Source organism: Winogradskyella psychrotolerans RS-3 (assembly GCF_000427335.1).
Classification (GTDB): domain Bacteria; phylum Bacteroidota; class Bacteroidia; order Flavobacteriales; family Flavobacteriaceae; genus Winogradskyella; species Winogradskyella psychrotolerans.
In genome coordinates, this window is record NZ_ATMR01000077.1 from 1 (window position 1) to 57,671 (window position 57,671).

51 protein-coding genes and 5 pseudogenes (1 of these 56 running past the window's edge) are annotated in these 57,671 nt (G+C 32.7%); 26 read left to right on the forward strand and 30 right to left on the reverse strand.

What is annotated here, in order from left to right:
- Nucleotides 1–33 precede the first annotated feature (33 nt).
- Genes ADIWIN_RS04975 through ADIWIN_RS04985 form a run of 3 tightly spaced genes read right to left on the reverse strand, consistent with a single transcriptional unit; the run spans nucleotide 34 to nucleotide 2,722 of the window.
- A complete protein-coding gene (locus ADIWIN_RS04975) occupies nucleotides 34–1,524 on the reverse strand; it encodes a TonB-dependent receptor plug domain-containing protein (protein ID WP_020895402.1) in 1,491 nt (496 codons plus the stop codon).
- A 32-nt stretch (nucleotides 1,525–1,556) separates the two neighbouring features.
- Nucleotides 1,557–2,360, reverse strand: a complete 804-nt coding sequence (locus tag ADIWIN_RS04980; RefSeq protein WP_020895403.1) for a M56 family metallopeptidase — start codon at nucleotides 2,358–2,360, stop codon at nucleotides 1,557–1,559.
- Between the two features lie 2 nt (nucleotides 2,361–2,362).
- Nucleotides 2,363–2,722 carry a BlaI/MecI/CopY family transcriptional regulator gene (locus ADIWIN_RS04985; RefSeq protein ID WP_040756604.1) on the reverse strand — a complete coding sequence of 120 codons (360 nt, stop codon included), beginning with the start codon at nucleotides 2,720–2,722 and terminating at the stop codon, nucleotides 2,363–2,365.
- A gap of 167 nt (nucleotides 2,723–2,889) precedes the next feature.
- On the opposite strand from ADIWIN_RS04985, the gene ADIWIN_RS04990 reads away from it, so the two are divergent.
- A complete protein-coding gene (locus ADIWIN_RS04990; protein ID WP_020895405.1) occupies nucleotides 2,890–3,840 on the forward strand; it encodes a calcium/sodium antiporter in 951 nt (316 codons plus the stop codon).
- A gap of 449 nt (nucleotides 3,841–4,289) precedes the next feature.
- Here the strand turns inward: ADIWIN_RS04990 and ADIWIN_RS04995 are convergent, their stop codons facing one another.
- Complete coding sequence (locus ADIWIN_RS04995; RefSeq protein ID WP_040756588.1) at nucleotides 4,290–6,131, reverse strand: T9SS type A sorting domain-containing protein; 1,842 nt, start codon at nucleotides 6,129–6,131, stop codon at nucleotides 4,290–4,292.
- A 334-nt stretch (nucleotides 6,132–6,465) separates the two neighbouring features.
- A complete protein-coding gene (locus ADIWIN_RS05000) occupies nucleotides 6,466–7,491 on the reverse strand; it encodes a glutamine synthetase beta-grasp domain-containing protein (protein WP_020895407.1) in 1,026 nt (341 codons plus the stop codon).
- Between the two features lie 179 nt (nucleotides 7,492–7,670).
- Here ADIWIN_RS05000 and ADIWIN_RS05005 point away from each other — a divergent pair, with 179 nt between their 5' ends.
- The 5 genes from ADIWIN_RS05005 to ADIWIN_RS05020 all read left to right on the forward strand — a co-directional run bounded on the left by ADIWIN_RS05005 (nucleotide 7,671) and on the right by ADIWIN_RS05020 (nucleotide 13,338).
- Nucleotides 7,671–9,857 (forward strand): glutamine synthetase III family protein, encoded by a 2,187-nt coding sequence (locus ADIWIN_RS05005; protein WP_040756589.1) that lies wholly within the window; start codon nucleotides 7,671–7,673, stop codon nucleotides 9,855–9,857.
- A 226-nt stretch (nucleotides 9,858–10,083) separates the two neighbouring features.
- On the forward strand, nucleotides 10,084–10,227 hold the full coding sequence (locus ADIWIN_RS20490; RefSeq protein ID WP_020895409.1) for a hypothetical protein: 144 nt from the start codon (nucleotides 10,084–10,086) through the stop codon (nucleotides 10,225–10,227).
- A 192-nt stretch (nucleotides 10,228–10,419) separates the two neighbouring features.
- Nucleotides 10,420–11,058: a hypothetical protein gene (locus tag ADIWIN_RS05010; protein WP_020895410.1), complete on the forward strand. Its 639-nt coding sequence runs from the start codon at nucleotides 10,420–10,422 to the stop codon at nucleotides 11,056–11,058.
- Between the two features lie 85 nt (nucleotides 11,059–11,143).
- Nucleotides 11,144–12,322 carry an AIR synthase related protein gene (locus ADIWIN_RS05015; protein WP_020895411.1) on the forward strand — a complete coding sequence of 393 codons (1,179 nt, stop codon included), beginning with the start codon at nucleotides 11,144–11,146 and terminating at the stop codon, nucleotides 12,320–12,322.
- An 11-nt stretch (nucleotides 12,323–12,333) separates the two neighbouring features.
- On the forward strand, nucleotides 12,334–13,338 hold the full coding sequence (locus tag ADIWIN_RS05020) for a DUF3078 domain-containing protein (RefSeq protein ID WP_020895412.1): 1,005 nt from the start codon (nucleotides 12,334–12,336) through the stop codon (nucleotides 13,336–13,338).
- Between the two features lie 109 nt (nucleotides 13,339–13,447).
- Here ADIWIN_RS05020 and ADIWIN_RS05025 read toward each other — a convergent pair whose 3' ends face one another.
- Both ADIWIN_RS05025 and ADIWIN_RS05030 read right to left on the reverse strand, forming a co-directional pair.
- Nucleotides 13,448–14,002, reverse strand: coding sequence for an ATP-binding cassette domain-containing protein (locus ADIWIN_RS05025; protein WP_020895414.1), 555 nt, complete (start codon nucleotides 14,000–14,002; stop codon nucleotides 13,448–13,450).
- 7 nt (nucleotides 14,003–14,009) lie between these two features.
- Complete coding sequence (locus ADIWIN_RS05030) at nucleotides 14,010–14,297, reverse strand: hypothetical protein (protein ID WP_040756590.1); 288 nt, start codon at nucleotides 14,295–14,297, stop codon at nucleotides 14,010–14,012.
- 229 nt (nucleotides 14,298–14,526) lie between these two features.
- Between ADIWIN_RS05030 and prfA the strand changes: the two genes are divergently transcribed.
- From prfA to ADIWIN_RS05045, 3 genes and pseudogenes are all read left to right on the forward strand, one after another.
- The gene (prfA, locus tag ADIWIN_RS05035) at nucleotides 14,527–15,606 is read left to right on the forward strand and encodes a peptide chain release factor 1 (protein ID WP_020895416.1); all 1,080 of its coding nucleotides are present in this window, start codon (nucleotides 14,527–14,529) and stop codon (nucleotides 15,604–15,606) included.
- 34 nt (nucleotides 15,607–15,640) lie between these two features.
- Nucleotides 15,641–16,455, forward strand: a pseudogene (gene pyrF, locus ADIWIN_RS05040) (orotidine-5'-phosphate decarboxylase).
- A 164-nt stretch (nucleotides 16,456–16,619) separates the two neighbouring features.
- Nucleotides 16,620–17,396 carry an ABC transporter substrate-binding protein gene (locus ADIWIN_RS05045; RefSeq protein ID WP_020895418.1) on the forward strand — a complete coding sequence of 259 codons (777 nt, stop codon included), beginning with the start codon at nucleotides 16,620–16,622 and terminating at the stop codon, nucleotides 17,394–17,396.
- A 160-nt stretch (nucleotides 17,397–17,556) separates the two neighbouring features.
- On the opposite strand, the pseudogene ADIWIN_RS20285 reads toward ADIWIN_RS05045, so the two are convergent.
- The 3 genes and pseudogenes from ADIWIN_RS20285 to purU form a co-directional block, all read right to left on the reverse strand.
- Nucleotides 17,557–17,727, reverse strand: a pseudogene (locus tag ADIWIN_RS20285) (Lacal_2735 family protein); the annotation flags it as partial.
- A gap of 125 nt (nucleotides 17,728–17,852) precedes the next feature.
- Nucleotides 17,853–18,563, reverse strand: a complete 711-nt coding sequence (locus ADIWIN_RS05050) for a DUF4197 domain-containing protein (protein WP_040756592.1) — start codon at nucleotides 18,561–18,563, stop codon at nucleotides 17,853–17,855.
- Between the two features lie 161 nt (nucleotides 18,564–18,724).
- Nucleotides 18,725–19,579 carry a formyltetrahydrofolate deformylase gene (purU, locus tag ADIWIN_RS05055; protein WP_020895420.1) on the reverse strand — a complete coding sequence of 285 codons (855 nt, stop codon included), beginning with the start codon at nucleotides 19,577–19,579 and terminating at the stop codon, nucleotides 18,725–18,727.
- A 145-nt stretch (nucleotides 19,580–19,724) separates the two neighbouring features.
- Here purU and ADIWIN_RS05060 point away from each other — a divergent pair, with 145 nt between their 5' ends.
- The 4 genes from ADIWIN_RS05060 (at nucleotide 19,725) to ADIWIN_RS05075 (ending at nucleotide 25,322) form a co-directional block, all read left to right on the forward strand.
- A complete protein-coding gene (locus ADIWIN_RS05060) occupies nucleotides 19,725–23,138 on the forward strand; it encodes a methylmalonyl-CoA mutase family protein (RefSeq protein ID WP_020895421.1) in 3,414 nt (1,137 codons plus the stop codon).
- A 257-nt stretch (nucleotides 23,139–23,395) separates the two neighbouring features.
- Nucleotides 23,396–23,869, forward strand: a complete 474-nt coding sequence (locus tag ADIWIN_RS05065; RefSeq protein WP_020895423.1) for an OsmC family protein — start codon at nucleotides 23,396–23,398, stop codon at nucleotides 23,867–23,869.
- A gap of 243 nt (nucleotides 23,870–24,112) precedes the next feature.
- Entirely contained in the window at nucleotides 24,113–24,652 is a 540-nt protein-coding gene (locus ADIWIN_RS05070) for a sigma-70 family RNA polymerase sigma factor (RefSeq protein ID WP_020895424.1), read from the forward strand.
- Between the two features lie 55 nt (nucleotides 24,653–24,707).
- The gene (locus ADIWIN_RS05075; protein WP_020895425.1) at nucleotides 24,708–25,322 is read left to right on the forward strand and encodes a DEAD/DEAH box helicase; all 615 of its coding nucleotides are present in this window, start codon (nucleotides 24,708–24,710) and stop codon (nucleotides 25,320–25,322) included.
- Between the two features lie 4 nt (nucleotides 25,323–25,326).
- Here the strand turns inward: ADIWIN_RS05075 and ADIWIN_RS05080 are convergent, their stop codons facing one another.
- Entirely contained in the window at nucleotides 25,327–25,755 is a 429-nt protein-coding gene (locus ADIWIN_RS05080) for a hypothetical protein (protein WP_316929632.1), read from the reverse strand.
- A gap of 84 nt (nucleotides 25,756–25,839) precedes the next feature.
- On the opposite strand from ADIWIN_RS05080, the pseudogene ADIWIN_RS05085 reads away from it, so the two are divergent.
- Nucleotides 25,840–26,282, forward strand: a pseudogene (locus ADIWIN_RS05085) (Lrp/AsnC family transcriptional regulator).
- Between the two features lie 47 nt (nucleotides 26,283–26,329).
- Here ADIWIN_RS05085 and ADIWIN_RS05090 read toward each other — a convergent pair.
- The gene (locus ADIWIN_RS05090; RefSeq protein WP_020895428.1) at nucleotides 26,330–27,301 is read right to left on the reverse strand and encodes a YpdA family putative bacillithiol disulfide reductase; all 972 of its coding nucleotides are present in this window, start codon (nucleotides 27,299–27,301) and stop codon (nucleotides 26,330–26,332) included.
- Nucleotides 27,302–27,416: 115 nt separating this feature from the next.
- On the opposite strand from ADIWIN_RS05090, the gene ADIWIN_RS05095 reads away from it, so the two are divergent.
- Nucleotides 27,417–28,019 (forward strand): DUF1684 domain-containing protein, encoded by a 603-nt coding sequence (locus ADIWIN_RS05095; RefSeq protein ID WP_020895429.1) that lies wholly within the window; start codon nucleotides 27,417–27,419, stop codon nucleotides 28,017–28,019.
- A gap of 34 nt (nucleotides 28,020–28,053) precedes the next feature.
- Here the strand turns inward: ADIWIN_RS05095 and ADIWIN_RS05100 are convergent, their stop codons facing one another.
- The 4 genes from ADIWIN_RS05100 to ADIWIN_RS05115 all read right to left on the reverse strand — a co-directional run bounded on the left by ADIWIN_RS05100 (nucleotide 28,054) and on the right by ADIWIN_RS05115 (nucleotide 30,812).
- Entirely contained in the window at nucleotides 28,054–28,518 is a 465-nt protein-coding gene (locus tag ADIWIN_RS05100) for a GNAT family N-acetyltransferase (protein ID WP_020895430.1), read from the reverse strand.
- Nucleotides 28,515–29,375 (reverse strand): outer membrane protein, encoded by an 861-nt coding sequence (locus ADIWIN_RS05105; protein ID WP_020895431.1) that lies wholly within the window; start codon nucleotides 29,373–29,375, stop codon nucleotides 28,515–28,517. Before ADIWIN_RS05105 ends, ADIWIN_RS05100 begins: the two co-directional genes overlap by 4 nt.
- A 72-nt stretch (nucleotides 29,376–29,447) precedes the next feature.
- Entirely contained in the window at nucleotides 29,448–30,260 is an 813-nt protein-coding gene (gene kdsA, locus ADIWIN_RS05110) for a 3-deoxy-8-phosphooctulonate synthase (RefSeq protein WP_020895432.1), read from the reverse strand.
- A 192-nt stretch (nucleotides 30,261–30,452) separates the two neighbouring features.
- Nucleotides 30,453–30,812 carry a hypothetical protein gene (locus ADIWIN_RS05115; protein ID WP_040756593.1) on the reverse strand — a complete coding sequence of 120 codons (360 nt, stop codon included), beginning with the start codon at nucleotides 30,810–30,812 and terminating at the stop codon, nucleotides 30,453–30,455.
- Between the two features lie 210 nt (nucleotides 30,813–31,022).
- On the opposite strand from ADIWIN_RS05115, the pseudogene typA reads away from it, so the two are divergent.
- The 6 genes and pseudogenes from typA (at nucleotide 31,023) to ADIWIN_RS05145 (ending at nucleotide 38,776) form a co-directional block, all read left to right on the forward strand.
- Nucleotides 31,023–32,820 (forward strand): annotated as a pseudogene (gene typA, locus ADIWIN_RS05120) (translational GTPase TypA).
- Between the two features lie 316 nt (nucleotides 32,821–33,136).
- Nucleotides 33,137–34,009 carry a GNAT family N-acetyltransferase gene (locus ADIWIN_RS05125; protein ID WP_020895435.1) on the forward strand — a complete coding sequence of 291 codons (873 nt, stop codon included), beginning with the start codon at nucleotides 33,137–33,139 and terminating at the stop codon, nucleotides 34,007–34,009.
- A gap of 184 nt (nucleotides 34,010–34,193) precedes the next feature.
- Nucleotides 34,194–35,333 (forward strand): DegT/DnrJ/EryC1/StrS family aminotransferase, encoded by a 1,140-nt coding sequence (locus ADIWIN_RS05130; protein ID WP_020895436.1) that lies wholly within the window; start codon nucleotides 34,194–34,196, stop codon nucleotides 35,331–35,333.
- Complete coding sequence (locus tag ADIWIN_RS05135) at nucleotides 35,334–36,644, forward strand: O-antigen translocase (RefSeq protein ID WP_020895437.1); 1,311 nt, start codon at nucleotides 35,334–35,336, stop codon at nucleotides 36,642–36,644.
- Nucleotides 36,645–36,654: 10 nt separating this feature from the next.
- A complete protein-coding gene (locus tag ADIWIN_RS05140) occupies nucleotides 36,655–37,959 on the forward strand; it encodes an O-antigen translocase (protein WP_020895438.1) in 1,305 nt (434 codons plus the stop codon).
- The gene (locus tag ADIWIN_RS05145) at nucleotides 37,943–38,776 is read left to right on the forward strand and encodes a phytanoyl-CoA dioxygenase family protein (RefSeq protein ID WP_020895439.1); all 834 of its coding nucleotides are present in this window, start codon (nucleotides 37,943–37,945) and stop codon (nucleotides 38,774–38,776) included. The genes ADIWIN_RS05140 and ADIWIN_RS05145 overlap by 17 nt, the downstream gene beginning before the upstream one ends.
- 85 nt (nucleotides 38,777–38,861) lie before the next feature.
- On the opposite strand, the gene ADIWIN_RS05150 is transcribed toward ADIWIN_RS05145, so the two are convergent.
- Entirely contained in the window at nucleotides 38,862–39,905 is a 1,044-nt protein-coding gene (locus ADIWIN_RS05150) for a glycosyltransferase (RefSeq protein ID WP_020895440.1), read from the reverse strand.
- Between the two features lie 123 nt (nucleotides 39,906–40,028).
- On the opposite strand from ADIWIN_RS05150, the gene ADIWIN_RS05155 reads away from it, so the two are divergent.
- Nucleotides 40,029–41,111, forward strand: a complete 1,083-nt coding sequence (locus ADIWIN_RS05155; protein WP_020895441.1) for a glycosyltransferase — start codon at nucleotides 40,029–40,031, stop codon at nucleotides 41,109–41,111.
- A 4-nt stretch (nucleotides 41,112–41,115) separates the two neighbouring features.
- Nucleotides 41,116–41,523 carry a sugar 3,4-ketoisomerase gene (locus ADIWIN_RS05160; protein WP_020895442.1) on the forward strand — a complete coding sequence of 136 codons (408 nt, stop codon included), beginning with the start codon at nucleotides 41,116–41,118 and terminating at the stop codon, nucleotides 41,521–41,523.
- On the opposite strand, the gene ADIWIN_RS05165 is transcribed toward ADIWIN_RS05160, so the two are convergent.
- The 11 genes from ADIWIN_RS05165 to ADIWIN_RS05215 form a co-directional block, all read right to left on the reverse strand.
- Nucleotides 41,508–42,428: a glycosyltransferase family 2 protein gene (locus ADIWIN_RS05165; RefSeq protein ID WP_020895443.1), complete on the reverse strand. Its 921-nt coding sequence runs from the start codon at nucleotides 42,426–42,428 to the stop codon at nucleotides 41,508–41,510. The genes ADIWIN_RS05160 and ADIWIN_RS05165 overlap by 16 nt on opposite strands.
- Nucleotides 42,428–43,324 (reverse strand): glycosyltransferase family 2 protein, encoded by an 897-nt coding sequence (locus tag ADIWIN_RS05170; protein ID WP_020895444.1) that lies wholly within the window; start codon nucleotides 43,322–43,324, stop codon nucleotides 42,428–42,430. The genes ADIWIN_RS05165 and ADIWIN_RS05170 overlap by 1 nt, the downstream gene beginning before the upstream one ends.
- 49 nt (nucleotides 43,325–43,373) lie before the next feature.
- Nucleotides 43,374–44,057, reverse strand: coding sequence for a cell division ATP-binding protein FtsE (locus ADIWIN_RS05175; RefSeq protein ID WP_020895445.1), 684 nt, complete (start codon nucleotides 44,055–44,057; stop codon nucleotides 43,374–43,376).
- Nucleotides 44,058–44,210: 153 nt separating this feature from the next.
- Complete coding sequence (trpB, locus tag ADIWIN_RS05180; protein WP_020895447.1) at nucleotides 44,211–45,398, reverse strand: tryptophan synthase subunit beta; 1,188 nt, start codon at nucleotides 45,396–45,398, stop codon at nucleotides 44,211–44,213.
- Nucleotides 45,399–45,819: 421 nt separating this feature from the next.
- Complete coding sequence (locus ADIWIN_RS05185; protein WP_040756595.1) at nucleotides 45,820–46,437, reverse strand: phosphoribosylanthranilate isomerase; 618 nt, start codon at nucleotides 46,435–46,437, stop codon at nucleotides 45,820–45,822.
- A 251-nt stretch (nucleotides 46,438–46,688) separates the two neighbouring features.
- Nucleotides 46,689–47,477: an indole-3-glycerol phosphate synthase TrpC gene (gene trpC / locus ADIWIN_RS05190; RefSeq protein ID WP_020895449.1), complete on the reverse strand. Its 789-nt coding sequence runs from the start codon at nucleotides 47,475–47,477 to the stop codon at nucleotides 46,689–46,691.
- A complete protein-coding gene (trpD, locus tag ADIWIN_RS05195) occupies nucleotides 47,474–48,466 on the reverse strand; it encodes an anthranilate phosphoribosyltransferase (RefSeq protein WP_020895450.1) in 993 nt (330 codons plus the stop codon). Before trpD ends, trpC begins: the two co-directional genes overlap by 4 nt.
- Before the next feature lie 287 nt (nucleotides 48,467–48,753).
- The gene (locus ADIWIN_RS05200) at nucleotides 48,754–49,326 is read right to left on the reverse strand and encodes an anthranilate synthase component II (protein ID WP_020895451.1); all 573 of its coding nucleotides are present in this window, start codon (nucleotides 49,324–49,326) and stop codon (nucleotides 48,754–48,756) included.
- Nucleotides 49,327–49,412: 86 nt separating this feature from the next.
- Nucleotides 49,413–50,813: an anthranilate synthase component I family protein gene (locus ADIWIN_RS05205; protein ID WP_020895452.1), complete on the reverse strand. Its 1,401-nt coding sequence runs from the start codon at nucleotides 50,811–50,813 to the stop codon at nucleotides 49,413–49,415.
- Between the two features lie 316 nt (nucleotides 50,814–51,129).
- Nucleotides 51,130–51,645: a YceI family protein gene (locus ADIWIN_RS05210; protein ID WP_020895453.1), complete on the reverse strand. Its 516-nt coding sequence runs from the start codon at nucleotides 51,643–51,645 to the stop codon at nucleotides 51,130–51,132.
- Nucleotides 51,611–52,159, reverse strand: coding sequence for a MarR family winged helix-turn-helix transcriptional regulator (locus ADIWIN_RS05215; protein ID WP_081669531.1), 549 nt, complete (start codon nucleotides 52,157–52,159; stop codon nucleotides 51,611–51,613). The genes ADIWIN_RS05210 and ADIWIN_RS05215 overlap by 35 nt, the downstream gene beginning before the upstream one ends.
- 348 nt (nucleotides 52,160–52,507) lie before the next feature.
- Between ADIWIN_RS05215 and ADIWIN_RS05220 the strand changes: the two are divergent.
- From ADIWIN_RS05220 to ADIWIN_RS05230, 3 genes and pseudogenes are all read left to right on the forward strand, one after another.
- Nucleotides 52,508–52,824 (forward strand): annotated as a pseudogene (locus ADIWIN_RS05220) (rhodanese-like domain-containing protein).
- Nucleotides 52,825–52,841: 17 nt separating this feature from the next.
- Complete coding sequence (locus tag ADIWIN_RS05225; protein ID WP_040756609.1) at nucleotides 52,842–53,243, forward strand: rhodanese-like domain-containing protein; 402 nt, start codon at nucleotides 52,842–52,844, stop codon at nucleotides 53,241–53,243.
- Between the two features lie 148 nt (nucleotides 53,244–53,391).
- Nucleotides 53,392–55,788: a protein-disulfide reductase DsbD family protein gene (locus ADIWIN_RS05230; RefSeq protein WP_020895458.1), complete on the forward strand. Its 2,397-nt coding sequence runs from the start codon at nucleotides 53,392–53,394 to the stop codon at nucleotides 55,786–55,788.
- Here the strand turns inward: ADIWIN_RS05230 and ADIWIN_RS05235 are convergent.
- Complete coding sequence (locus ADIWIN_RS05235) at nucleotides 55,785–57,128, reverse strand: sensor histidine kinase (RefSeq protein ID WP_020895459.1); 1,344 nt, start codon at nucleotides 57,126–57,128, stop codon at nucleotides 55,785–55,787. The genes ADIWIN_RS05230 and ADIWIN_RS05235 overlap by 4 nt on opposite strands.
- On the reverse strand, nucleotides 57,118–57,671 hold the 3' portion of the coding sequence (locus ADIWIN_RS05240) for a sigma-54-dependent transcriptional regulator (RefSeq protein WP_020895460.1). The gene runs 799 nt beyond the window's last position; the window shows 554 of its 1,353 coding nt (coding positions 800–1,353); its start codon lies off the right edge, out of view; it ends in the stop codon at nucleotides 57,118–57,120. Before ADIWIN_RS05240 ends, ADIWIN_RS05235 begins: the two co-directional genes overlap by 11 nt.

Consider the following 57,671-nt stretch of genomic DNA (forward strand, 5'->3'; position numbering starts at 1 on the left):
AAACTAATGTATTTAGTTGCTTTTTTTTTAGGATTAGTAACCATCGAGTTCGAGGTCACTAGTCCTTATAATTAGTTCATTTTCAGCTATTCCAAATTCTATATTGGGAATGCCATCGTTATTTCTATAGCTTGCACTACTTTTCTTTCCTTCTTTATTGTTAAGACTGATTTTTATACTTATAATCTCACCTAATTTATTCCGTTTTAACTTTGTGTATTTCACTGAGATACCCTGTTTTTTCATAATATTTTTTTGCGCTTCTAAAATGTAATTTTGACTAGTCTTTGAAATGTAAACCAAAGATCCACTTTTTGAGATGTCTTCTGTGTCGATGTAACTTGTGCTATATGATATGCTCCATGGATCACCTTTTTTTGTGCTTTCTTTTTCTGGGGTAAAAATAAAAGTTTTATCCTCTGTAGAGTCGTTTCTGTTTTTCGATATAACTTCTACAACGCCGTTGGTACCTTTTTCTCCGTATTTTTCTTTGGCTTCTTTTTCTTTTAAAACTGAAATACTCGAAACAGTTTCTTTAGTGTATACTTTTGTTAAGTCAGATTTGGATATCTCTTTACCATCAAGAATATATAATAAATTATCCTCTTTTGGAAATTGAGCGTTCGTATCTGTATTTTTATAACTTTCTTTTAAAGGGTTATTCGATTTTGTTGTAAGAACAATAACACCATTCTGTCCTTTTTTACCATAAGCATTAAGAGCATCTTCGCCTTTTAAAACAGTCATACTTTCAATATCATTAGGATTAATAGTTTTTAAATAACTTGAAAGAGTAGGTTTACCATTTACAATTAGTAATGGTTTTGGATTCTGAAGATCATATCGTGTATTGTAAATTGCCTTATTTGATGGATTATGAATTGTAATTTCTTTACTTATAATTTTAGGTTTAGATCCATCTTCATAATAAAAATCAGATTTTTTGTTGATTTGATTCTTAATCTCTAAAGAATCCATAGAGAAATAAATAGTGTCTTTTGAGCTATTACTAGTATTTAATTTTCTAATGTATGTTTTATGTTTAGGCGTTCGGCTTTTAAAATAGGAGCTATCTTCAACTATAACTTCTAGGCTATCACTATCATAAGAGTTGTGTTGAAGATTACTATTTGGATTTAATTCTTCAAATATTAATTCTTCGTATATATTATCGGTATTTTGAACGACTTCAACTCCAAAACTCCCGTCATCATCCATTTTAAATTCAAAAGGGGTAATACCATCTTTGTCTTTAACATGGTAATTCGTGGTGCCATTTTCTGTTTTAAAATCAATATTTAAATTCGAAATTTCGCTGTTTCTGTTTCGCTTTATGTGTTTTATGGTCATGGTGACATTCTTAGACTTTAACCATATTTTCATTTTGTCTAAGCTTTCATCGCTCATATTTTTTGTAAACTTAACCTTGATATTTTCAGTTGTGATGGCATCAATAATCTCAGTTGTGTTGGTGTTTTTAATGATGTCATTTTGAACTTCAACATAAACAGTTTCCGTATTCATACTTATTAATAAACCAGCTAAAAGCGGAAGAATTAAAAAGTACTTAAATAGATTTTTTTATTTGATCTCGATTTGTTTAACATAAGGATTCGTTTTTTGATTGATGAATTATAAAAATTATTAGATACTATAGTAGCGTGATTAGTAACGCTGGTTTTTAGTAATAAATGTTGATATTCTTTAGTGGTGTTAGTAAGGGATTGTGTTTTAGAATCTGCGATATATTCTAAGTTTTGGCGCACTTCTTTTCTGTATAACCAAATTAAAGGGTTGAACCAAAATAGAATACAGGCCAATTGTGTACTGATAATATCTATAGAATGAAATTGGTTAACATGAACTTTCTCGTGTGTTAGAATAAGTTGAAGTTCTTCTGTCTCATAAGATTCCGGATTATAAACAATCCATTTAAAAAATGAAAATGGTGAAATTTTATTATCTACAATAACATAAGTAAAATGTTGGTCTTTGTGTTTTGGATTTTTTAGAAGGAGTAAAACTAACGAGCCAAACTGAAAAACAAACTGACCGGTAAATGCAATCAGTCCAATACTATATAGTATTGGAATAAGTTTATACCAATCAAATGCAACTTCAGGTTGTGCTGTAGTTATAAAATTTGAAGGCGCAGATGATATAAAGGTTGTTACTTCATTTGCTATAGGTTCAACAGGGATATAAACAGGAATCACGATTAAGGGAAAAATCAATGCAAGTACTAAGCCAGTTAAAAGAAACCATCTATTGTGTTCAAAAAATGTCTCTTTCTTAAGAAAAAAGTAAAAACACAGATACATTATGGCGATTACGGCTGATGCTTTTAGTAGATATTCCATAATTATTTTTTATTTTCTATTAAGGCAATAATCTCTTTGAGCTCATCGACACTAATTTTTTCTTCCTTAGCAAAAAATGAAACCACATTTTTGTATGAGCTATTAAAGTAATTTTCAATGGCAGTATTCATAAACTTGGTTTTATAATCTTCTTTGGTTATAATAGGAAAGTACTGATGTGTTTTGCCATAGGCATTGTAACTAACATAGTCTTTTTCTTCAAGATTTCTTATAATGGTAGAAAGCGTGTTGTAATGTGGTTTGCCTGCTGACATCTCTGCTAATACATCTTTTACAAAAGCTTTTTCTAACTTCCATAATATGTGCATTATTTCTTCTTCTTTATTGGTTAACTTTTGCATAGGAATAGAATCTAGTGTTAATCTTGAACTCAAATGTATAACTATTTTTGTAGTTATACAACTGTAAAAATAGTTTTATAACGTAAAATATAGTTTTAGTAGGTGTGAAAATGAAATATTATCTTTGCGGAAATAATAAAAACTTGTAACTAAAAATAAGATAGAGGATGAGTGTGTTTTGGGTAATTGCTGGATTAGCGTTGTTAGTTGTTGGTGGTGATTTTTTGGTGAGGGCTTCTGTTGGTTTATCTTTTAAGCTTAAATTATCGAAACTGGTTATAGGAATGACCGTTGTATCTTTTGCAACCTCTGCACCTGAATTATTAGTGAGTTTACAAGCCGCTTTAGAAGGAGTTTCAGATATAGCCTTAGGAAATGTAATAGGTTCTAATATTGCAAACATTGGTTTGGTTTTAGGAATAACAGCCCTTATTTCGCCGTTAGCAGTAGATCGTGAGTTTTATAAACTGAATTGGCCAATGATGATGTTATTGTCATTTGCACTGTATTATTTCTTGAAAAATGATGGAGTATTATCCGCTATAGAAGGCTTATTAATGATGATTTCGTTAGTTGTCTTTTTAATAGTTTTAATTAGAAGTTCTAGAAAGTCTACCAAAGCAAACATAGAAGACGTAGATGATGCATTAGCTGTTGTGTCTAACTTTAAAATAGTAATGTGGTTGCTCATTGGTGCAGCAGGATTATATTTTGGTTCCCTTTGGTTAGTCGACGGAGCTAAAGAATTGGCATTATCAGTAGGAATTAGTGATTATGCCATCTCTGTTACTGTCATTGCTATTGGTACAAGTGTACCAGAATTAGCAGCTTCTGTTATTGCGGCATTAAAGAAAGAAAAAGCTATTTCATTAGGAAACCTTATCGGTTCAAATATATTTAACATCGCTTCAGTATTAGGTCTTACAGCAATGATAAAACCTATCGTTGTTAATCCTCAAACTCCAGAAATATTATCAACTAATATTTTTTGGATGATTGGTTTTGCGGCTATTCTAATTCCATTTATAATCATCCCAAAACGTTTTGAAATAGGAAGAGTGAAAGGAATGTTGTTATTCGGTTCTTATTTGGTATTCATATATATAGCGCTTAAATAAATGATAGACTGCATTAATGATATATGATGGAGATAGAGTAGTGAGTTACTTTTTGTAATCATTTAAAGATTATAGAGTATTAAAAAGAAAGCCTCATGAAATCATATTTTTTGAGGCTTTTATGACTATTATAATGACTCATTAGTTCTATCATTTGTAACAATAAATTACGTGGTACTATTTTGAATTTCCACTTTTAAACTTAAAGATGGTTAATCCAATACCTAAATTGTGAGTATTAAATTTAGTGTTGTATACTCCGCTAGGATAAGTTCTTAGTTGATATTAGATGAGTGTTATTATTAAACCGTTGAGGTACTCTAGTCGTTTTGCATTTATATTGAATTAAAAATAGCATCTAAAAAGTAGTAGAAAAAGAAAGCCTCCTGAAAATATATTTCAGGAGGCTTTTTTATATCGTAAACAGAGTTACTAGGAAGTTATTCTGCTTATTTTGTAACAATAAACTTTTTAGTAATGCTTGAGTTTCCAGTGGTAACTTTATATACATATAATCCTGCAGCTAAATTACTAGAATTAAATTCTGCTTTGTATACTTTACCTGGGTAAGCCTCCTCATTGAATACACGACCAACATTACGACCGTTAATATCAAATACCTCTATCGATACGTTACCAGTTGCTTGAGGTGTAAATTCAATATAAGAAACACCACTTGTTGGGTTAGGGAATGTTCTAAAGCCTAATTCTTCAGCATTCACTGTATTTACACTAAGTAAACTTTGTTGTTCAGCGTAAGCTTGGTAATCAAATTCTTCACAAGTTCCTATAGCAATTACACCATCAAGGTCATAGCCGTCTTCCGTTGTTGTTAATTCGTCATTATTTACAATTTTCACGTAGTAAATAAAGTTAAACCCTCCAGCGTCTGAAATATCAATTGTATTATCTGATTTACATACAGTACCTGCAAAATGGTAATTGATATCATCAGCAGACACATAAACGTTAGCATACTCTTTGTAACTGTCACATCCTAATGAATTTCCAAAAGTAGTTTCAACAATTACTAAGTCCGGACCTTCTTGGTTGTAAACAGCACCTCCAAATGTTAATGTAACTTCGCCACCGTATCCTAATGTTGTAAAAACGTAATCATCAGTTGATTCTGGCTCTCCAAGAACATTGTTAGGGGTTTCAGTTCTAATAGCGTCAATAACACCACCATTCTTTTTAGTTCCTTCAACGTAGTTAAAATAATCTACTGCGTAACATCCAGCGGGTGTAGGTAAAATTGGTTCGTTACAGCCTGTTAAAGCAACAACGCCATCTAAATCAAAGCCATCAGCAGAAATAGATCCACTAGGTGTTGTATCTACAATCTTCACTTCTGTAATATAAGATAAGAAAATAGGTGCATTGCTAATATCTAAATCTCCTGCGTCATCTGTAAGAACTGATCCAATAAGGTAAAAATCGATACCGTTTTGAGATACATAAATATCAGCAGATTCTGGGTAGCTTGCGAATGATGCGTTACCAAATGTAGTTTCAACAACTTCGATATCTGGACCTTCATTATTGTAAACAACACCATCAAAACTGATAGTAACTTCTCCGCCGTAACCTAATGATAAAAAGTTTAATGAATCATCCATCTGAGGTTGGCCTAAAGCTTTGTTTGTGTCCATGCGCTCAGCAACTGTTAATGCATTTCCATTATTATCTAATCCTGGGATGTAGTTCATAGCTCCTGAACCATAACAAACGTCACTAGGAATATCTTCACAGCCATTAACTGCTTCGATACCATCTAAATCGTAGCCATCGCCAGCTCCATATGTTATATCTGTAATTCTAATTTGAGTAACGTAATCTAAAGCAACATCTTCAAGGTCTATTGCTCCATCACGACAAACTGTACCGTATTCAACCCATGTGTCACCATCTTGAGATAGCTCTACTAATGCCATTTCATCGTCATATCCACTACAGTTATCCCCAGAAAAAGAAGTTTCATAAATCATTATGTCAGTTCCGCGCTCATTGTATACAGCTCCGCCTAATGCAAGAGTAATGCTTCCTTTCATACCTAAAGTATAAAATCCGTTAGCAGCGTTTGATTTGTCTGGTGCATTTAAAGCCGCATTAACATCTGAGCGACTCGCAAGTACAGGATTACCATTTGATTGAGTGCCTTGGGTTGAAGCAATCACTTCGACAGCATTACAGCTACCTTGTGAATTGTCCTGAAAGGCATTCATGTTAATTGTCATAAAAGTAGCAGCTCCACATAAAATAGGAAGTAGGTGCTTAGTAAAATTTTTCATAAGTGTTTGAATTTGGTTAATAACAATGCAATATTATAACCGTATGGATTAGCAGCCTAAAAAAGGCGAAGACTATCTTAAAAAGTCGGTAAAAGGAAAGGATTTGCTTTAAAAAGCAGATTTTATCGTTGTAAGGAAATACTCCTTAGTTCTTATGAAACTCATAAGTATGAGCGAGATACAGTAATAAGTGAAGTTGATTCTTGAGAAGTGTGTTGTTTACTTGTAAATAAACATGAGATTAAGTGTGTTTTAATCTTAATATATATTAAGGAGTAAAAAAGTCGTCTAGAAAATACTTTCTAAACGACTTTAAAATTTATTAAGTTGCTAATTAAGAAATATCAGCACTTTTTACAGTTTTTACAATTCTACCAGCAATTTTGTATGGATCACCATTAGATGCTGGTCTTCTATCTTCTAACCAGCCTTTCCAGCCTTTCTCAACTACTATAATAGGAATACGTATTGAAGCTCCTCTATCTGAAACTCCCCAAGAGAAATCATTAATAGATGCAGTTTCGTGTAAACCGGTTAAACGTTGATCGTTAAACTCTCCATAAACAGCAATATGTTCTTTTACTACAGGACGGAAAGCTTCACAAATTTTAGCGTAAGTTTCTTTATCCCCACAAGTTCTTAATACCTCGTTAGAGAAGTTGGCGTGCATACCAGAACCATTCCAGTCCATATCTCTACCTAATGGTTTTGGATGATATTCAATATAGTAACCGTATTTTTCAGTTAAACGGTCTAGTAGGTATCTAGCGATCCAGATTTCGTCTCCAGCTTTTTTAGCACCTTTTGCAAACAATTGGAATTCCCATTGTCCTGAAGCAACTTCTTGGTTAATACCTTCAAAATTTAAACCAGCTTCAATACATAAATCAGCATGTTCTTCAACTAAGCCTCTTCCATGAGTATGTAACCCACCTACAGAACAGTAATACATACCTTGTGGTGCAGGATATCCACCTATAGGGAATCCTAATGGCAATTGAGTTTTAGTATCCATAATAAAATACTCTTGCTCAAAACCAAACCAGAAATCATTATCATCATCATCAATAGTTGCTCTACCATTAGAAACGTGAGGTGTTCCATCTGCATTTAAAACTTCTGTCATTACTAAATATCCGTTGATTCTATCTGGATCTGGATAAATAGCTACAGGTTTTAATAAACAGTCAGAAGACCCACCTTCAGCTTGTCTAGTAGATGACCCATCAAAAGACCACATGCCTAACTCTTCTATAGTTCCTTTAAAGTCTTCGTGCTCTTCTACCTTGGTTTTACTTCTCATGTTTTGAGTTGGGAAGTAACCATCTAACCAAATGTATTCTAATTTAATTTTTGCCATAATGATTGTTTTGTTTATCAGATAATAATGATACAAATATTGCTATTTTTTTTTACGCATCAAAAAAAATGGGGGTATTTAGGAGAATTGTACTTAATTATTGCAGACTACCCTAATTTTGTATAGGTAATTGTCTATTTTTTAAATATTTTGTATTTTTGACCTTAAAAATTAATAATATGTCAACACTCAGATTTCATGCAGTAAAAGCATCTTTAAAAAGAAAGCCATTAAAAATAAAAGAAAATAAACGCCGATCCGAAATCTTTGGTTCTAATGTTTTTAACGAGGTAGCGATGCGTCAATATTTAACTAAGACAGCTTTAAATAGTGTTTTAGAAGCTATTGAAAAAGGGACTAAGATAAACAGACTTGTAGCAGATCATATTTCTACAGGGATGAAAGAATGGGCCATTACTAAAGGGGCAACACATTATACACATTGGTTTCAGCCATTAACTGGTGCCACTGCAGAAAAACATGATGCGTTTTTTGAAACTATTGGAGATGGACTTGCAATTGAAAAATTTGGTGGCGACCAATTAGTACAGCAAGAACCGGATGCTTCTAGTTTTCCGAATGGAGGTATCAGAAACACATTTGAAGCTAGAGGTTACACGGCATGGGATCCTACATCACCTGCTTTTATATATGATAAAACATTATGTATTCCAACTGTTTTTGTGTCATACACAGGAGAGGCATTAGATTTTAAAACTCCGCTTTTAAGAGCCTTACAGGTGGTAGATAGTGCAGCAGTTGCTGTGTGTAAATACTTTGATAAAAACGTAAAAAGCGTCAGAACCTCTTTAGGTTGGGAACAGGAATATTTTTTAATAGATACGGCCTTGGCATTGTCTAGACCAGATATTTTATTGACCGGAAGAACGCTATTGGGACATTCACCTGCAAAAGGTCAACAATTAGATGATCATTATTTTGGTACTATTCCTGCAAGAGCGATGTCGTATATGCGCGATTTAGAACATCAATGTATGCTATTAGGAATTCCTGTAAAAACCAGACATAATGAGGTGGCTCCAAACCAATTTGAATTGGCTCCGATATTTGAAGAAGCTAATTTGGCAGTTGACCATAATTCGCTGCTAATGGATATTATGCAGAAAATTGCCAAGCGGCATAATTTTACGGTGCTTATGCACGAAAAACCGTTTGCAGGTGTAAATGGTTCAGGTAAGCATAACAACTGGAGTTTGTCTACTAATACCGGAATCAATTTATTGTCTCCAGGAAAAACTCCAATGAGTAACCTTCAATTCTTAACCTTCTTTATAAATACGATTAAGGCAGTACAAACTCATGAAGAACTCTTAAGAGCAGCTATTGCCTCTGCAAGTAATGATCATCGTTTGGGTGCAAATGAGGCGCCTCCTGCAATTATTTCTATTTTTATTGGTGATCAGCTTACCAAAGTGCTTAGTGAGTTAGAAACAGTAACCAATGGGAAATTATCTCCAAAAGAGAAAACAGACCTAAAACTTAATGTCGTAGGTAAAATACCTGAAGTGATATTAGATAATACAGATAGAAATAGAACATCATCATTTGCCTTTACAGGTAATAAATTTGAATTTAGAGCGGTGGGTTCTACTGCAAATTGTGCTAATCCAATGACGGTTTTAAGTACCATTGTTGCAAAACAATTGATGGACTTTAAAATTGAAGTCGATGTGTTGATCGATGAAAAAGGAATGAAAAAGGATGATGCTATCTTTAATGTCATAAGAGAGTATATAAAAACATCTAAAGCAATTCTTTTTGAAGGTAACGGTTATAGTGAAGAATGGGAAAAGGAAGCTAAAAAGCGTGGGTTAAGTAATAATAAAACAACACCTGAAGCTTTAAAGATTAAAAAGGCTAAATCTACAATAGAACTTTTTGATAGCTTAAAAGTAATGAATAAGGTTGAGTCTGAAGCGCGCTACGAAATTGAAATGGAAGATTATATTCATCATGTGCAAATAGAAAGTAGAGTCATTGGAGATATTGCCAGAAATCATGTGGTGCCAACTGCTGTGAGATATCAAAATATTCTGATAGAAAATGTAACAGGTCTTAAAACTATTTATGGAGATCGTTTTAAAGATTTTGCGAAAGCGCAATTGGTTCTTATTGAAGAAATTTCTGAACATATTGAAACGATAAACTCTACTGTAACCAAAATGACTGAGGCACGAAAAGTATGTAATAAAGAAGCTAGTTTAGAAAAGAAAGCAGATGGGTATTGCAATAAGGTGAAGCCATTGTTTCAAGATATTAGATATCATTGTGATAAGTTAGAATTAATGATTGATGATGAGTTATGGCCTTTAACAAAATATAGAGAGCTTTTATTTACTAAATAATTAATCTAATGCGGCTTATAGGTATTTGTAGCGATAATTTCACACGATGAAATACGTATATACACGTACAACTAACAGTGATAAATTTACGTTTTGTGCAGTTTGTCGATTACATTAAACTAGTTGTCGAAAAGGTGGTGGTATCATGCGAAATAATTGGGGCTAGACCTTTTAACGATACGTTTGTTTAGTATCTTTGTGGGGCTATTAATCAATATTTGTAAAAATGAAAAAGTTACTACTTAGTGTAGCAATTCTTGTTGGAGCAACACTTATTTTATCGCAAGACAATTCTAACGAATTGAAAAATGTTAATAATAATGAAGTTGTAAGTGTTCAGGTAAAGCTACCGGCAGATCTTAAAAATTAAGGTAAAATTATTAGGTGATATTTGCCTTCTAGGCTACAAGATAAAATCGATATTTCGGTTTTATCTTTTTTTTGTTTTAAAATGACTTTTTTTTATAATTATATAGTGATATTTATAACTGACTAAATATTTTCTATATTGCCAATCCCTCTTTAAATCTACAATGGAATACACTGATCTTCTAATTTAGGAGTGTATGATTTCCAAATTGAAAGCTATAGCTTTAAGTATAGCAATGATTTTAGTTTTTTTAATTCGGCTTTTTCTCAAGAAACTGATGAAAAAAGTGAAAGATCTATTAATCATAGATATGCTTTTTTTGATTATAGAGGTTCTAATGCCGTAGCTTTGGTAGGTGGTTATGTAATGATGGAGAGCGATTATCCAGAATCAGAGTTCGACCTGTACTTTAGAATCGGTTATAAGTATCATATTACAAGTTATCTCAATATAAACGTCTCATACAGTAAATACAACGTAACTGTTAATGATGTGTATAGCGAAGGCTTTATGTCTTTTGACTTAAATTTAGAAATCTTATTTAGTCCGCACACAAAGTTTTTACCATTTTTATATGTAGGTGGAGGTTATAATGCCTCTAATTATTATGTGAGTACAGCTGCAAAAGCACAAGGAGGATGTGGTTTTGAGATTATTGTCACAAAAGGTATAGGCTTAAAATTAATTGGAGAATATAATTATATGTTCGCAGACGATCATTTAGATGGTCTCATAGCTAATGAAACAATTGATACGTTATTAAGAGGCGGATTAGGTCTTAATTTGTACTTCGGTGGCAAAAAGAAAAGGAAGCTTTACGTAGAAAAATGAAAACTGTTATTAATTCCAACCTAATCATTCCTTATAATTAAACGCAATCCTTATTTTTGCACCATCAATAGAAATAAATTGTACAATGAGTAATTCTGTGAGTAAAAGATATGCGCAACGAGGTGTTTCCGCCTCAAAAGAAGATGTCCATAATGCTATAAAAAATATAGATAAGGGATTGTTTCCTAAAGCGTTCTGTAAAATAGTTCCAGATTATTTAACTAATGATGCTGATTATTGTTTAATAATGCATGCAGATGGTGCTGGTACTAAATCGTCATTAGCATACATGTATTGGAAAGAAACTGGTGATATTTCAGTTTGGAAAGGCATTGCGCAAGATGCGTTAATTATGAATATTGACGATTTACTCTGTGTTGGAGCAACAGATAATATAATGCTGTCATCAACCATTGGAAGAAATAAGAATCTAATTCCTGGAGAAGTAATTTCTGCAATCATAAACGGAACGGAAGCATTAATTGAAGATTTGAAGTCTTTTGGTGTTACTATTCATTCAACTGGTGGTGAAACTGCAGACGTTGGGGATATCGTAAGAACTATTATTGTAGACTCTACTGTAACGGCACGTATGAAGCGCTCAGACGTTATTGATAATGCTAATATTGTTGCAGGTGATGTTATTGTGGGCTTAGAATCTTTCGGTCAGGCCTCGTACGAAACCGAATATAATGGAGGTATGGGAAGTAATGGCTTAACATCTGCAAGACACGATGTGTTTTCAAAATATTTAGCAGAAAAGTATCCAGAAAGTTTTGATGCTGCTGTGCCAGAAGATTTAGTGTATTCTGGTAAGACCAAATTAACAGATACTGTTGAAAACGCACCAATAGATGCAGGTAAGTTAGTATTGTCACCGACACGGACTTACGCACCAATAATAAAAGAAATTCTTAATAAATATAATGGAGATACCGTTCACGGTATGGTGCATTGTAGTGGAGGCGCTCAAACAAAAATTCTTCATTTTATAGATGAACTTCATATTGTAAAAGATAATATGTTCAAAGTTCCGCCGTTATTTAAATTAATTCAAGAACAATCTAAAACAGATTGGAAAGAAATGTATCAAGTGTTTAACTGCGGTCATCGTATGGAATTGTATGTAAAGCCAGAAGTTGCAAACGCTATTATTGAGATTTCAAAATCTTTTAATGTAGATGCTAAAATTATAGGTCGCGTAGAAGCTTCCGATAAAAAACAACTTACAATTAGCAGTGAATACGGTACATTTAAGTATTAATTTTTTAAAACATGAAAAACTATTCTTGGTTTATATTTGGTGTATTTGTCTTATCCTCTAGTATACTTTTTGCACAACCAGATTCTTTATACTTTCAAAAGAAAAAAAATGAGCCTGTTAAGTTAGGCTGGAGAACCATCAAGGAAGTTGGGTTAAACCTTAATCAAGTCTCCTTTACTAATTGGAATTCTGGTGGTACCAATTCTATCTCTGGAATTATAACAGGTAAAGCTGAAGCAAAATACAAACAAGAAAAATGGTATTGGAATTCCAATTTCAACATACGTTATGGTCTAAACAAGCAAGAAGAATTAAATATTAGAAAAACAGAAGATGTTATAGAGGTTATTTCTAATGTTGGATTAGAAAAAGATCCAAAAAGTAATTGGTTTTATTCCGCAAAATTTAGCTTTAATTCACAGCTAGCTAACGGATACAATTATCCCAATAGAGATGAGCCTATTTCACAATTCTTAGCTCCTGGTTATATGTTTTTTGGTGCAGGTATGGAGTATGGTCGGTTTATTGAGCGGTTATCATTTTATGCGTCACCGTTTACTCTAAAAACAACCTTTGTTTTAGATAATGATTTGGCAAATAGAGGTGCTTTTGGAGTGGATCCAGCAATTTATGATTTAGAGGGAAATATGCTGAGAGAAGGTAAAAAGGTGCGACAAGAATTGGGTATATTATTAACAAACAAATTTGAAGAGGAACTTTTTGAGAATATTAAAGTGTCAAGTTTATTGCGTTTATATACCGATTATATCAATAGTTTTGGGAATATTGACATAGAGTGGGAGCTCAACTTAGATATGAAAGTTAATAAATTTGTTAAGGCCACCCTAGGTTCTCACCTGAGGTATGACGATGATATTAAAGTTGAAGTTGAAATAAACGAATTAACCAATGAAGAAAGTGTTATTGTAGGTCCAAAGTTACAGTGGAAACAAATTTTAGGTGTTGGGGTTGTCGTAGATTTAGATCATATTATTAAAAGTAATTCATCATCTTAATTCTTTTATAAGGTCCCTTCACTTAAATATTTATAATCCTCAAGTTCTGTAAGCTTTTCAATTTTTTTTGTGGAGCCATTATTCAATAAGTAAATATGATCTGATGCCTCTATAATGTGTTGATACATGTGATCTGATATAATAATAGCTTTCTCTTTTTTTCTTCTTTAATAAGTTGTTTTACAGTGTCAATATGTAAGGGTGATAAATGTGAAAACGGCTCGTCTAGAAACACGATTTGACTTTTAGTTTTTAGAATAATATAGGTTTCAATAATGCGTCTTTCTCCACCTGATAATGCATTGAATCTCGCGTTTTTATAGATTGAAAATGCTTCAAAATTCTCAATAAAAATAGGCCAATCTATCGCATATAATTTAAAAACAAAAGCCAAGGTCATTTCACTTGGGATAAAATTATACTGAGGAAGATATTTTGCAAAACCTGTTGTAAATAGTGGTTTATGAAGTGGTTTGCTGTCCAATCGAATTAGCATGTATTTTGGTTTCAGATTCCCAAAAGCAATATTGAGCAAACAACTTTTACCACAGCCATTTCTACCTAAAATAGCTGTAACTTTTCCAGTTTCAGCTTTGAGGTAGATGCCGTTTAAAATGCGCTTGTTTTTAAAGTAAAGTTCTACATTGTCTAGTTCAAAGATCATTTAGTTATCAAGTAAATTCCTGAAGTATTGTAATGAAAATAATGGTTAAAATGCAATCTAAAATAAATATTACGGAAAAAAGCGTTAAAGTAGAAAGCCCTAGATTTTTATAAAAAATTAGTTTTCGTTTGTTATTAGTCTCATTCACATAATACCATGCAAAAACCGTAAGAAATAATTTAGTCACTAATGCTGGTGCTATATGTGGATTTAAAAATCCGATAATAGCATTGGCAATAAATGACCAAACCACAAACGGTCTGTAAAATGTAAGTATAGCTAGGAATCGATACATACTAAAATAGATAACGCTTGTTTAGTGTGTTTTATTTGCTGAATTTTCCTCCAAATGATTTTTTTTAGATTAATTTATTTTTTGAGATTAAAGTAGGTTCCTGTAACATGGGTAATAAGAACCAATTTTTATCATTTAAAACTTACAAGGCTTTGTTCTTTATTCTAAAAGTGAAGACATCTTATATCTTAAAAAATTTGTATTTTTGGACTTCAATTTTTGAAGATAGATGTTAGAGAAAATACAGATTATAAAACAACGTTTTGACGAGATCAATGATCTTATCATTCAACCAGATATTATATCAGATCAACAGCGCTACACCAAGCTGATGAAAGAATACAAGGATCTCAAATTAATTGTAGATAAAGGTGAAACCTTCAAAGAAGCCTTAGAGAATATTTCTGAAGCTGAAGAGATTATTGCAGATGGCTCTGATGCCGAAATGGTAGATATGGCTAAAATGCAACTTGAAGAGGCTGAAGAAACTATTGAAAAGCTAGAAGAAGAGATTCGTTTTATGTTGATTCCTAAAGATCCAGACGATGCTAAAAATGTCGTTGTAGAGGTTCGTGCTGGTACAGGTGGAGACGAAGCCAGTATTTTTGCAGGTGATTTATACCGAATGTATTCAAAATATTGTAGTGATAAAGGCTGGAGAGTCGATGTTGTAAGTCAGAGTGATGGAACATCTGGTGGTTTTAAAGAAATTATTTTTGAAGTTTCAGGTGAAGATGTTTACGGAACTTTAAAGTTTGAAGCTGGTGTACACCGCGTACAACGTGTCCCACAAACAGAAACTCAAGGTCGTGTGCATACAAGCGCAGCAACCGTTATGGTATTACCAGAAGCGGAAGAGTTTGATTACGAATTAGACATGACGGAAGTTCGTATAGAGCGTACGACATCAACTGGTCCTGGAGGTCAGTCGGTAAATACAACGTACTCGGCTATTAAGTTGCATCACGAACCAACAGGAATGATTGTAAGTTGTCAAGATCAGAAATCATCACACAAAAATTTAGAAAAAGCTTTAAAGGTTTTACGTTCGCGTTTATACGATTTAGAGTTGGCAAAAAAACAGGCTGCTGATTCTGAAAAACGTAAAAGTATGGTAAGTTCTGGTGATAGATCTGCTAAGATTAGAACCTACAATTATCCACAAGGTCGTGTCACTGACCATAGAGTGCCAGGTTTAACACTTTACGATTTGCAAAATATCATTAATGGTGATATTCAAAAAATAATAGATGAATTAATGTTAGCAGAAAACACGGAGTTGTTGAAGGCTAATGATGATGAAATTTAAATTGAAGCCTCTTTTTTGAGGCTTTTTTTATACTATGACCACACAGCAACTTATATACCAAATCCAAAAAAGAAATCTTTCCTTTGCATAGGGTTAGATGTCGATTTAAATAAAATTCCAAAGCATTTATTAAAAGAAGAAGATCCTATTTTCGCTTTTAATAGAGCCATTATAGATGCTACACACCATGTTTGTGTGGCTTATAAACCCAACACAGCTTTTTATGAAGCTTACGGTATTAAAGGTTGGCAAGCTTTAGAAAAAACGATTAACTATCTCAACGACAACCATCCTGAAATTTACACGATTGCAGATGCCAAACGTGGAGATATCGGCAATACAAGTACGATGTATGCTAAAGCATTTTTCGAGGATTTAGGTTTTGATAGTGTAACGGTTGCTCCATATATGGGAAAAGATTCAGTAGAACCTTTTTTAGCTTTTAAGGATAAACATACCATTCTTTTAGCTTTAACCTCTAATCAAGGAGCTTTTGATTTTCAGACAAAGTCGGTTGATGGTGTAGAATTATATAAACAGGTTTTAGAAACGTCTAAAACTTGGAGGAATTCTGAAAACTTAATGTATGTCGTAGGCGCGACTAAAGCCGAGTTTTTAGGAGATATTAGAAAAATAATTCCAGATAGTTTTTTACTCGTCCCAGGTGTTGGAGCGCAAGGAGGAAATCTTCAAGAGGTTTGTAAATATGGTATGAATAGTTCTGTTGGCTTATTAATTAATTCGTCTAGAGGTATTATTTATGCATCTCAAGAAGAAGATTTCGCGGAGGCTGCAGCTCAAAAAGCCCAAGAATTACAGTTGGATATGTCAGAAATTCTGAGTTTATAGTCTCAGTCTCAGTCTCAGTCTCAGTCTCAGTCTCAGTCTCAGTCTCAGTGTTTCTGTATGAGTAAGCCTGAAAACTGCGACTGCGACTGAGCACCATTTTTATATATGAGTAAGCCTACGACTGAACACCATTTTTTCGAAAAGTAAGCTATAAAACTAACAAGATGAAAGACCAACTTAAGCGAGAAATTCAACTCAAAAAAACACCCAAACGCATCATCTCTTTGGTGCCTTCTCAAACCGAATTATTGGTAGATCTGGGTTTAGAATCTTCAATTTTTGGCGTCACTAAGTTTTGTGTACACCCTAAGCATCTTAGAATGTCTAAAGCCGTTGTTGGTGGTACAAAACAAATCAATATTGAAAAAATAATAGCACTTCGTCCAGATATTATCCTTTGCAATAAAGAGGAGAATACTAAGGAGATGATTGAAAGTCTAGAAGAAATTGCTCCAATTCACGTGAGTGATATTTATAATCTCGACGATTGTTTTGAGTTGATTAACATGTATGGGGAGATTTTTGATATTAAAAGAACGACGTCAACTTTGGTAGCAAATATTCAATTAGAACGCGAAGCATTTCAACTTCAATTTCAAAATACAGATAAGTTAAAAATCGCTTATTTCATCTGGAAAAAACCTTGGATGGTTGCGGCATCAGATAACTTCATAGATGTTATGATTACAGAAGCTGGTTTTGTAAATGTATTTAATGATGAAAAACGCTATCCGGAAGTCGACTTAAGTAATCCAAAATTAAAAGAAGCCGATATTATTTTTCTCTCTAGCGAACCTTTTCCGTTTAAAGAAGAACATGTTTTGAAATTGAAAGCTCAATTTCCAAAAAAAACGATAAAAATTGTGGATGGCGAATTGTTTTCTTGGTATGGCAGTCGTTTACTAAAGTCTTATCTCTATTTTCAAACTCTTCATAATTAAACACAAAAAAGTCGATACCTAACTACAATATCGACTTCTAACTAACTAATGTAAGATCTAAACTAACTCAATCTTTTGCTCTGCAAAGATGATAAGTTTAATTAGCTTAGAAGTTAAGAGAATGTTAGGATATAATTAAGTGTAATTTAATAAGTTAGGATTAATTGGCTTGTACTTCTGTATTGTATACAACAAATCCTAATTTATTAATTTTATAAAGGACTTTAGTGGCTTTATATTCAGAGAAATCACTTAATGCGTGATCTGTTTGTCTTAAGTTATAAGCATCTTCAATAAGTTGAAGATACTTTTTCTTAAGCTTTATTCTTTTTTTACTATTTTTTCTGAATTGCTCACAGCTAAATTTTAATAAATACCTTAGTAAATTACTAAAATTTAGCTAGAACAGATGTTTTTTTAAGTAAAAAATAACAAAATATTTAGAGCAATGCTGATTTAGTCTTGCATTGCAAAGACCTTCTTCAATAAATCGCTACCTCGAGAAGATACTTTTGTTCTTATTTCTTTTTCTTCAACAGCAATCATGGTATAAACACCTTTTAAAGCTTCTTGAGTTACGTAATCCGTTAAATCAGGGTTTACATTATTCGTTAAAGGAATGTTGTTGTATTTAGTAATTAGATTCGACCAAATTTGATCAGCGCCTACTTTGCTAAACGAATTATTAATAACAGGCTTAAACTTGCTATATAATTCTGTTTGTGTTTTTGATGTTAAATATGATGTTGCTGCGTTATCTTCTCCTAAAAGAATGTTTTTTGCGTCATCAAATGTGATGTCTTTTACAGCGTTTACAAAAATTGGAGTCGCTTCAGATACAGCATCTTCTGCAGCTCTGTTAAGTACCTTTAAACCTTCATCAGCTAAACTGCTTAATCCAATTTTACGAAGTGCGCTGTCTACTTTTTGTAATTCTTCTGGTAAAACGATTTTTACCAATTCATTTTTAAAGAAACCATCTTCTGCGGTTAATTTAGTTACTTGTTTTTCAATCCCTGTGTCTAAGGCTTCTCGTAATCCGGCTGCAATGTCAGCATTACCTAAAACACCACCAGTTCCTTGTGGTAAAGAATCAACAACTTGTTGTAACTCAGCACAAGCCGTTAAATTGAAAATAATTAGTAGGGCAAAAATTCTTTTAATCATCATTTAAGTTTTTAGTGTTGGCAAAGATAATTTATATAGTCAAAAAAACTTCAAGTTTTAAACCTAAAATAGACGTCTAAGCTTATTGTATAGACACATTTAAGTTTAAATAGTCACTTTTAAGTTATTTTTAAGTTGATTTTGTATCTATTAAATAATGCTTAAGAGAAGATGATCGTCTTATTATTGTAAACCATAACTTTTCTATTGGCGTGAAGCTTAATAGCGTTAGATAAAACAATCTTTTCTAAATCGCGCCCTTTTGCTATTAAATCTTTAATTGAAAACGTATGAGACACATGCGCCACATCTTGTTCTATAATTGGTCCGGCATCTAATTCTTCAGTGATATAATGACTCGTAGATCCAATAATTTTTACACCGCGTTTGTATGCCGAATGATAAGGTTTTGCACCCACAAAAGCAGGTAAAAACGAATGATGAATATTGATAATCTTATTAGGGTACTTATCAATTAATGTTTCAGAAACAATTTGCATGTAGCGAGCCAATACTATAAAATCTATATTATGAGATTCTAATAAATTTAACTGCTCTTGTTCGGCTTCATGTTTCATAGCTTTAGTGACAGGAACATGATAAAACGGAATGTTGAAACTATCGGCAATAGGTTTTAAATCGAGATGATTACTCAGGATAAATGGAATTTCAAGAAATAGTTCACCCGAGTTATAACGGCCTAAAATATCATACAAACAATGATCGTATTTAGACACAAATAGCGCCATTTTCGGTTTTCTTTCAGCGGAATATATTTTCCATTTTAATTGGAATTTCTCGGCTAATTCAGAATTGAATAGGTGTTTGAATTTTTCAAGTGAGAACGAACTTGATGCAAATTCACATTCCAATCGCATAAAAAAGATATTTTGTTCTCTGTCGACATGCTGATCGATATAAACAATATTTCCATCGTTTGAAGCCATAAAACTCGTCACCGAAGCAATAATATTCGGTTGATCTGCGCAATGAATAAGTAATGTGATTTTATGCATAAAACTAATCTTGAATGAGTTGATAAAAGTAATTAAAATTGTGTGCTATCGCCACTTTCTTTACGTTTTAGATAATTGATGATTATTGCCTTAGATTTTTGAATATTCCTTAAATTTGTCTCTTAAATAAGCAAGATTTTTAAGAATGGAACAAGTTGCACCTTATAAGCCAAAATATAAAGTACGAATAGTAACAGCCGCATCTCTTTTTGATGGACACGATGCAGCCATAAATATAATGCGCCGTATCATTCAATCTACTGGAGTTGAGGTGATTCACTTGGGGCATGATAGAAGTGTAGAGGAGGTTGTGAATACGGCTATCCAAGAGGATGCGAATGCCATTGCATTAACATCATATCAAGGTGGTCACAACGAGTATTTTAAATATATGTATGATTTGCTGAAAGAAAAAGGAGCTAGTCATATTAAAATCTTCGGTGGTGGAGGTGGAGTTATTCTTCCCGAAGAAATTAAAGAATTAATGGATTATGGAATTACCAGAATCTATTCTCCAGATGACGGAAGAGCACTTGGTTTACAAGGCATGATTAACGATTTGGTACAACAAGCAGATTATGCTATTGGAGATGAGTTAAGTAACGAAGTAGATCTACTTCCTACCAAAAATCCAAAAGCAATTGCTCGAGTGATATCTTCTGCAGAAAACTTTCCAGAAGTTGCAAAAGCGACGTTAGACAAAATTCATATAAAAAATAAAACATCTAAAACACCAGTTTTAGGAATAACAGGAACAGGTGGAGCAGGAAAATCGAGTTTAGTCGATGAGCTAGTTCGTCGTTTTTTAATCGATTTTCCAGATAAAACTATAGGTTTAGTATCGGTAGATCCTTCTAAACGTAAAACAGGAGGAGCGCTTTTAGGAGATCGTATTCGTATGAATGCGATTAACAACTCAAGAGTGTATATGCGTAGTTTGGCAACACGTCAGTCTAACTTAGCCTTATCAAAATATGTAAACGAAGCGATTGAAGTTCTAAAAGCTGCAGAATACGATATAATCATCTTAGAAACTTCTGGTATCGGTCAGTCGGATACTGAAATCATGGAACATTCTGATGTGGCCTTATACGTTATGACTCCAGAATTTGGTGCAGCAACACAATTAGAAAAAATTGACATGCTAGATTTCGCCGATTTAGTAGCGATTAACAAGTTTGATAAACGTGGTTCTTTAGATGCATTGCGCGATGTAAAGAAACAATACATGCGTAACAATCATCTTTGGGATGTTCACCAAGATGATTTGCCGGTTTATGGAACAATAGCTTCACAATTCAACGATCCAGGAATGAATACGCTTTATAAAGCGATTATGGATAAATTGGTTGAAAAAGCTAATTCAGAATTAAAATCGACTTTCGAAATTTCTAAGGAAATGAGCGAGAAGATTTTTGTGATTCCACCGTCTAGAACACGTTATTTATCTGAAATTGCTGAAAGTAATCGCGCTTATGATAAAACCGCAGATGCGCAAGTTGAAGTGGCTCAGCGTTTATACGGTATTTATAAAACATTAGAATCTGTTTTAGAGGCAACTCCAGAATTAGATAAGGCAGGAATTGCTTCAGAATCGATAGCGCCTAATGAAGAGAATAAAGATTTTGTAAAACTTTTAGTTAGTGAATTCGACCGTGTAAAATTAAACCTAGATCCTTACAATTGGGAAGTGATAACAGGTTGGGATGAGAAAGTTAATAAATACAAAAATCCAATTTATAGCTTTAAAGTAAGAGATAAAGAGATTAAAATCGAAACACATTCGGAGTCGTTATCACATTTACAAATTCCACGAATAGCGTTACCTAAATATCAAGCTTGGGGAGATTTATTACGTTGGACATTGCAAGAAAACGTACCAGGAGAATTTCCATACACTTCGGGATTATATCCTTTTAAGCGTACAGGTGAAGATCCAGCGCGTATGTTTGCAGGTGAAGGAGGACCAGAACGTACCAACAGACGTTTTCACTATGTAAGTGCAGGTTTACCAGCAAAACGTTTATCTACTGCTTTCGATAGTGTAACACTTTATGGAAACGATCCAGACTTAAGACCAGATATTTATGGTAAAATTGGTAATGCAGGAGTTAGTATTTGTTGTTTAGATGATGCTAAAAAACTGTATTCTGGTTTTGATTTAGCAAATGTAATGACCTCGGTAAGTATGACTATTAATGGTCCTGCACCAATGTTATTAGGCTTCTTTATGAATGCGGCCATTGATCAGCAATGTGAGTTTTACATTAAAGAGAATGGTTTAGAAAAGGAAGTTGAAGCTAAAATTGCTAAGATTTATAAAGGCAAAGAGCGTCCATCTTATAATGGCGATTTACCAGAAGGAAATAATGGTTTAGGATTAATGTTATTGGGTTTTACAGGAGATAAAGTATTACCAGCAGATGTGTATGCCGAAATTAAAACCAATACTATTGCTCAAGTTAGAGGAACGGTTCAAGCAGATATTTTAAAAGAAGATCAAGCACAAAACACCTGTATTTTCTCTACAGAATTTGCATTGCGTTTAATGGGAGATGTTCAAGAATATTTTATTGAGAATAACGTACGTAACTTTTATTCAGTTTCTATTTCTGGATATCATATTGCAGAAGCAGGAGCCAATCCAATTACACAATTAGCGTTGACCTTATCTAATGGTTTCACTTACGTGGAATATTATTTAAGTCGTGGTATGGACATCAATAAATTTGGTCCAAACCTATCCTTCTTTTTCTCAAACGGAATTGATCCAGAATACGCAGTAATTGGTCGTGTGGCACGTAAAATTTGGGCAAAAGCAATGAAGCACAAATATGGCGCCAATGCAAGAGCACAAATGTTGAAATATCATATTCAAACCTCTGGTCGTAGTTTACACGCGCAGGAGATTGACTTTAATGATATTCGTACAACGCTTCAAGCTTTATACGCTATTTATGATAACTGTAACTCATTACACACCAATGCGTATGATGAGGCTATTACCACACCAACAGAAGAATCTGTTAGACGTGCGATGGCAATTCAGTTGATTATAAATAAAGAATTAGGATTAAATAAAAACGAAAACCCAATACAAGGCTCTTTTATTATTGAAGAATTAACAGATTTAGTAGAAGAAGCTGTGCTTTTAGAATTCGACAGAATTACAGAACGTGGTGGTGTTTTAGGTGCTATGGAAACGATGTACCAACGTAGTAAAATACAAGAAGAAAGCTTGTATTATGAAACTTTAAAACACAACGGGAAATTCCCAATTATTGGTGTAAATACCTTTTTAAGTTCTAAAGGGTCTCCAACGGTTGTGCCGGCGGAAGTAATTAGAGCAACAGAAGAAGAGAAGCAATTTCAGATTAAAACGTTAGCGAATCTTCATGAAGCAAATGATACAGAAGCATTGTTAACAGATTTACAACAACGCGCCATTAATAACGAAAATATATTTGAAGCTTTAATGGAAGTTTGTAAAGTCTGTAGTTTAGGTGAGATTACAGCTTCGTTATTTGAAGTTGGAGGTCAGTATAGACGAAACATGTAAGTAGAGAGCCCACTTTTCATTTTTTTGAAAAGTGTGCGAATCGCTTATTCCAAACTAGTTTTGGGATCTCAATTAAAGATTTTTTCGTTTTATCGAAAAAAGTTAACTTTTAAGAGAGGCTTTTGTTATTCAGAGGATTATTCAAATTAAAATATATTTTGATTGATAATACCTAGACGTAGTTTAAAGAATTTCAATAAATAATAAAAAAGCGTTTCAATCTGAAGCGCTTTTTTTACATCAATTAAAATAACACCATGTCTATAAAACACACCTTTAAAGCAACCGTAAACTGGACAATTAACCAAGGAGAAAGCACACAAAACCCAAGAACTTTCAGTCGGAATCATGAGGTATTAATTGACAACAAAGCAACTCCATTACAGGTGTCAGCAGCAAAACCCTTTAGAGGTGATGATGCTTTATACAATCCAGAAGATTTATTATTGTCAGCTTTAACGTCCTGCCATATGATGTCTTATTTATACGTTTGTGCTCAAAATAATATAGAAGTTTTAAGCTATACAGATCATGCAGAAGGCGATTTAGAAGTTAATGCTTCAGGAAGTGGAAGTTTTAAATCCGTAAGGTTAAAACCTATAGTTACTATAAAAGATGAGGCACAAAAAACACTAGCACTAAGTTTGCATAATAAGGCAAACAGCTTATGTTTTATAGCTAATTCTTGCAATTTTCCAATTACTCACGAAGCAATTATATTGGTGAAATAATTCAACATTAATAAATGTTATCATCTTTTTGCATCTTTTTAAAGATTTGCTCGTCTATTATATGAACTATAAAATAGATATCATGAAAAATAAAGAATGCACTTGCGATTGCGATAATTGCGCAAAAGGAAATTGTTTTAACTGTACTTGTAATAGCTGTGCATGTACAAATTGCAATTGTTAAATTAGTGTTAGTTCGGGTGCGAGATTTTGTGTCCGAACTAATTTTAATTAATTTAGAGTATGACTACAAAAGATGTTTGGGGACTATATGCAGAAGACATAAGACGCTTTATTCTGAGTAAAGTAAAGAATCCTGTGATTACAGAAGATATTCTTCAGGAAACCTTTATAAAAGTTCATACGAAGTTGCATACCCTAAAAGATGAAGATAAACTGAAATCATGGTTGTTTTCAATTGCGAGATATACTATTCTGGATTACTTTAGAGAAAATAAACAAGAGTTACCTGTGGACGATTTAGAAATAGAATCAGAGCCAGAACCTAGTGAACATTCTGAGCAAGACTGCCTCAGAGGAATTATAAAAAGCTTACCTAAAAAATATAGAGACCCTTTGTTTTTATCTGATATTAAAGGCTTAAAACAACAAGAGGTCGCTAATCAATTACACTTGTCATTACCAACGGTAAAATCTCAAATTCAGCGTGCAAGAAAGCAGATTGCACAGGGTTTTATGGATTGTTGCGGTTTTAAAATGAATGATGAAGGTCATTTAGTTGGAGAAATACAAGACAAAGCCGACTGTAAAGTCTGTCATTAATGGTATCTTTGCAGTCCTTAGTAAATTTTTAATTTACTATTTAAAAAATGCATTCATGTCTTTCAAAAAATTACATCCTTTATTAAAAGAATCTTTAGAAAACGCTGGTTATGAAACTTCAAATCCGTTTCAGAAAAAAGTACTTCCAATATTAAAAGCGGGCTCTGATGCATATATCATTGCACCAAAAGATAGCGGAAAAACAACAGCGCTTATTATTGCGACTATCCATAAGCTGAAAGCTGAGGCTTTTGAAGATTCTCCACGTGCCGTAATTATAGTAAAAGATAAGGCAGATGCTTTAGCTTTAAAAGATGAATTTGAGCGTTTTACAAAAAACACAGATTTAAGAGTTTATGCGCTTTACGATGAATATGATATTGAAAAGCAAAAAACGGAAGTGTATTTCGGTCAAGATATAGTCATTGCTACTCCTGCTAGATTAAGTAAGTTGTATTTTTTGAATGGTATTCATTTAGGGGAAATCCAATTATTTGTTATTGAAGATGCGGATTATGTAGGTAGGAATAATACTTATAACCTCCTATTACGCTTATCAGAAAGTGTTGGTAAAAGCCAATTTGTAATTATTGCCGATGCCATGAGTTCTAAAATTAAGAACTATCAAAATTCTTTTATGAGTAATGCACAACTAATTGAAAAAAAATAACGACTTAAAGCGTCAACATCCAAGTGCGTTGCAACTTTCTAAACTTTCTTAATTCGCCACGAAGAATAGGTAGATAATCTCTTCCGTTACTATTAGACTTTTCTAGCCTTCTACAATTGCTGTATAGACGCGTTGTTAAACGGTCTAAGCTTTCTAGATGCTTACTCTTTTTATGAGAACAACGTTCTTGTTCAGCACTAATAATTTGAGGGGCAAGATTAGTAGATTGTTGAACAATATCTCCTGAGAAATAAATATGCTCATCCTCTGAACCATCAGCATTCAAGTATGATAAATCTTGATTGAGATAGGTTGAGATACTTCGAGACAACACAATAATATCTATTGCCTTCTGGTAAACAGGCAAATGAGAAAAATGCGATGGTAGGTTATAATTCATAATTTCAGTAGCAATTGATACGAAATTAAGCACTAAAAACTAATTTTAACTTTAAGATTTAAAGTGATTTTGTATATTTACTTTAATAATAATGTTATTATAGTTAAATTTCTTTAAATGAAAATAGATAATCTAAATTGGAAGATTTTAAAGTGCTTGCAACAGAATGCGCGCATATCTAATGCCGAAATCGGAAGGCAAGTTGGTATAACGTCGCCAGCAGTTTCGGAACGTATAAAAAAATGGAGGATGCTGAAGTTATTCAGGGGTATACCACATTCGTTTCTCCTTTTGAAGCTGGTTATCAGCTTAAGGCTTTAATTACATTACGAGCCTTTATGGGCATGCTAAAACCTTTTTTAGAGAAGGTAAAAACCTATGATGAGGTGGTGAATTGCTATCGTATTACAGGTAACGAAAATATAGTAATGGAAGTAGTGCTAAAAAATCAAAAGCATTTAGAGGTTTTTATCGACCAATTGATTAGCTATGGTGAAACTAAAACACAGATTGTACTATCTCATGTTATTAAATACAGTGAAGTTAAACCCGTGAAATAATTACATCTAGATAAGCCTAGATTCATAACTACGCTTTCTTATAGTAGTTATATCGTTTGTGTTATATGATTAGTAATCATTTTAGCATGTATTCTAGAGTTTTCAATAAACCATTTGTGCGTTTCTTTTCCTCCACAAATGACGCCAGCTAAATAAAGACCTTTCACATTAGATTCCATCGTTTCTGGGTTGTAATTTGGAATGGATTTTCTGTCTGTAGAAAATTCAATTCCAGCATTCTCTAAAAATTTAAAGTTTGGTCTATAACCTGTTAATGCAATGACATAATCGTTGGCTATTGTTTTTTCGCCTTTAGGAGTCTTTATAATGATTTCTGAAGGTTTTATTTCTTTGATTTCAGAATTAAAATAGGCTTTAATACTTCCTTCTTCAATCCGGTTTAAAATATCTGGTTTCACCCAATATTTTACGCGTTCTCCAATGGCATCACCTCTTACAATCATGGTGACATTGCCTCCTTTTCTGTAAATTTCTAAAGCAGCATCTACCGACGAATTACTTGCGCCTACAACTGCAATATCTTGTAAAGTAAAAGGATGTGCTTCTTTGTAATAATGAAACACTTTTGGTAAATCTTCTCCTTCTATATTTAAGAGATTAGGGATGTCATAAAAGCCAGTCGCTATGATGATTTTCTTAGCATTATATAATGACTTATCCGATTTAATTTTAAATCCGGTTGGTGTTTTGTTGACTTCTATTACCGTTTCATAAAGATTAATATTTAAGGTATTAGAGGTACTAACACGCCTATAATATTCTAAAGCTTCGTTCCGCGTTGGTTTAGGGTTGTTGCTAATAAAAGGAATGTTGTCAATCTCTAATTTTTCAGATGTTGAAAAAAAGGTCATGTTTAACGGATAAGTAAATAATGAGTTGGTTAAAGCTCCTTTCTCGAGTACCACATAATTTAAGTTTCGTTTTTTGCATTCTAATGCGCAGGCAATTCCTATTGGGCCAGCTCCAATAATTAAAACGTCTAAATCTAAATCTTCCATAAGTGTTTAAAATTACATTTAAAGTATATCATTATAAAATGTATACTATTAAATATCTCATAAAACTAAAATGAAATTCTATATGTTGTATTTTTGAAGTTTAAATCTTAAAATTATGCGCATTTTAGTTGTTTTAATTACGATTTTGTTTTGTTTTAGTTGTGGCCAGGAAAAAAAGATTTTAAAATATGAAACTCCATTTCAAGAAAAAATGAATACTGAGTTTAAGGATGCTTCAAAATCTCCTTTAAAAGCTAAGGATTTAAAAACTTTTGAAAGTTTAGATTTCTTTCCTTATGATTCTACTTTCGTTGTATCAGCCACTTTAAAACGTACTCCTGGTAGCGAATGGTTTTATATGAAAACCAGTACAGATCGCTTATCTAAAGAGCGTGTTTTTGGAGTTTTAACTTTTGAATTAAAGGGTGAATCTCATCAATTGAATGTTTACCAAGGAGAAGAATTAATGCATACGGAAGGTTTTGAAGATTATTTATTCTTGCCTTTTCTAGATCACACCAATGGGTATTCTACTTATGGCGGTGGTCGCTATATAGATTTAGAAATTCCCGATGGGAATATAATAGAAGTAGATTTTAACTCCGCATATAATCCGATGTGTGCTTATAATGAAAAGTATTCTTGTCCGATTGTACCAAGCGCAAATTATATTAAACTAGAAATTGAAGTCGGAGTAAAAGCTTATAAAAATCACTAGACGTGAAGCCTCTATCTACTGTATGGTTTTTGCTTTATAATTGCTTTTCCACAAGGTAATTTTCAAAGCCAGCTCCGTTAATACTCTTGTTTTGTTTTTTAAGAACTTCAAAGTATTTATTGTCAAAAAAAGGTAAAGCTGTTTTGTTGACGTCAGATTTCAGGACTTCAAAATCATTCATCATTACTTGAGATTCTATAATTCGTAATAGTTTTGAACCAACCCCTTGACGTTGATGATCTTTATGAACAAATAATCCATCTAAATAATTGCCATTTTTTAAGTAGGCAAAACCAACCATATTATTTTCAATTTCAGCAATAATAAAATAGAACTTAGCGATTCGTTTTTTCCATTCTTCAACATCATCAGCACCAGAAGACCAAGCATTAATTTGCTTTTCAGAATAATGTTTCTTGTTAATATGAGTAATAGTATCTCTAAAAAGCGAAGTGATTTCAGGAATATCTTCGAGTGTTGCGGGTCTTATTTGTATCATTTTTTTAATTTAAATATAGTACCAAAAGAAACAACACGCTGAAAAAAGTAAAAACTTTGCTCTGCATGATCTGCTGAATCATTGGTTGTTCTTATATTATTCATATCAATATAACCACCTTTTGCATTTAATTGTATGAAAAAGTGTTTAAAGAATGTGAGATTTAATCCAATATTAGCAGAAAGCCCATAACCTGACACGTGAAATTCATCATATCTGTCCTTTTGTAATAATGTAGTATTGGTTCTAGGAAATAAAAGACCTCCGCCGATACCTTCGGTTATATTTACTTGAAATTTATCCGTGTTGTTTATGTGAAATAATGATGAAATATCATCATATCTCGCAATTTCGGTATAGATAAAGTTGAGACCGTCTGTGTGTTCAAATTTTAATAAATCACTAGAAATAAATACATTTTCATCATCAAATTCACCGTTGTAATTGCTTCCAGGTTCATTGTCTGGCAAATTAATATAACCGTTTACATTTCTATTCCTGTCTCTATTCATAACATATTTCATATGGTCTAAACCAATTGAAACGGTGTAATGATCTGATATAAAATACCCCAACTTAGCATTTGTTTGAGGGATGGTCATTCGAGTAGGATTTATATAATCGATATGCCAACCTTTAGGTTTGTCTTTTGCTGTAGCATCACTTATAGTAAAATCATAATCATCACCTTTAAAGCGAATATCCGATTTTGAATAGGCGCCTCTATTTCCTCCCCAGCTAATAAATAATTTTCCTTTATTAGAGGTTGAGTATTTTAGTGTTTCTTGAGTTTGACTGTTTGCTATTGTACATAGCAAAGTGAATCCTAAGCTTAGAATTCTATTTAAATAGTTCATAAGATAACTTCCGTAAGGATAAGAGTAGACGTTAACCTTAGAGCTTACTTACAATAGCTGTAAAAATAGAAGTTATAATGAGTTAATTGTTTTTCTAATAGCGACTAAATTAGACAATAAACCTTCCAGATTATCTAAGTGTAACATGTTGGCTCCATCACTTTTTGCGTTTGCAGGGTCAAAATGTGTTTCAATAAACAAACCATCTACATTATTAACGACACCGGCTCTCGCGATGGTTTCAATCATATCTGGTCGTCCACCAGTAACACCAGCACTTTGGTTAGGTTGTTGTAATGAGTGTGTAACGTCTAAAACTGTTGGAGCGTACTTACGCATGGTTGGGATACCTCTAAAATCAACAATCATGTCTTGGTAACCAAACATGGTACCACGATCGGTAATCCAAGCATGCTCATTCCCAGCATCCTTCACTTTTTGAACAGCATGCTTCATGGCTTCAGGACTCATAAATTGTCCTTTTTTCAAATTAACAACTTTTCCGGTTTCAGCAGCAGCAACTACTAAATCTGTTTGTCTTACCAAAAATGCAGGAATTTGTAAAACATCTACATATTCTGCCGCCATTGCAGCATCTGAGACTTCGTGGATATCAGTTACCGTTGGCACATCAAAAGTCTCAGAAACTTTTCTAAGAATTTTTAAAGCTTTTTCGTTTCCAATACCAGTAAAGCTATCGATTCTACTACGATTAGCTTTTTTGAAACTGCCTTTAAAAACGTAAGGGATTTCAAGTTTATCTGTAATTTTTATGACTTTTTCAGCAATACGAAGTGCCATATCTTCACCTTCAATAGCGCATGGGCCACAAAGTAGAAAGAAGTTATTGGAATCTGTATGTTTTAATTTTGGAATTGATATCAAAGCTTTAAACTTAAAATTAGTAAGGTACAAAGATACGATTATGTATGTTTAGATGAAACTATGATTAAGGGATATTAAGTTTCAAAGTTTCAAAGTTTCAAAGTTTCAAAGTTTCAAAAGTTCGATGATTTGCGTCTTTGCTAATTCGTGTAATTTTTTTTAGTTAGCCATCAATAAGTCTTCCGTATTCAATTAAAAGACCTTCTTAATACTATTTCTCACAATCCATAGTGACATTACAAAGTTTCCAATAACTAAAAGTCCACCGTAAAACAGTAGTTTTTTCGATGTTTCTGACCAATGAATTATATGGAGTAAATCAAACACATAAGCTAAGATTAAGTAGGAAGATAGACACACAAAAATAATTCCTAATGAAAAATTTAATTTTCTATTCGGTTTAATAAGTTGCCATAAAAACGGAATTCCAAACAATAATATAGGATATGCAGAAATGCCTTCACTTTTATTTATGGTTGTAAACCAATATGTAATTACCGACAAAAAATAGAGGTAAGGAATGAATTTGGTATATTTGCTAAGGGTTTCCATCTGTTAATTTTTTAAAGTTCAGATTAGCCTATAAAATGCAGTTTTACGTGCCTAGTTAGCGGTAGGTTTTATAAGGGAGGCTTTATCTGTTAATCAATTATTTAACGTAAGATACGGCTTCAAATTATTTGATAATAAAATTATAACATATAATTAACGGAAAAAGAAGAATTAAACGTACATTTGCACGCTTAAAAATCAGCATCAGTTATGACCAAGATTAAAAATATTGCAATTATTGCGCACGTCGATCACGGAAAGACAACATTGGTAGATAAGATTATGTATCACTGTCAATTGTTCCGTGAAAACGAAAATACAGGAGACTTAATTCTAGACAACAATGATCTAGAAAGAGAAAGAGGTATTACAATTACTTCTAAAAAACGTTTCTGTAGTATATAAAGATACTAAAATCAATATTATTGATACACCTGGTCACGCCGATTTTGGAGGTGAAGTAGAACGTGTATTAAACATGGCTGATGGAGTTGTGTTATTGGTAGATGCTTTTGAAGGGCCAATGCCACAAACACGTTTTGTATTACAAAAAGCAATTGATTTAGGTTTAAAACCTTGTGTAGTTATCAATAAAGTTGATAAAGAAAACTGTACTCCTGATGAAGTACATGAAAAAGTTTTCGATCTAATGTTTGAACTTGGTGCTGAAGAGTGGCAGTTAGATTTTCCAACCGTTTATGGTTCTGCTAAGAACAATTGGATGAGTGATGACTGGAGAAATGAAACTAAAAATGTTGAGCCATTATTAGATATGGTAATTGAGCATGTGCCAACTCCTGAATTTGAGAAAGGAACAACACAGATGTTAATTACATCTTTAGATTTCTCTTCTTTTACTGGTCGTATCGCCATTGGTCGTGTACAAAGAGGGAATATTGTAGAAGGACAACAAATCGCTTTAGTAAAAAGAGATGGTTCAATAGTAAAAAGTAGAATTAAAGAAGTATTCATTTTTGAAGGTTTAGGACGTAAGAAAGTTCAAAGCGTTGAAACTGGAGATATTTGTGCGCTTGTTGGTGTTGAAGGTTTTGAGATTGGAGATACGGTTTCTGATATAGAAAATCCTGAAGGTTTAAAATCTATTGCGATTGATGAACCTACAATGAGTATGTTATTTACAATTAATGATTCACCTTTCTTTGGTAAAGATGGAAAGTATGTAACGTCTCGTCATATTAAAGATCGTTTAGAAAAAGAATTAGAAAAGAACTTAGCGCTTAAGTTAGGTGAAACAGGTAGTGCTGATAAATTCATGGTTTTTGGTCGTGGTGTATTACACTTATCGGTTTTAATCGAAACAATGCGTCGTGAAGGTTATGAATTACAAATTGGACAACCACAAGTAATCATCAAGGAAATTGATGGTGTTAAATGTGAGCCAATTGAAGAATTAACAATTGACCTTCCTGAAACGGTATCTGGTAGAGCAGTAGAGTTTGTTACTAAGCGTAAAGGAGAGTTACTAAGTATGGTAACTAAAGGTGAGCGTATGATTTGTGAGTTTATGATTCCTTCTCGTGGTATTATTGGTTTACGTAACCAATTACTAACAGCAACTGCTGGTGAGGCAATTATGGCACACCGTTTTAAAGAATACCAACCTTATAAAGGTGATATTCCTGGACGTATTTCTGGATCTTTAATCTCTATGGAAAACGGAACAGCGATTCCTTATTCAATTGATAAATTACAAGATAGAGGTAAGTTCTTTGTTGAGCCAGGAGAAAGTATTTATGAAGGACAGGTTATCGGAGAAAATTCTCGTCAAGATGATATGTCTGTAAACATTACAAAAGCTAAAAAGCAGAGTAATGTACGTAGTTCTGGAGCAGATGATAAAGCTAAGATTGTACCAGCAATTAAGTTTTCTTTAGAAGAAGCTTTAGAATATATTCAAAAAGATGAGTATGTTGAGGTAACTCCAAATTCTTTAAGATTACGTAAAATCTATTTGAAAGAAACAGATCGTAAACGTAATAAAATATAATCTGCTAAGATTTATTATATATTTGAAAAGAGAAACATTGAAAAATGTTTCTCTTTTTTGTTTTCTAAATTCTGGAAAACATACTTGATGAAAACTCATTAGGTTTTGCCGATAATGTGGTTTGTTATTTTCTTGTCGCTTTAATAATTACTCAATATTAATAAACTTAACTCATAGTTTTTTGTTTACTTTGGTGTCTAACTAAATAGTCAACATTATTTTCTCAGTTAAAAAATATCACTCTAGCTTACAATCGGAATGGGATACATTTGTAAAAGAAGCAAAGAATGGGACGTTCTTGTTTCAGCGCGATTTTATGGACTATCACAGTGATCGTTTTGAGGATTTTTCGGTAATGATATATAAAGACGATCAGCTTTATGCATTGCTTCCTGCAAATGTTGTTGACGATAAAGTGATTTCTCACCAAGGACTAACTTATGGGAGCTTTGTGCTTCAAGATAAATCAAAATTCTTTTATGCTTTTGAAGCTTTTAAAGCGATGCTTGCTTTTTACGAATCAGAAAGCATAAAACAATTTGAAATAAAAGTGATACCTACGTTTTATAATAGGATGCTAGCAGACGAGTTGGACTATTTTCTGTATAAAGCGAATGCTGAGTTGTTAAAAAAAGAAGTGCTAATGGTCATTGATTATGCCCATAAACTGCGCTTTCAAAAAAACAGGAGAGAAGGTCTCAATAAAGCCCTGCGATCTGGGCTAGAACTTAAAGTAGATACAAATTTTAGCGAGTTTTGGAATTCAGTTTTAATACCAAATCTAGATAAGAAACACGGTGTTAAACCAGTACATTCCTTAGAAGAAATAGAATTATTGGCGTCTCGCTTTCCTGAAAATATTAAACAGGTTAACATCTATAAAGATGGTAAAGTTGTCGCAGGAACAACCGTATTTTTAACTGAAACTACGGTGCACCCTCAGTATGTGTCTGGTAATACAGATAAAAACGCATTTGGTAGTCTCGATCTTGCTTATGATTTTATAATAAATAAGATGTGTGATTATAAGCGTTATTTTGATTTTAATATTTCGAGTGAAGACAACGGTAAGAAGATTAATGAAGGTTTGATCTTTTGGAAAGAAAGCTGTGGAGCACGAGCTCATACGGCAAACACATATCTATTAGAAACGGCTAGTCATAAAATTTTAGATATACCTAAAGCATAAGTCTGTTTCTCTACCTTCTATTCAAATTAAAGTATTTATTAGTTGATTAAAACAAGTATTTGATAAGGTTCTTGAAATCTAGTTAATTAAAGTTTTAATTTAATCAATTGTTGTTTTATATTTCACAGGTTTATCTGATTAGTCAGTTGAAAAAAAAGAGATATATCCTTTCAATTTTAAATTTATGATTAAGTTTTTAGATTTATATAAGATCAATAACCGATTTAGAGACGCGTTTCAAGAGTCGTTTAGTAAATCTTTAGACGATGCACATTTCATTCTAGGTAATAATGTTACCACTTTCGAAAACGAGTTCGCCAACTATTGTGGCACAAAATTCTGCATTGGTACAGGTAATGGATTAGATGCCTTAACTCTGATCTTAAAAGGCTATATAGAACTCGGTAAGCTCAAAAAAGGAGATAAGGTTATTGTACCTGCCAACACATTTATTGCAACAATCTTATCGGTTATACATGCGGAGTTAATTCCTGTTTTGGTGGAGCCCAATCCAAATACATATACGATTTCTGTCGATACAGATAAAGCCATATTTGTTGATGCTAAAGCCCTTATTATGGTGCATTTATATGGTCAATTGGCAGATGTGGAAGGCTTACAACAAATAGCTAAAGATTTTAATTTGTTTTTATTTGAAGATGCAGCCCAAGCACATGGAGCCATTTTAAATTCCAAAAAGGACAGTTCAAATTCAATTTCAAATTCAAGTTCAATTTCGGTTAGAGCAGGTAGCCTTTCAGATGCAGCAGCATTTAGCTTCTATCCGAGTAAAAATTTGGGAGCACTTGGTGATGGTGGAGCCATTACAACTAACGATTCAGAATTAGTTACTGTCATTAAGTTATTGCGAAATTACGGTAGTGAAGAAAAGTACACTAATAAAATTATTGGCTTTAATAGTCGTTTAGATGATATGCAAGCGGCATTTTTAAGCATAAAATTGAAGACCTTAGACAACGATAATGATAGACGTAGAGAAATCGCTAAAGCTTATTTAAATGGCATTAAAAACCCAAAACTAAAATTACCATTTTATGATGGTAGCAAGAATCATATATTTTATGCTTTTGTTGTTGAGGTTGATGATAGAGCTGATTTTATCGAGTTTCTAAATGCCAATCAAATAGAATGGTTGATTCATTACCCTATTCCTCCACATCAACAAGAGGCATTGCGTTCTTTTTCGCATTTTAATCTTCCACTTACGGAAAATATTCACAAAAGAATTATAAGTTTGCCTATGAGTCCTGTGATGATAGATAAAGATATTCAGTCGGTAATCTCGGCTTTAAACACATATTAATTGAAAAAGTTTTTTAATTACATCAATAGCGAAGTGTTAGTAAAGGCAGCAAGTCTAAACTTGGCCAATATTAGTCTCAGAATTTTATCAGGCATTTTAATTTCTAAGTTTATTGCCATATACATTGGTCCACAAGGGATGGCGCTTATTGGGAATTTACGAAATTTTATGAGTGGTTTACAGTCCTTGTCTATTTCTGGCCTTTATAAAGGTGTTGTTAAATTTGTAAGTCAGGTTAAGAATGATTCGGTCGAGCTTACAAAAACCCTATCTACCGTTTTTTATTTCGGTTTTTTCTCGTCTATCTTTCTAGCATTTTTATGTTATTACAATGCACAGTTTATAAATGATATTATTTTTTCGTCGAGTTATAGATATACATATATCATTAAAACGCTCGCCATTATTTTGCCTTTTTATGCTTTAAATATGTTTACCTTTTCGATTATGAACGGGTTTTCTAAGCACAAATATTTGTTGCTTATAAATATTCTAGGCCAAGTTCTTGGGCTTTTAGTAACGTTAATTCTTATATATCAAGAAAATATAGATGGAGCATTAATAGCTATAGTCATCACTCCTGCGCTTAATTTACTTATAACCATTGTTGGTATAGCGTTTAGAAGAAGTTTAGTGTCGTTTGTTAGGATTACGCAAGTAAGTTTTTCTGTCATAAAGAAATTAAGTCCTTACATGGTAATGGCATTAGTTAGCGCCATTGCTATCCCAATTGTGATGATTTTAATTAGGAATTATCTTATAGATGAAGTAGGTATTAAAGCTGCAGGACATTGGACAGCAATGACACGGGTTTCAGATTATTATTTGATGTTTATTAATTCGTTGACGGCACTTTATATTTTACCTCGTTTTTCTGAAATTAACTCTAGACGAGATTTTAGAAAAGAAGTATTTAGCTTTTATAAAAGTATTATGCCTGCGTTTTTAGTTTTACTTTTTGTAATTTATCTCAGTAGATCAGTATTAATAAATATATTATTTACTGAAGATTTTAGACCTGTAGAGGGTTTATTCGGTTACCAAATCTTAGGAGATATTGCACGTGTACTTTCTATGGTAATTGCTTATCAATTTTTAGCTAAAAAGATGTTTGCGCACTTCTTAATTTTAGAAATATTCTTATTTATAATGATGTACTTTTCTAGTATTTACCTCATTGATGAGTTTGGACTGCAAGGAGCTGTAATGGGACATTGCTTGAGTTATTTTATGTACTTTGGAATAATATTATTACTCTTTAGTAGTTCTTTGTTTGGTGTTTTAACGGAAGAAGGAACACCCGATTATTAAAAACTAAGACGTGAAAATTCCTAAATTTATCAGTAGTAATACAGTGCTTAAGATTACGTCGCTTAATGCCGTGGTGATTACCATTAGATTAATCGTTTCTGCATTTATACAGCGTTTACTTGCGGTTACTGTTGGCGAAGCTGGCTATGCTAGTATTGGTCAGGTTAGGAATGTTTTAGCAATGCTCACAAGCACATCAACCTTAGGGACTTTTAACGGAGTTGTAAAGTATGTCGCAGAATTTAAAAACAATCAGCCAGAACTTTCTAAAGTATTTTCAACTGTAACCATTTTTGCAATTATTGGATCTCTTGTATCTGCCACCATTTTATTTTTTGGAGCGTCGTACTTATCGGACTATCTTTTTCAATCTCAAGCGTATATTTATATTTTTAAGTTATTAGCTGTTATTGTACCATTTATTGCTGTTAGTCGCGTGGTAAATGCTGTGGTTAGTGGTTTATCGGATTATAAACGCTACGCCAAAATTGAGCTTATTAGTTATCTTTTAGCAACCGTTGCAGTTGTTGTTGGGCTATATACTTCAGAATTAAAAGGAATAATCATTGCCATTGCTTTAGCACCAGTGATTCAGTTAATAGTTTTGGCCTTTGTATTTGGTGAAACTTTAAAAACCTATGTAAAATTTAAGTCTTTAACGTTTAGCCTCATTTATAAAAATAAGTTATTGGCATTTACATTAATGTCTTTTATTTCTACGTTCTTATTGAATTATATTGAGTTGAATATAAGAACCTTGGTCACCGATGAAATAAACATTAACGAAGCAGGTTATTGGACGGCCATTACATTTATTTCTAAAAACTATATGGTGTTTGCTACAGGATTGTTTACGCTGTATGTGTTACCAAAATTCGCTAGTATCCATAATAAGCATGAGTTTAAGGTTGAAGTATTCAATATTTACAAAACTATTCTGCCGATTTTTGGATTAGGAATGTTATTAGTCTATTTTTTAAGAGACTATATTATAATGTTTATATATCCAGATTTTACAGGAATGGAACCCTTGTTTAAATGGCAGCTTTTAGGAGATTTTATAAGATTAGGAGCGCTAGTGTTATCGCATCAGTTTTTAGCCAAACGTTTAGTAAAAAGTTTTGTAATTACTGAAATAGCATCTTTAGCACTGTTTTTTGTACTGTCTAAAGTGTTTATTCAGTATTATGGTACTGAAGGGATTGTAATTGCTCATTTTGTGAGGTACATAATTTACTTTATAATGGTCTTTTTTGTCATAAAAATATATTTCAGTAATCAAAAAAATAATTCCACCGATGGAAAAAATATGTAAAATATTTATTGATAATAAACCTTTTGAATTTAAGGTTGAAGGTGATTTTTTTTGGGGAAAACCAGAATTACTTTATCCACAAGAAGATAATGTTTTGTCTAAAATGTCCTGGGAAAATGATGGTTTTAATATCGTTGAAGCATTTGAAAATCGAGATTTTTTAAAGCTTCAAGAATCTGTAAAAAATATTATAATTGATGCTTTAAAGATTAATAATGTAACTGTAGATAATGAAACATTTGACTTAAAGGATTATCATAAATTTGTAACTACAGATGCATTACATAATCAGGTAATTGCTATAACTCGTAACCTGGAAACTTCAGATTTTGATTTCGATATAGACTTACTAGCAAAACGGTTTGGAGACATTTTGCGTTACAAATTGACCTCTTATGTAGAGGAACTAAAAAAATCACACATTCAAATACGGATAAGTAGACCAAAGTCGTTGGATATAAATCCACCACACAGAGATGGTTATTTGAGTTATTGGGAAGATATTATTAATGTTTGGTTACCTATTGCAGGTTGTAATGAAAAATCGTCTTTACCGGTAGTGGCAAAAAGTCACCTTATACCAGAAAACGAAATTTTAAGAACAGAAAGTAAGGGAGCAAAAATTAACGGTAATATTTATTATGTGCCTTGTATTTTAGAGACAAAGTCTGGAGTCATTAAGATGACAAGACCAAATCCTAAGGAAAGTGAAGCCTTATTATTTTCTCCTTTTTTAATTCATGGTGCTGCCGTAAATGAAAATGAAGATATCACAAGAGTTTCTTTAGAACTTCGTTTTCCGAAACAAAAAAATTAAGACCATTTTTCTAAAAATGATTTTGCACTATCAATATGGTTGTGATGCGTTTTTACAAATTGACGTGCATTTTTAGATATTTCAATTATTTTTCGGGGTTTTCAATCAGCCATTCTAGTTTAGAGGCAATATCTTTTGCGTCAGGTAATGCATTTATAACAATAGTATTGGGTGTTACATTATAATAGTCTTCCCATTCTTTTTCAGCTCCTGTAAATACTACTTTTCCTTTTGCCATAGCTTCTAAAGCATTATAGCCTTGATCATAAGCATAGACTTGATCTAACAAGATATGAGCAGTATCAAAAGCTTTAATGTAATCTGTGTAAGGTAAGTTTTCGACTTTAATTATAACGACTTTTGATTTGTATTTAGTTTCAATTATATCTAATGCAGCATCAAAAATGTCATTTCCTTTTTTGTAATAGTTTGTTCTGTTTATACCATGAAAAATAGTTATTTTTTCCTCTATATTAGGTTTCTGATAAGGTATCCTATCTACATTTATAACATGAGGAATCATTCCCAAATGTTTTTTATGGTTTTGTAAAGGAATGTAATAATCGAGGTCAGAACTAATAACACCTTCAATTTTATTGTAAATATGATGGTGTAATTTCACAAATTCAGGTGTTAAATATTTTAGTCCTAACGAGAAATCTGTAGCCTTTGCTCGACCTTCAAAATAAGGAGTATGTATGGAGTATCTGAATTTTTTATCAACTGAGAATTTAACACTCGGGTAGTCTGTACCACAGGATAGGATAAATACTTTCTTATTCCAATCGCTTAATAAATCAAAGAGTTTTTGTTCATCTTTAGCTGAACAAAGAAAAGAGGATTCATTTATAAATTGAATAACATCATAGTTCTCAAGTTGTGTTTTATTCTTTAATAATTGCTTTTTAACGTGAATAAAATGTAAATCAATTTTAAACAAACGGATCATTAAAGATCTCACTTTTTGTAATGGTCCTATTCTAAATTTTTGATTTATTTCTATGTCAACATCAACTTTTTTAAAACCATCGCACATGCCAACAACAACTGCTTCGTGCCCTAAGTTTTGTAGTCCTTCTTTTAAATACCTATGTGATCTGTTGTATTCACCAACCAATAAAACTCTCATGTGTAGATTCTAATTATTGTAATCAAATTTATGGAACATCTTAAGCATAATCTTGCTAGAGAATAGCAATGAAATATAGATGTTTCATTTATATCGTTACATTTGTCTCAAAGATACTCGTTAATGCTAAAAGCCAATAATAAAAAGATTTGTATTGTTGTTTCTTCTTTAGGTAAAGGAGGTGCAGAACGCTCTTCTGGCTTATTATCGCAGATACTTTTTGATGTTGGTTATGATGTGCATGTGGTTAGTGTGTTGAATGATATTGAATTTTCATATAAAGGTAAATTACTTAATTTAGGGGAACTTAAAGATCAAGACGATTCTGTTTTAGGACGGTTGAAACGATTACGAGTTTTGAAAGCGTATTTGAAAAAACATAACTTTGATTATGTGATTGATAATAGAACACGAATTGGTTTTTTGAAGGAATTTGTAATTTCTAAATTCATCTACTCTCCTAAAAAAACAATCTATTGTATTCGAAGCTATAAAACAGCTAATTATATTAACCCTAATCGGTTTTTAGGGCGATTGTTATATGCTAATGCTTATAAAATTGTTGGTGTGTCTAAAGCCATTGCAGAGCACGTAAAAGCCGTTTGCAAATTCAAAAATGTAACGTCCATTTACAATCCAATAGTCTTGGAAAAGTATAACTCAAAACTTGAAAGTAAAGACAACTACATCTTATTTTTTGGTCGCTTAGATGATGAGGTTAAAAATATTTCATTGCTATTAGCCGCTTATTCAAAATCCGAACTACCAAAACATAATGTAAGCTTAAAAATTTTAGGAGAAGGAAAAGATTTAGAAACACTAAAGAATCAAGTTGAAACATTAAATATAGCATCTAACGTAGAGTTCTTGCCATACAATCCATATCCTTCAGCCATTGTAAAATCTGCTTTATTTACAGTGTTAACCAGCAGATATGAAGGTTTTCCGAGATCTATTTTAGAATCTCTTGCGCTCGGTACTCCTGTGGTTTCTGTAGATTGTAAATCTGGACCTAATGAAATTATTCAGAGTACCTTCAATGGTCTTTTAGTTGAAAATCATAATCAGGTGGCTTTAGCAGAAGCCATGACAAGTCTTTTTATAGATAAAGATTTATATTTACATTGTAAGCAGAATTCGAAACCTAGTGTTGCTCATTTCTCGGAAGCTGAAATTGTTCAACAATGGCAATCCATTTTAAATTAATTATATGAATTCAATAAACGACGTAAAAATAATTGATATTCCTAAAGTACATGATGAACGTGGTTTTTTAGCGGTTATAGAAAAGAACACCATTCCATTTGCAATTAATCGTGTTTATTATTTGTACGATGTACCAAGTGATAGTTTTCGAGGAGGCCATGCTCATAAGGAACAAGAATCCGTGATTATAGCATTAAGTGGAAGTTTTGAAGTGCTAGTAGATGATGGTAAAACAAAAAAGAGAATTATGCTTAATAAGCCCAATTTAGGGTTGGTAATACCAACACAGATTTGGAGAGAAATAGATAATTTTTCTTCTGGTGCAGTGTGCTTGGTTTTAGCTTCTACAACGTATGATGAAGCGGAATATATCAGAGATTATGAGGTTTTTAAATCTCAGCTTTTAGGGTAATATATTTTTTCGCCTTTTAAAGATTTAATCTTAATTAAGAGTTTTAAGAGCCATTCTGGGCTATGTAATAAAAAGTTTTGTCTAAAACTTAAATTACTAGAATCTAAATGTGAGGTATAATAATTAAAAAGGGTTTTATCATGCTGTACTTTACTGAGTATCGCCATAGAATACCTGTTTCTATCCAAGAATTTCTTTAGAGACCTATTCTGTTGCTCTTCTTTATAATACTTGTCAAACTTAGGTTTTTTATTCGCATCAAATGTTGTGTTAGATAGACTAGCCGAATTAAAAACATAATAGACAAGAACTTTGTTTATAAACACAACGTCATAATGCATTCCAAAACGAAGCCACAAATCAGTATCCTGTCCAGAAATTATAGACGTATCAAAGAGACCCGTTTTATCTGTAATAGATTTTTTAAAGACGACACTAGAGCTTGTTATTAAAGAATATTTCTGGCTTGCTTCAAAAAAATTGTGAGAGCCATAAAGATCTTGTTGTTGAAAATTATACGCAACAGGAACAACTTTGTTTTCATATTTCTGAGCAATTGCAGCCGAAAAAATATTTATGTCAGGAAATACAGTGATGGCATCGCACATGTATTGCAAATAAGAGGCATCCCAAGTGTCATCTCCATCTAAAAGAGCAATATAATCAGCGGTTGCCGCTTTTATTCCTGTATTTCTAGCATTTGATGCTCCTTGGTTTTTAATGCTTAGAAGTTTTATGCGTTGGTCGTCAAAACTATTTATAATGTCTTCGCTCTTATCTGTAGACCCATCGTTAATAATTATAATCTCAAAATCATTGAAGCTTTGGTTCAGAACACTTTCAATGGTATGTTGAATGTGTTTTTCCTTATTATAAACAGATATGATTACAGAGAAAAAAGGCATTATTTTTTTGAGTTTAAAGTGCAATAATAACTTAATCTGTACAAATCAAAAACTAAGAGCGACGGGTTTTTACCAAGTAAGTTTTTCTTAAAGGTAGCTTCATACTTATAATAAACAGATGCTAGTACTTTTGAAATGACGTTATCCTTAATTTTCGAATAGATGTTTGTAATTCTAGTGTAATTAGATGGTAATAAATCTTGATTGATAAATAGGTTTATCGCTTCAACCGAGTCTAATGATTTTTGTAAGAAGGTTTTGCTATCTTCAAGACCAAGATGATAAACAGGATTATCTATATGTTGTATATTAATGTTAGCTTCTTTTAAATTATAGGAAAACAACGTGTCTTCATGTCTTAAATTAGGTATGTCTTCATTAAAATGAACCGTATTAAAAACGCTTTTATGTATTAAGAAGCTCAGGGTTAAAAAGCTTAAATAGGTGTTTTTGTTTCGAACTTCGGCAGATAAGGCTTCTCGTTTATTTCCATAAATCCAACGTAAGAGTTGAGCATCATCTACACGTTTTTCTTGATATAAAATACCTCCATAAATTACTTCAGATTTTTCTGAAATAGATTTAAGATAGGTACTTATAAAATCATCATTTTTGGGCATAACATCGGCATCTAGAAAAAGACACCAATCGAATTTGGCATCTTTAGCCAACTTATTTCTTATAGCACTTCGACCAATATTTTTTTGTAAAATGGTATAGGCACAATGTGAAAGTGTATTTATAGTATTGTTGTAATCCTGAAATTTAATATCGTTAGAACAGTCGTCGTAACATAATATTTCAAAAGGAATTTCTGATGTAATTAACTGCTTATGTACTTCGGAAACGAGTTCTGAAATATTATAATTATAAACAGGTATTAATACAGAAATCATAAGGTTTTACAAAGGTTAACCAAGAACTTAATAGTGTTACATGTAGGTTTTAACTCTTACGTTGCACCACTTCAAACACTTTGTTTTCGTCGCATTTTAATGTTTTACTAGGATATTTTAGAAGCAAAGCATAATCGTGAGTAGCCATTAAAATAGTGTTACCATTTTTATTAATGTCTTGCAAGACTTCCATGACTTCAACACTGGTTTGTGGATCTAAATTTCCGGTTGGCTCATCAGCTAAAATCAATTCAGGATCATTTAACAATGCACGTGCAATAGCAATACGTTGTTGTTCACCACCTGAAAGTTCATGTGGATATTTAAAGCCTTTGGTCTTCATTGCTACTTTATCTAAAACTGTATCGATACGGTCTTTAATACGGTCTTTTTCTTTCCAACCTGTAGCTTTTAACACGAATTCTAAATTTCCATTTATCGTACGATCTGGAAGTAATTTAAAATCCTGAAACACAATACCCAATTTTCGTCTTAAAAAAGGAATGTCTTTTTCTTTCATGGTTTTTAAGTTGAAGTCCACAATAGAACCTTCACCTTCTGTTAATTGTAAATCACCATAAAGTGTTTTCATGAAACTACTTTTTCCACTTCCTGTTTTACCAATAAGATAGACGAAATCGCCTTTCTTCATTTCAAAATTCACCTTAGACAGTACCATACTGTCTCCTTGATAAATTGTAGCATCTCTAAGTTCTAAAACCGTTTCGGACATATTATAGATATAAATAATTGGTAACTGTAAATGTATTGCTTAAAATTTCAAATCCAAAACATAAGTTTTAAATTCCAATTTAGAATTCTATTTTCAACCAACAACCAACAACCAACAACCAACAACCAACAACCAACAACCAACAACCAACAACTATAAATCAAAATAATCTATATAATTCTGTAAATCTTTGTCTCCACGACCAGATAAACTAATCACCACAACATCATTTGGTTTAAAAGTTTTATGTTTAAAAATAGCCAAAGCATGAGAACTTTCGATAGCCGGAATAATACCTTCTAACTGCGTTAATTCTAAGCCAGAATTCATGGCTTCGTCGTCGGTTGCAGAATAAAATTCACCACGACCTGTTTTATACAAATGTGAATGTAGTGGTCCAACACCAGGATAATCTAATCCTGCAGAAATTGAGTAAGGCTCTGTAATTTGTCCGTCTTTGGTTTGCATCAACAAGGTTTTACAACCATGAATTATCCCTTCTTTTCCTAACACAGAAGTGGCAGCACTTTCACCAGAATGAATGCCTTTTCCAGCAGCCTCTACAGCAATAATACCTACGTCTTCATTGTCTAGAAAATGATGATACGTTCCTGCGGCATTACTTCCTCCACCAATACAAGCCACAACATAATCTGGATTTTCTCGACCTTCTTTTTCCTTTAATTGCCATTTTATTTCTTCGGAAATCACCGATTGAAATTGCGTCACCATGTCTGGATAGGGATGTGGTCCTATAGCGGAACCAATAATGTAATGTGTGTCAACAGGATTGTTAATCCAGTCGCGAATGGCTTCATTAGTTGCATCTTTCAACGTTCGACTACCAGATAACGCAGGTACCACTTTGGCGCCTAACATTTTCATTCGGGCGACGTTTGGTGCTTGACGTGCAATATCAATTTCTCCCATATAAACCACACAGTCAATACCTGTTAAGGCACAAACAGTTGCGGTTGCAACACCGTGTTGGCCAGCTCCGGTTTCGGCAATAATTCTGTTTTTACCTAAACGTTTTGCCATCAGAATTTGACCAATGGTATTGTTGATTTTGTGCGCGCCAGTATGATTTAAATCTTCACGTTTTAAATACACTTTGGTATTGTATTTTTCAGAAAGACGTTTCGCAAAATAGAGTGGAGAAGGACGACCAACATAATCTTTTAAAAGTTGATTGAACTCTTCTTGAAACGAAGGTTCTGCCATGATTTTTAAATAGTTTTGGCGCAATTCTTCTACATTAGGATAAAGCATTTCGGGAATGTATGCTCCACCGAATTCTCCGTAATAACCTTTTTCGTTGATTTTGTATGTATTTTTCATAAGCCTTTGTCATTCCTGCGAAGGCAGAAATCTATTATTTTCATTGTGGATCACGCTTTTTTGCGTGATGTGGCAATCTGTTTCTTTATTTCTTTCCGTTCATTTTGTCTTGAAACACTATTAAATAAAAATTGTCCAGTGGACGATTTTTGTTTAATACAAAACCAAAAATTCAAAACGATTTATTAGGAAATTGCTAAAGCACCATTCGCTTTCAAAGCTACATGCTTGAAGCTTCGCTTCGCAGTTCCGCTTTTTCGCTCTTTATTTCTGAAAATCGTTGTTTCCGACGCTGTCGGAATTTGGGACCCTCTTATATGCTAATTTTTGCTTTCCTTCCAAGTTATTTTAATTTTTGCTAACACCTAACACCTAACACCTAACACCTAACACCTAACAGCTAACAGCTAACAGCTAACAGCTAACAGCTAATTACATTATGTTTAAACGTTTTCAATTCCTCCACATTCTTCAATCCAGGTTCAATTTCAAATTTACTATTAACGTCAATAGCGTAACAATATTTTGAAGCTGGACTTTCTTTAAATTCTTTTATTTTTTCAATTTCATGTAATCCAATACCACCACTTAAAAAATACGGTTTGGTTGACGGATACTGTTCTAATACATTCCAATTGAACGTGTAACCATTTCCGCCTGGTAATTGTCCTTTTGTATCAAATAAGAAATAATCACATACATCTTCATAAGGTTGAAGCACATCAAAGTTGAATTCATCTTTAATGCTAAACACCTTTATAACTTCAACAGCGTTTATCGCAGCGCAATATTCAGGAGATTCGTGTCCATGTAATTGCACGGCTTGTAAGTTGAATTTTTTAATAGTGTCTTTCACTATTTCTAGTTCTTCATCCACAAAAACACCAACTTTTTTTATTGATTTTGGCAATTCAGGAATACTAGAATCAAAATGTCTGGCTGATTTTTTATAAAATATAAAACCGAGATAGTCTGGCAGCAAATTAGCCACAGCTTCTAGGTTCTCCTTATATTTCATGCCGCAGACTTTTAGTTTCATCTTCATTCTCGCGAAAGCGGGAATCTCATCACGCATTCGACTTTTTTAAATTATTATGTATGTTATGTGTTAAGACCTACAAGGTTTTGAAACCTTGCAGGTCACTTAACGTTATTTGTTTAATTTTTGTCATTCCTGCGAAGGCAGGAATCTATTAATTTCTTTTCGATATAATTTTTTCGTACTTCAAATAGCACTCGAAGTGACGTTAAAATTAATTTGTTTCTTTTCTATTTTAGACCTGCTAGGTTTTATAAACCTGCTAGGTCTTTTATAAATTGAGCAGCACTCGCTCCAGGGTTATCTGTTTTCATAAAGTTTTCACCGATTAAAAAGCCTTTGTAACCATAAGGCTGTAATTCTTTGATGGCGTTCACAGAACTAATACCTGATTCTGATACTTTTACAAAATCATTTGGTATTAATGCACTTAATTGTTTTGAGATGTCTAAACTGACTTCAAATGTTTTTAAATTTCTATTGTTTATACCTAGCATATCTAAAGATGGCATAATTGACTTGTGTAATTCGTCTTCGTTATGGACTTCTAATAACACATCAAGATTGAGGCTTTTAGCTAATTCAGAAAACTGCTTAATTTCGGCTTTAGTTAATATGGCTGCTATTAGTAAAATAGCATCTGCACCAATGGCTTTGGCTTCAATAATCTGATATTCATCAATTATAAATTCTTTTCGAAGCAAAGGTAATTCGCAATTTTCTCTAGCAATCATTAAATCGTCCATGGAACCGCCAAAATAAATCTCGTCCGTTAAAATAGACATGCCACACACTCCTGCGTTTTCGTAACCAATGGCAACATCTTCAACCAAAGCAGTATCATTTATAATGGATTTAGAAGGCGATTTGCGTTTAAATTCTGCAATAACACCAGTCTGACTTGCTCTTAATTTTTCAGACAATGACCTTGTTTTCATTCCGAAATAAGGTAGCTGTTCATAAGCTTTAATAGGGATTAGTTCTTTTTTAAGATTAACCTCTTTGCGTTTGTCTATTACTATTTTGTCTAAGATGTTCATTTGCTTAATTCAATTAGTTTATATAAACTTTGTTTTGCTTTTCCACTAACAAGAGATTCTTTCGCCAATTCAAATCCTTCCTTATGTGAAATTTGTTTGGCAGTAGCAATGGCCAATCCGGCATTAGCACATACCACATTATGTTGCGCTTCTGTACCTTGATAATTGATAACGCTTTTAAAAATTTCTGCAGCCATTTTCACACTGTTTCCTCCAAAAATTTCGGATTGTTGAATTTGTTTGACACCTAAGTCAAGCGGTTCAAATAAGGTTTCTGCTGTATTAGAAATCACTTTCGTTTTTCCTGTTAACGAGATTTCATCATAACCATCCAAAGCATGAACTATGGCATAGTTTTTATCCGATTCTTGATATAAATAACTGTATAATCGCAATAATTCAAGATTAAAAACACCAACCATTTGATTTTTTGGAAATGCAGGATTTACCATCGGTCCTAACATATTGAAAAAGGTTTTTACACCCAATTCTTTTCGTATTGGAGCCACATTTTTCATTGCAGGATGAAACAAAGGTGCATGTAAAACACAAATACCAGCCTCATCGATACTACGTTTTAAAAAGTCAGTATCACTTGTAAATTTTATGCCTAAATATTCCATAACATTTGAAGATCCACAAGCAGAGGATACACCATAATTACCATGTTTAGTAACATGGACTCCTGCACCTGCTGTCACAAATGATGATAAAGTTGAAATGTTGAAAGTGTCTTTGCCGTCACCTCCGGTTCCACACAAATCGATAGTCTCGTAGTTATCTAAATTTACTGGAATGCATAACTCTAATAATGCATCTCTAAAACCTCGAAGTTCTTCCGTGGTAATACTTCTCATCATATAAACGGTTAAGAATGACGCAATTTGACTTTGGTTATATTTTCCTTCGGATATGTTGACCAAGACATTTTTTGCTTCTTCACTAGAGATGCTTTCTTGGTTGATGAGTCTATTTAATAATTGTTTCATATCAATGTTCCGTAAAACGGAATATCTTTTTAAATGTAATTTCTATTCTTTCTTTTATCTCTGTTCATTTTGCCTTGATGCAAACTGCGAAGCAAATCATGAGTTCCGATTTTTCACTCCTTATTTCTGAATTTTGATGTTTCGGACGTTGTCGAAATTTGGGACATTAATTTTTACTAAATATTATATTCTTCCCAAATTGTATTTTAATTTTTTCTCACTTCTCACTTCTCACTTCTCACTTCTCACTTCTCACTTCTCACTTCTCACTTCTCACTTCTCACTTCTCACTTCTCACTGTTTACCCAATTTTCTAAAATCTGTTTTCCATTAGGTGTCAGCACCGACTCAGGATGATATTGAACACCTTTTACATCGTAAACTTTATGTCTTAATGACATTATTTGACCGTTGTCGTCAAAAGACGTAGCTTCTAAACAATCTGGTAAATTGGCATTAACGACCCATGAATGATATCTGCCCACTTCAAAAGTTTTGCCTAGTCCTTTAAAAAGGGATTCATCATCAACTGAAAGTGTAATGCTAGTTGCTACACCATGATAAACATTATCTAAATTTTCTAATGAACCACCAAAAACTTCACCAATAGCTTGTTGCCCTAAACAAACACCTAAGATACTTTTGGTTGGAGCATAAGTTTCTATAATCTGTTTTAATAAACCGGCTTCATCTGGGACACCAGGTCCTGGCGATAACACAATTTTCTCAAAAGCATCGACTTCTTCTAGCGTTAGTTTATCGTTTCGTTTTACGGTGACTTCACAATCTAAATCTTCTAAATAATGAACTAAATTGTATGTGAAACTGTCGTAATTATCTATGACTAATATTTTTTTCATCGCAATGTTCCGTGAAACGGAATATCTTTTTAATTATACTTCAATTTTTTAAATAGATTCTTGCTTATGCAGGAATGACAGCTAATTTAAATTTCCTCAGCCTGTTCAATCGCTTTTGTTAAAGCACCAAGCTTATTATAAACTTCTTGCAATTCACTTTCGGCTTCAGATTTGGCAACTATTCCTGCTCCTGCTTGCCAAAATAATTTATGATTCTGACTTAAAAATGTTCTAATCATAATGGCATGATTAAAGTTGCCGTTAAAATCCATAAAGCCGATAGCTCCACCATAATAACCTCTGCTTGTTTTTTCATACTTTTCAATCAACTGCATGGCTTTGTGTTTTGGTGCTCCACTTAGGGTTCCGGCAGGAAATGTGTCTGCAACCACTTGCATGGTATCGGTATTTTTGTGAATTGTACCTGTAACTTTACTCACTAAATGTATGACGTGAGAGAAGAATTGTACTTCTCTATAATTTTCGACAGTAACATTACTTCCGTTTCTACTTAGGTCGTTTCTTGCCAAGTCAACTAACATCACATGCTCACTGTTTTCTTTGTCGTCTTTTATTAATTCTTCAGCTAATTGCGCATCTTTAAGGTCATTTCCACTTCGCTTAAAAGTACCAGCAATAGGGTGAATTTCGGCTTTACCATCACTAACCACTAATTGTGCCTCTGGAGAGCTTCCGAATATTTTAAAATTCCCATAATCAAAATAGAATAGGTAAGGGGATGGGTTAATACTTCTTAAGGCTCTGTATACATTAAACTCGTCTCCGCTAAATTGTTGCGAAAATTGTTTAGACAGTACCAATTGAAAGACATCTCCACGGCCACAATGCTTTTTTGCCAGTTCTACATTTGCTTTATATTCCTCATCTGTAAGATTAGATTCAATGTCTCCTTTGGGTTTAAAATCGTAAGAGGCATATTGTCTCGTTTGGATCAATTGTAAAATGTCGTCAATGTTATTTTCGCTATGAAAACAATGCGCAAAAATATAAGCTTCATTTTTTTGATGATCTATAGCGATGATATTTTGATAAACAGCGTAGTATATTTCAGGAATAGAAACAGAGTTGTCTTTTTTTGAAATTTCGATATCTTCAAAATACTTTACCGCATCATAAGCCGTGTATCCAAAAATTCCATTATTGATAAACTTAAAGTCTTTGTTTGAATCCACTTTAAAACGTTGTGTAAACTTATGAATCTCTTCAATGACACCAACGGTTTGAATTAAGTTGCTCTTAGAGCTTCCATCAGGATAGGTTTGAGAAATTGTATCACCTTCCACTTTTATAGAAGCGATAGGATTGCAGCAGATATATGAAAAATTGTTGTCGTTTGCATGATAATCACTACTCTCTAACAGAATACTATTTGGGAATTTATCTCTAATTTTAAGATAAATACTAACTGGCGTAATAGTGTCTGCTAATATTTTTTTATAATGTGTGTTTAAACTAAATGTTTTCATTTTATGTCAAATTCAATTTGATATCTCTTTAAACAGAAATACGTTTCAATATAATAGCTTCTGAAGCTGTGTTAAATTAAAAAAGGCTTGTCGTGAATGACAAGCCTTTTTTTTATATAAGTATTACATACCAAGGATTAGTTCACGAACGTAAGTTTGAGAAATTCCACCACCAAGTATGATTTGTATTTATTTTCATCTGAACATCAAAGATAGAAATCAAAATTCGGATTTCAAACACTTTAGGAAAAAAAGATTCCTGTTGTCGTAAATTTCACGAAAACAGGAATATAAATGTGACTAAATTTATTTGGGATTAAAACGTAAGCGTTACATTTAAATCAAATTCGTCATAAATAGCTTTATCTTTTAAAGTCTCTAATAATGAAGGTGATTTATAGGTAATGTTATGTTTCGTTCTATCAATCTTTAAATTTGCAGTCGCTGTATTATCTTTAATTAGCATAGGAAAAGAAATAGCTTCTGTTTTTCCTTTAATAGTAATGTTAGCTTTTACGTTGTAATTTCCATCTTTACCTGTAACAGATGTAATGTCTAAAGTCGCTGTAGGAAATTCTTCTACACCAAAGAAATCATCAGATTTTAAATGGCCATCTAATTTTCCCTTGTATTCTCCATCAAGATCTGTGCTACCAAGAGTCGTCATATCGATAGTGAAATTTCCTCCTGTTAAGGTTTTTCCATTAAAAGTTAATGAACCACTTTTTAAATCAATAGTTCCGGTATGTTCGCCTCCTACTTTATAGCCTTTCCAAATTACTGAGCTCTCTTCAACTTTAACGGTTTTGTCTTTTAACGTCGTGTAAGACATAAATGATAATGCTAAAATGAATAGCATGGCAACTTTTGAATTTCTGTTTTTCATAATTATTTGTTTTAAGTTTTATTAAAAGGGTATTCAATTGTATCAACTCTTCTTGAGTCAAGTTTTTTGTGATGTTTTTTTCTGTGCAATCTATAATTGGGTCCACTGTTTTTAAAGTTTTTAACCCTAAATCTGTAATGACGATTTCAACCTTTCTTCTGTTGGTTTTACAAATGGTACGGTTTACAAATTTTTTCTTTATCAGCTTATCAACCAATCTTGTCGTATTACTCATTTTACTTACCATACGTTCTTGTATGTCTTGTAGGTTTATAGTATTTCCATTTTGACCTCTTAAAATCCTAAGGACATTAAATTGTTCTAAGGATAAATCGAAAGGTTTTAACTCTAATAACAAATCATCTTTCATCCATGTTGTGGTGTGAAAAATATTTATTACTGTCGCTCTTGGTATCGGCAAATCAGCTTTTGTTTTTAGTATGTCGTTTAATTCTTTCATATACAACAATTGTATATACAAATGTATGTGTTTTATTGACATATGAAATTAATATTTTGTTAAATTTAAAACATGTAGGTTTTAATTATTTTGAAGTTTATGACTTTTAAGAAAAGATGTACTAAAAAAATGATACAAGAGTTATATATTGAAGATGCTGTTGGTCTCATATTAAAAAAATCAGAGCATAAAAATGAATAAAAAAGAGTAATTAACTGTATTATTACAGTAGATTCTTACGATAAAGGTAGAATATGTTAAAAAATGAATCTGAAATGTAACACTTCTGATATTTTTACGTCTATATCATAATGGAATGTTAATTTTGCTAAAAATTAAGAATAAAGAATGGCTGATTTATCACAAGAAGAATGGACAAAACAACTCGAAGCAGACGATAATGCCGTTGTTTTAGATGTTAGAACACAAGATGAAATTGATTTAGGGATGATTCCTAATGCAATTCATATAGATATATTTAAAGGACAAGGATTTATACACGAAGTAGAACAGTTAGATAAAACAAAAACTATTACGTGTACTGTAAGTCTGGTAATAGAAGCGGACAAGCTTGTGCAATTATGAATCAATTAGATATTGAAAATGCTTATAACCTCATAGGTGGTTTTAGCGAATGGCAAGGTGAAGTTGCCCACAATCAATGATTTTAAAACAAACAATAATGAATAGAGTATTTGTAATATGTTGTTTATTGTTAACGCTAGGCGTTAGCACAAGTTGTTTAGATAGTACTTTGGCTGATTCTGAAATAAAGTTAATAACAGCGGAAGAAATGCAATCTATTTTAGAATTAGAAGATGTGCAATTAATTGATGTAAGAACACCCAAAGAATATGAAGGTGGTTTCATTGCTAATGCTCAAAATATAGATTTTATGTCACCTACTTTTGATGATGACATTACAAAATTAGATAAGGATAAACCTGTGATATTGTATTGTAAGTCTGGAGGTCGAAGTGCTAAATGCGCTAAAAAGATGATAGATGCAGGATTTAAAAAAATATATGATCTCAAAGGTGGAATTTCTCAATGGAAATTTGCAGAAGAGACACAAATCCAATAAAAATCTAAACACAATCAAACCGAACTTTAAGTTCGGTTTTTTTATGCCTATAATTCTCTTCTCGAATTCTTAAGATTTTTATAAATTAGACGATTGTAAACCTAGAATAGAAACCCTTCTGTTACATTTGCAAATTAACATGTCGTTTATGAAATTTAATAAAGTACTTCTGCTTTGCCTTTTGGCATTTACGTTTTCATTCAATTTATTTTCACAGGTTTTTGATCCCGTAAAATGGGAAACCAAGGTTGAAAAAATTTCAGATACAGAATACAATCTTATTTCAATAGCAACAATAGATTCTGGCTGGCATTTGTATTCGCAAAATGTACCGGATAATGGCCCTATTCCTACAACCTTTTCTTATACCGAGACCAAAGATTTTGAATTAATAGGGAAAACATCTGAGGAAGAAGGCGAAACTATAGATGATCCTGTTTTTCAAATGCGGATTAAATTTTTTGGTAATAAAGCAGCGTTTTCACAACGTATTAAAGTTCTCAATAAAGAATTGTCACTTATTGAAGGTGAAGTAGAATTTATGGTCTGTGATGACGAAAAATGTTTACCGCCAACTTATATCGATCTTAAGTTTAACTTGAAGGATACTGAAGATGTTAAAGAGGTTTCTACAGGAATGGCATTAAATTTAACCGGTAATACACCAAAAATTCTAGAGCCTGTAAAATGGAGCACTTCTGTTGAGAAAATAAATGATACCGAATTGATTTTAGTGTCTACCGCAACGATAGATAAGGGTTGGAAGTTATATGCTCAAAATATTGAAGAAGGCGGCCCAATTCCAACGAGTTTTGATTACACATTAAAAGACGGTGTTGAGTTAGTCGGTTCAACTAATGAAGAAAAGGGTGAAGAAAGTATAGACAAGGTCTTCGATATGAAGATTAAATACTTTAAAGATAAGGCTGAATTCAGACAAAAAATTAAAGTTTCAGACGCAACAATTTCTTCACTCGTTTCTGAGGTTGGCTTTATGTCTTGCGATGACACACAATGTACAGCTCCAACTTATGTCGATTTAGAATATGATTTAACTAAGACTGTTGTGGCTTCCTCAGATATTTCTGAAAACTCTGAAGCAGATGACGACGAGTCGAGCAAAGGTTTATGGTCTATTTTTATTATTGCTTTCTTTTCTGGATTTGTAGCGTTATTAACACCATGTGTGTTTCCAATGATACCAATGACGGTAAGTTTCTTTATAAAACAAAGTCAATCTAAAGCCAAAGGCATTCGTAATGCTATCATTTATGGATTATCAATTATTGTAATTTATGTCTTATTAGGTACAATCATAACAGCTATTTTTGGAGCAGATGCCTTAAATGCATTAGCCACAAACGTTTGGTTTAACCTAATTTTCTTTATACTATTAGTGGTTTTTGCCATTTCATTTTTAGGCGCTTTTGAAATTGTATTACCTAATTCTTGGGCAAATAAAGCCGATAAGCAAGCTGATAGAGGTGGACTAGTTGGCATCTTTTTTATGGCTTTGGCTTTAGCAATTGTCTCGTTTTCTTGTACAGGGCCAATAGTAGGAACTATTTTGGTTGAAGCGGCTTCTAAAGGAGGTATCGCACCGGTAATAGGAATGTTAGGCTTTTCATCTGCAATCGCATTACCATTTGCATTATTTGCTGCTTTTCCGGGTTGGTTAAATTCTCTACCAAAATCAGGAGGCTGGTTAAATACCGTAAAGGTCGTTTTAGGGTTCTTAGAGTTAGCTTTAGCGTTTAAATTCTTATCACAAGCCGATTTAGTATTGCAATTACATTTCTTAGAACGTGAAGTATTTATCGCTATATGGATTGCTATTTTTGGAACATTATCCTTATATCTTTTTGGGAAAATCCAATTGCCACACGATTCGCCACTGAAACATATTTCCGTAGGACGATTATTATTTGGCTTACTAACGCTGACGTTTACGATTTACATGATTCCGGGACTTTGGGGAGCACCTTTAAAAATTATAAGTGCGTTTCCTCCTCCATTAGATTATTCTGAATCTCCGTATGGAGTCGGTAATTCAAGAGGTGGTGGTGCAAGTATAACAGATATTCCTGAAGGAGCACATTTATTAGCACCACATGATATTTTAGCATTTAATGATTACGAAACCGGTTTGGCTTATGCTAAAAAAGTAGGGAAACCTGTGATGCTCGATTTTACAGGTTGGGCTTGCGTTAACTGTCGTAAAATGGAACAGAATGTTTGGGTAGATCCACAAGTATTATCTAAACTTAAAAATGATATTGTGCTTATTTCTTTATATGTTGATGAGCAAATCGATTTTCCTGAAGGTGAAGCGCCAGATTCAAAATTAAGACCAGGAAAAAAACTAAGAAACAAAGGTCAGAAGTGGAGCGAAATGCAAACCATTAAATATAAAACCAATACACAACCGTATTATGTATTGATGGATCATAATGAAGAAAATCTTATTGAGCCTGTTGCTTATACTCCAGATATTGAGGAATACGAGGCATGGTTAAAAGAAGGGATTGGGAATTTTAAAGATTAAAAAATCAAACTAAAAACAGAACCTTCGCCTTCTACACTTTTAACAATGATTCGGCCTTTATGAAGCAACATAATTTGCTTACAAAGGCTTAGTCCTATACCACTTCCTGTCGTTTTACTGGTGAAGAATGGAACAAATATATTTTCTAGAATATCTTTAGGAATTCCCGAGCCATTATCTAAAACCTTAATCACAATATCTCTATTTGGGTTTTGAGAAGCAAGGACTTTAATTTGTGGATGTACTCCATCTTTACAAGCATCAACAGCATTTAAAATAAGGTTGATTAAGACTTGTTCTATAAGATGGGTGTCAATATCCAACTCTAGTTTAGGAGACGTAACATTAAATTCTATACTTATATTTTTCGCCTTTATCGAAGGTTCCATTAACAACTGAAGATTATTAAATAAGTCTTCAATTTTAACCCGTTGTAGGTTGAGGTGTGTGACTTTACTCAAACTTCTATAGGTCTTCGCAAATTTTAAAAGACCTTCACTACGGTTTTTAATAGTTTTAACTCCAGCGTTTAAATCCTCTAACTCAAGGCGTGTTTCTTCAGGTTGTTCTATGGCTAATTGTAAGTTTTTTTGAAGTGTATCTGCCAAGGATGAAATCGGAGCAATAGAATTCATGATTTCGTGTGTCATCACGCTTAAAAGTTTCTTCCAAGATTCCGATTCATTTTTATTTAAAGTATCATCGATATTCTGAATCACAATTAATTTGAAAGCATCCTCTTTAACTTGAAATACGGTATCAGAAATCAAGATTTTAATACTTTCATTTTGAAGCGCTATAGAAATAGAATTCGGTTCTCTATGGTAGGTTTCAAAAATAGTATTGAATAATTCTGGTTTTCTATTTTCTACAAACCGAATATTTTTAAACGAAGGCATATCTAGCGTTTCCCCAAAAGAATCATTACTCCAAAGCACGTCGCCAGATTCTAAATTATACGCAATAATCCCAATGTCTACCATTTCTAAAATCTTTTGAAGGTAAACATATTGCGCTTCGTTTTGAGAGTTGATTTCTTTAATGGTTCTATTAATTTCATTAAAACCTGTGTATAAAAAACGGATATCTTTTGGACCTCTGTCTTCTGGAAACCATCTCGAAAAATCACGATACTTTACAGCTTCAAAAAAATCATCCATCACCACAAATCGTCGTTTTACAAACGTGTAGGTATTAATACATAGGTAAAGTAGCGCCATGCTAATTACTACGATGTAAGCCGTTTGTTCCTTATATATCGTATAGGCTAATGCAAGTATGGTACTCACTAAAAGTAAAATTCTAAAAAAGAGCCAAAAGATGTAACTTCTATAGTTCATACTTTTCTAGTCTTCGGTATAAAGCAGCTCTTGTAATCCCCAGTTCTTTAGCCGATTTTGACACGTTGCCCTTATTTTTTTCAAGGACATTTAAAATCGCATTTTTTTCTAAATCGTCTAAGTTTAAACTCTTCGTGGTAATACGCGTTGCCGTGGACGGACGCTCTATTGATGAAAACACTAAGTCTTCAGGTTTTAAAACGGACCCATCGGTCATTATCACAGCACGTTCTAAAACGTATTGCAATTCTCTAACATTACCCGGAAAATCGTGGTTTTTTAATTTTGAAATAAAACCCGAATCAAATGAAAACGGACTTTTATTATATTTTTCGGCATATAAGGTGACAAAATGATGTGCTAATTCGGTAATATCCGTGCCACGATCTCTAAGTGGTGGCGCAATAATATCCACCGTATTTATTCTGTAAATTAAATCTTTTCGAAATTTCTTTTCGTCAGCTAAAATTTGTGGGTCAATATTCGTCGCACAAACTAACCGAATGTCAATAGAAATTGAAGTATTAGAACCTAATGGCGTGA

Bases quoted from the DNA above. Each gene is read 5' to 3' on its own strand.
- ADIWIN_RS04975 (WP_020895402.1), bottom strand. From the start codon at position 1,524: ATGAATACGGAAACTGTTTATGTTGAAGTTCAAAATGACATCATTAAA.
- ADIWIN_RS04980 (WP_020895403.1), bottom strand. From the start codon at position 2,360: ATGGAATATCTACTAAAAGCATCAGCCGTAATCGCCATAATGTATCTG.
- ADIWIN_RS04985 (WP_040756604.1), bottom strand. From the start codon at position 2,722: ATGCAAAAGTTAACCAATAAAGAAGAAGAAATAATGCACATATTATGG.
- ADIWIN_RS04990 (WP_020895405.1), top strand. From the start codon at position 2,890: ATGAGTGTGTTTTGGGTAATTGCTGGATTAGCGTTGTTAGTTGTTGGT.
- ADIWIN_RS04995 (WP_040756588.1), bottom strand. From the start codon at position 6,131: ATGAAAAATTTTACTAAGCACCTACTTCCTATTTTATGTGGAGCTGCT.
- ADIWIN_RS05000 (WP_020895407.1), bottom strand. From the start codon at position 7,491: ATGGCAAAAATTAAATTAGAATACATTTGGTTAGATGGTTACTTCCCA.
- ADIWIN_RS05005 (WP_040756589.1), top strand. From the start codon at position 7,671: ATGTCAACACTCAGATTTCATGCAGTAAAAGCATCTTTAAAAAGAAAG.
- ADIWIN_RS20490 (WP_020895409.1), top strand. From the start codon at position 10,084: ATGAAAAAGTTACTACTTAGTGTAGCAATTCTTGTTGGAGCAACACTT.
- ADIWIN_RS05015 (WP_020895411.1), top strand. From the start codon at position 11,144: ATGAGTAATTCTGTGAGTAAAAGATATGCGCAACGAGGTGTTTCCGCC.
- ADIWIN_RS05020 (WP_020895412.1), top strand. From the start codon at position 12,334: ATGAAAAACTATTCTTGGTTTATATTTGGTGTATTTGTCTTATCCTCT.
- ADIWIN_RS05025 (WP_020895414.1), bottom strand. From the start codon at position 14,002: ATGATCTTTGAACTAGACAATGTAGAACTTTACTTTAAAAACAAGCGC.
- ADIWIN_RS05030 (WP_040756590.1), bottom strand. From the start codon at position 14,297: ATGTATCGATTCCTAGCTATACTTACATTTTACAGACCGTTTGTGGTT.
- prfA (WP_020895416.1), top strand. From the start codon at position 14,527: ATGTTAGAGAAAATACAGATTATAAAACAACGTTTTGACGAGATCAAT.
- ADIWIN_RS05045 (WP_020895418.1), top strand. From the start codon at position 16,620: ATGAAAGACCAACTTAAGCGAGAAATTCAACTCAAAAAAACACCCAAA.
- ADIWIN_RS05050 (WP_040756592.1), bottom strand. From the start codon at position 18,563: ATGATTAAAAGAATTTTTGCCCTACTAATTATTTTCAATTTAACGGCT.
- purU (WP_020895420.1), bottom strand. From the start codon at position 19,579: ATGCATAAAATCACATTACTTATTCATTGCGCAGATCAACCGAATATT.
- ADIWIN_RS05060 (WP_020895421.1), top strand. From the start codon at position 19,725: ATGGAACAAGTTGCACCTTATAAGCCAAAATATAAAGTACGAATAGTA.
- ADIWIN_RS05065 (WP_020895423.1), top strand. From the start codon at position 23,396: ATGTCTATAAAACACACCTTTAAAGCAACCGTAAACTGGACAATTAAC.
- ADIWIN_RS05070 (WP_020895424.1), top strand. From the start codon at position 24,113: ATGACTACAAAAGATGTTTGGGGACTATATGCAGAAGACATAAGACGC.
- ADIWIN_RS05075 (WP_020895425.1), top strand. From the start codon at position 24,708: ATGTCTTTCAAAAAATTACATCCTTTATTAAAAGAATCTTTAGAAAAC.
- ADIWIN_RS05090 (WP_020895428.1), bottom strand. From the start codon at position 27,301: ATGGAAGATTTAGATTTAGACGTTTTAATTATTGGAGCTGGCCCAATA.
- ADIWIN_RS05095 (WP_020895429.1), top strand. From the start codon at position 27,417: ATGCGCATTTTAGTTGTTTTAATTACGATTTTGTTTTGTTTTAGTTGT.
- ADIWIN_RS05100 (WP_020895430.1), bottom strand. From the start codon at position 28,518: ATGATACAAATAAGACCCGCAACACTCGAAGATATTCCTGAAATCACT.
- ADIWIN_RS05105 (WP_020895431.1), bottom strand. From the start codon at position 29,375: ATGAACTATTTAAATAGAATTCTAAGCTTAGGATTCACTTTGCTATGT.
- ADIWIN_RS05115 (WP_040756593.1), bottom strand. From the start codon at position 30,812: ATGGAAACCCTTAGCAAATATACCAAATTCATTCCTTACCTCTATTTT.
- ADIWIN_RS05125 (WP_020895435.1), top strand. From the start codon at position 33,137: ATGGACTATCACAGTGATCGTTTTGAGGATTTTTCGGTAATGATATAT.
- ADIWIN_RS05130 (WP_020895436.1), top strand. From the start codon at position 34,194: ATGATTAAGTTTTTAGATTTATATAAGATCAATAACCGATTTAGAGAC.
- ADIWIN_RS05145 (WP_020895439.1), top strand. From the start codon at position 37,943: ATGGAAAAAATATGTAAAATATTTATTGATAATAAACCTTTTGAATTT.
- ADIWIN_RS05150 (WP_020895440.1), bottom strand. From the start codon at position 39,905: ATGAGAGTTTTATTGGTTGGTGAATACAACAGATCACATAGGTATTTA.
- ADIWIN_RS05155 (WP_020895441.1), top strand. From the start codon at position 40,029: ATGCTAAAAGCCAATAATAAAAAGATTTGTATTGTTGTTTCTTCTTTA.
- ADIWIN_RS05160 (WP_020895442.1), top strand. From the start codon at position 41,116: ATGAATTCAATAAACGACGTAAAAATAATTGATATTCCTAAAGTACAT.
- ADIWIN_RS05165 (WP_020895443.1), bottom strand. From the start codon at position 42,428: ATGCCTTTTTTCTCTGTAATCATATCTGTTTATAATAAGGAAAAACAC.
- ADIWIN_RS05170 (WP_020895444.1), bottom strand. From the start codon at position 43,324: ATGATTTCTGTATTAATACCTGTTTATAATTATAATATTTCAGAACTC.
- ADIWIN_RS05175 (WP_020895445.1), bottom strand. From the start codon at position 44,057: ATGTCCGAAACGGTTTTAGAACTTAGAGATGCTACAATTTATCAAGGA.
- trpB (WP_020895447.1), bottom strand. From the start codon at position 45,398: ATGAAAAATACATACAAAATCAACGAAAAAGGTTATTACGGAGAATTC.
- ADIWIN_RS05185 (WP_040756595.1), bottom strand. From the start codon at position 46,437: ATGAAACTAAAAGTCTGCGGCATGAAATATAAGGAGAACCTAGAAGCT.
- trpC (WP_020895449.1), bottom strand. From the start codon at position 47,477: ATGAACATCTTAGACAAAATAGTAATAGACAAACGCAAAGAGGTTAAT.
- trpD (WP_020895450.1), bottom strand. From the start codon at position 48,466: ATGAAACAATTATTAAATAGACTCATCAACCAAGAAAGCATCTCTAGT.
- ADIWIN_RS05200 (WP_020895451.1), bottom strand. From the start codon at position 49,326: ATGAAAAAAATATTAGTCATAGATAATTACGACAGTTTCACATACAAT.
- ADIWIN_RS05205 (WP_020895452.1), bottom strand. From the start codon at position 50,813: ATGAAAACATTTAGTTTAAACACACATTATAAAAAAATATTAGCAGAC.
- ADIWIN_RS05210 (WP_020895453.1), bottom strand. From the start codon at position 51,645: ATGTCTTACACGACGTTAAAAGACAAAACCGTTAAAGTTGAAGAGAGC.
- ADIWIN_RS05215 (WP_081669531.1), bottom strand. From the start codon at position 52,159: ATGAAAGAATTAAACGACATACTAAAAACAAAAGCTGATTTGCCGATA.
- ADIWIN_RS05225 (WP_040756609.1), top strand. From the start codon at position 52,842: ATGAATAGAGTATTTGTAATATGTTGTTTATTGTTAACGCTAGGCGTT.
- ADIWIN_RS05230 (WP_020895458.1), top strand. From the start codon at position 53,392: ATGAAATTTAATAAAGTACTTCTGCTTTGCCTTTTGGCATTTACGTTT.
- ADIWIN_RS05235 (WP_020895459.1), bottom strand. From the start codon at position 57,128: ATGAACTATAGAAGTTACATCTTTTGGCTCTTTTTTAGAATTTTACTT.